General features: G+C 47.6%; 51 protein-coding genes, 3 pseudogenes and 1 riboswitch (1 of these 55 running past the window's edge). Of the genes and pseudogenes, 51 read left to right on the top strand and 3 right to left on the bottom strand.

Going from position 1 to position 57,671, the window contains the following annotated elements; genetic code table 11:
• Positions 1–91: the 5' portion of a PAQR family membrane homeostasis protein TrhA gene (gene trhA / locus OCV62_RS03385; protein ID WP_021914040.1), read on the bottom strand. 560 nt of this gene lie to the left of the window's left edge; the window shows 91 of its 651 coding nt (coding positions 1–91); its start codon is at positions 89–91; its stop codon lies beyond the left edge, outside the window.
• Between the two features lie 531 nt (positions 92–622).
• Positions 623–889 (bottom strand): hypothetical protein, encoded by a 267-nt coding sequence (locus tag OCV62_RS03380; protein WP_021914042.1) that lies wholly within the window; start codon positions 887–889, stop codon positions 623–625.
• Positions 890–1,080: 191 nt separating this feature from the next.
• Here OCV62_RS03380 and OCV62_RS03375 point away from each other — a divergent pair, with 191 nt between their 5' ends.
• From OCV62_RS03375 to OCV62_RS03315, 13 genes are all read left to right on the top strand, one after another.
• Positions 1,081–1,731 carry a GTP pyrophosphokinase gene (locus OCV62_RS03375; protein WP_262585128.1) on the top strand — a complete coding sequence of 217 codons (651 nt, stop codon included), beginning with the start codon at positions 1,081–1,083 and terminating at the stop codon, positions 1,729–1,731.
• 606 nt (positions 1,732–2,337) lie between these two features.
• Positions 2,338–3,018, top strand: a complete 681-nt coding sequence (locus tag OCV62_RS03370) for a hypothetical protein (RefSeq protein WP_021914519.1) — start codon at positions 2,338–2,340, stop codon at positions 3,016–3,018.
• Entirely contained in the window at positions 3,018–3,596 is a 579-nt protein-coding gene (locus OCV62_RS03365) for a flavin reductase family protein (RefSeq protein ID WP_021914518.1), read from the top strand. The genes OCV62_RS03370 and OCV62_RS03365 overlap by 1 nt, the downstream gene beginning before the upstream one ends.
• On the top strand, positions 3,593–5,173 hold the full coding sequence (locus OCV62_RS03360) for a LysM peptidoglycan-binding domain-containing M23 family metallopeptidase (protein ID WP_262585126.1): 1,581 nt from the start codon (positions 3,593–3,595) through the stop codon (positions 5,171–5,173). The genes OCV62_RS03365 and OCV62_RS03360 overlap by 4 nt, the downstream gene beginning before the upstream one ends.
• 251 nt (positions 5,174–5,424) lie before the next feature.
• Entirely contained in the window at positions 5,425–6,717 is a 1,293-nt protein-coding gene (locus OCV62_RS03355) for a UDP-N-acetylglucosamine 1-carboxyvinyltransferase (protein ID WP_117960069.1), read from the top strand.
• A 90-nt stretch (positions 6,718–6,807) separates the two neighbouring features.
• Positions 6,808–6,933, top strand: a riboswitch (SAM riboswitch).
• A gap of 146 nt (positions 6,934–7,079) precedes the next feature.
• A complete protein-coding gene (metK, locus tag OCV62_RS03350; protein ID WP_021914515.1) occupies positions 7,080–8,267 on the top strand; it encodes a methionine adenosyltransferase in 1,188 nt (395 codons plus the stop codon).
• Between the two features lie 199 nt (positions 8,268–8,466).
• Entirely contained in the window at positions 8,467–9,171 is a 705-nt protein-coding gene (locus OCV62_RS03345) for a LytR/AlgR family response regulator transcription factor (protein ID WP_262585125.1), read from the top strand.
• A 2-nt stretch (positions 9,172–9,173) separates the two neighbouring features.
• A complete protein-coding gene (locus OCV62_RS03340) occupies positions 9,174–10,508 on the top strand; it encodes a sensor histidine kinase (RefSeq protein WP_262585124.1) in 1,335 nt (444 codons plus the stop codon).
• A 91-nt stretch (positions 10,509–10,599) separates the two neighbouring features.
• Entirely contained in the window at positions 10,600–13,089 is a 2,490-nt protein-coding gene (locus tag OCV62_RS03335; protein WP_317258834.1) for a glycoside hydrolase family 3 C-terminal domain-containing protein, read from the top strand.
• Entirely contained in the window at positions 13,086–13,661 is a 576-nt protein-coding gene (locus OCV62_RS03330; protein WP_262585122.1) for a GtrA family protein, read from the top strand. Before OCV62_RS03335 ends, OCV62_RS03330 begins: the two co-directional genes overlap by 4 nt.
• Entirely contained in the window at positions 13,658–16,597 is a 2,940-nt protein-coding gene (locus tag OCV62_RS03325; RefSeq protein ID WP_262585121.1) for a glycoside hydrolase family 3 protein, read from the top strand. The genes OCV62_RS03330 and OCV62_RS03325 overlap by 4 nt, the downstream gene beginning before the upstream one ends.
• Positions 16,594–16,992 (top strand): hypothetical protein, encoded by a 399-nt coding sequence (locus OCV62_RS03320; protein WP_262585120.1) that lies wholly within the window; start codon positions 16,594–16,596, stop codon positions 16,990–16,992. Before OCV62_RS03325 ends, OCV62_RS03320 begins: the two co-directional genes overlap by 4 nt.
• Positions 16,989–18,191 (top strand): hypothetical protein, encoded by a 1,203-nt coding sequence (locus OCV62_RS03315; RefSeq protein ID WP_262585119.1) that lies wholly within the window; start codon positions 16,989–16,991, stop codon positions 18,189–18,191. Before OCV62_RS03320 ends, OCV62_RS03315 begins: the two co-directional genes overlap by 4 nt.
• A gap of 532 nt (positions 18,192–18,723) precedes the next feature.
• Here OCV62_RS03315 and OCV62_RS03310 read toward each other — a convergent pair.
• Complete coding sequence (locus tag OCV62_RS03310) at positions 18,724–19,863, bottom strand: transposase (protein ID WP_262585118.1); 1,140 nt, start codon at positions 19,861–19,863, stop codon at positions 18,724–18,726.
• Positions 19,864–19,946: 83 nt separating this feature from the next.
• Between OCV62_RS03310 and tnpA the strand changes: the two are divergent.
• From tnpA to OCV62_RS03120, 38 genes and pseudogenes are all read left to right on the top strand, one after another.
• Positions 19,947–20,352: pseudogene (gene tnpA / locus OCV62_RS18785) on the top strand (IS200/IS605 family transposase).
• A 79-nt stretch (positions 20,353–20,431) separates the two neighbouring features.
• Positions 20,432–22,783 carry a hypothetical protein gene (locus tag OCV62_RS03300; protein WP_262585117.1) on the top strand — a complete coding sequence of 784 codons (2,352 nt, stop codon included), beginning with the start codon at positions 20,432–20,434 and terminating at the stop codon, positions 22,781–22,783.
• 14 nt (positions 22,784–22,797) lie between these two features.
• Complete coding sequence (locus OCV62_RS03295) at positions 22,798–26,247, top strand: DNA polymerase III subunit alpha (protein WP_262585116.1); 3,450 nt, start codon at positions 22,798–22,800, stop codon at positions 26,245–26,247.
• A gap of 113 nt (positions 26,248–26,360) precedes the next feature.
• Positions 26,361–27,335 (top strand): 6-phosphofructokinase, encoded by a 975-nt coding sequence (gene pfkA, locus OCV62_RS03290; RefSeq protein WP_021914512.1) that lies wholly within the window; start codon positions 26,361–26,363, stop codon positions 27,333–27,335.
• A gap of 83 nt (positions 27,336–27,418) precedes the next feature.
• Positions 27,419–28,195 carry a TrmH family RNA methyltransferase gene (locus tag OCV62_RS03285; RefSeq protein ID WP_262585114.1) on the top strand — a complete coding sequence of 259 codons (777 nt, stop codon included), beginning with the start codon at positions 27,419–27,421 and terminating at the stop codon, positions 28,193–28,195.
• A gap of 112 nt (positions 28,196–28,307) precedes the next feature.
• Positions 28,308–29,102, top strand: a complete 795-nt coding sequence (proC, locus tag OCV62_RS03280; protein ID WP_117959990.1) for a pyrroline-5-carboxylate reductase — start codon at positions 28,308–28,310, stop codon at positions 29,100–29,102.
• Between the two features lie 431 nt (positions 29,103–29,533).
• On the top strand, positions 29,534–30,655 hold the full coding sequence (locus tag OCV62_RS03275; protein ID WP_262585111.1) for a cell wall hydrolase: 1,122 nt from the start codon (positions 29,534–29,536) through the stop codon (positions 30,653–30,655).
• Positions 30,656–30,991: 336 nt separating this feature from the next.
• Complete coding sequence (locus tag OCV62_RS03270; RefSeq protein ID WP_262585110.1) at positions 30,992–32,257, top strand: cell wall hydrolase; 1,266 nt, start codon at positions 30,992–30,994, stop codon at positions 32,255–32,257.
• A 56-nt stretch (positions 32,258–32,313) separates the two neighbouring features.
• Positions 32,314–32,805 (top strand): NfeD family protein, encoded by a 492-nt coding sequence (locus OCV62_RS03265; RefSeq protein WP_262585109.1) that lies wholly within the window; start codon positions 32,314–32,316, stop codon positions 32,803–32,805.
• A 22-nt stretch (positions 32,806–32,827) separates the two neighbouring features.
• Positions 32,828–33,754, top strand: a complete 927-nt coding sequence (locus OCV62_RS03260; protein ID WP_021914506.1) for an SPFH domain-containing protein — start codon at positions 32,828–32,830, stop codon at positions 33,752–33,754.
• Between the two features lie 477 nt (positions 33,755–34,231).
• Positions 34,232–35,236: an ornithine carbamoyltransferase gene (argF, locus tag OCV62_RS03255; RefSeq protein ID WP_021914110.1), complete on the top strand. Its 1,005-nt coding sequence runs from the start codon at positions 34,232–34,234 to the stop codon at positions 35,234–35,236.
• An 81-nt stretch (positions 35,237–35,317) separates the two neighbouring features.
• Complete coding sequence (locus OCV62_RS03250) at positions 35,318–36,112, top strand: biotin--[acetyl-CoA-carboxylase] ligase (protein ID WP_262585103.1); 795 nt, start codon at positions 35,318–35,320, stop codon at positions 36,110–36,112.
• Positions 36,099–36,473, top strand: coding sequence for a DUF6145 family protein (locus OCV62_RS03245; protein ID WP_021914112.1), 375 nt, complete (start codon positions 36,099–36,101; stop codon positions 36,471–36,473). The genes OCV62_RS03250 and OCV62_RS03245 overlap by 14 nt, the downstream gene beginning before the upstream one ends.
• Positions 36,474–36,568: 95 nt before the next feature.
• Complete coding sequence (locus tag OCV62_RS03240; protein WP_021914113.1) at positions 36,569–37,345, top strand: type III pantothenate kinase; 777 nt, start codon at positions 36,569–36,571, stop codon at positions 37,343–37,345.
• Positions 37,346–37,420: 75 nt separating this feature from the next.
• Positions 37,421–38,389 (top strand): tRNA dihydrouridine synthase DusB, encoded by a 969-nt coding sequence (dusB, locus tag OCV62_RS03235; RefSeq protein WP_262585098.1) that lies wholly within the window; start codon positions 37,421–37,423, stop codon positions 38,387–38,389.
• 8 nt (positions 38,390–38,397) lie between these two features.
• Positions 38,398–39,168 (top strand): hypothetical protein, encoded by a 771-nt coding sequence (locus OCV62_RS03230; RefSeq protein WP_262585097.1) that lies wholly within the window; start codon positions 38,398–38,400, stop codon positions 39,166–39,168.
• Between the two features lie 73 nt (positions 39,169–39,241).
• Positions 39,242–39,724 carry a transcription elongation factor GreA gene (gene greA / locus OCV62_RS03225; protein WP_021914116.1) on the top strand — a complete coding sequence of 161 codons (483 nt, stop codon included), beginning with the start codon at positions 39,242–39,244 and terminating at the stop codon, positions 39,722–39,724.
• Between the two features lie 41 nt (positions 39,725–39,765).
• A pseudogene (gene lysS, locus OCV62_RS03220) lies at positions 39,766–41,256 on the top strand (lysine--tRNA ligase); the annotation flags it as partial.
• Between the two features lie 234 nt (positions 41,257–41,490).
• Positions 41,491–41,955, top strand: coding sequence for a DUF6075 family protein (locus tag OCV62_RS03215; protein ID WP_262585094.1), 465 nt, complete (start codon positions 41,491–41,493; stop codon positions 41,953–41,955).
• Positions 41,955–42,128: a hypothetical protein gene (locus OCV62_RS03210; RefSeq protein ID WP_006858014.1), complete on the top strand. Its 174-nt coding sequence runs from the start codon at positions 41,955–41,957 to the stop codon at positions 42,126–42,128. The genes OCV62_RS03215 and OCV62_RS03210 overlap by 1 nt, the downstream gene beginning before the upstream one ends.
• Before the next feature lie 25 nt (positions 42,129–42,153).
• Positions 42,154–42,936 carry a ParA family protein gene (locus OCV62_RS03205; protein ID WP_158436725.1) on the top strand — a complete coding sequence of 261 codons (783 nt, stop codon included), beginning with the start codon at positions 42,154–42,156 and terminating at the stop codon, positions 42,934–42,936.
• Complete coding sequence (locus OCV62_RS03200; RefSeq protein WP_262585093.1) at positions 42,929–43,807, top strand: ParB/RepB/Spo0J family partition protein; 879 nt, start codon at positions 42,929–42,931, stop codon at positions 43,805–43,807. Before OCV62_RS03205 ends, OCV62_RS03200 begins: the two co-directional genes overlap by 8 nt.
• A gap of 16 nt (positions 43,808–43,823) precedes the next feature.
• Complete coding sequence (locus OCV62_RS03195; RefSeq protein WP_006858010.1) at positions 43,824–44,912, top strand: DUF6017 domain-containing protein; 1,089 nt, start codon at positions 43,824–43,826, stop codon at positions 44,910–44,912.
• On the top strand, positions 44,893–45,219 hold the full coding sequence (locus tag OCV62_RS03190) for a DUF6050 family protein (RefSeq protein ID WP_006858009.1): 327 nt from the start codon (positions 44,893–44,895) through the stop codon (positions 45,217–45,219). Before OCV62_RS03195 ends, OCV62_RS03190 begins: the two co-directional genes overlap by 20 nt.
• Positions 45,220–45,236: 17 nt before the next feature.
• Positions 45,237–45,983 (top strand): hypothetical protein, encoded by a 747-nt coding sequence (locus OCV62_RS03185; RefSeq protein ID WP_262585092.1) that lies wholly within the window; start codon positions 45,237–45,239, stop codon positions 45,981–45,983.
• Positions 45,984–46,034: 51 nt separating this feature from the next.
• Positions 46,035–46,442, top strand: a complete 408-nt coding sequence (locus OCV62_RS03180) for a methionyl-tRNA formyltransferase (protein ID WP_416822281.1) — start codon at positions 46,035–46,037, stop codon at positions 46,440–46,442.
• A 123-nt stretch (positions 46,443–46,565) separates the two neighbouring features.
• A complete protein-coding gene (locus OCV62_RS03175; RefSeq protein ID WP_044999310.1) occupies positions 46,566–46,754 on the top strand; it encodes a hypothetical protein in 189 nt (62 codons plus the stop codon).
• A gap of 81 nt (positions 46,755–46,835) precedes the next feature.
• Positions 46,836–47,309: a PcfB family protein gene (locus tag OCV62_RS03170; protein WP_055261068.1), complete on the top strand. Its 474-nt coding sequence runs from the start codon at positions 46,836–46,838 to the stop codon at positions 47,307–47,309.
• A 20-nt stretch (positions 47,310–47,329) separates the two neighbouring features.
• Positions 47,330–47,680, top strand: a complete 351-nt coding sequence (locus tag OCV62_RS03165; RefSeq protein WP_262585087.1) for a conjugal transfer protein TraG — start codon at positions 47,330–47,332, stop codon at positions 47,678–47,680.
• A 45-nt stretch (positions 47,681–47,725) separates the two neighbouring features.
• Complete coding sequence (locus OCV62_RS03160) at positions 47,726–49,576, top strand: recombinase family protein (protein WP_055304249.1); 1,851 nt, start codon at positions 47,726–47,728, stop codon at positions 49,574–49,576.
• A gap of 79 nt (positions 49,577–49,655) precedes the next feature.
• Positions 49,656–49,871, top strand: coding sequence for a transposon-encoded TnpW family protein (locus OCV62_RS03155; protein ID WP_055304251.1), 216 nt, complete (start codon positions 49,656–49,658; stop codon positions 49,869–49,871).
• 134 nt (positions 49,872–50,005) lie between these two features.
• Positions 50,006–50,308 (top strand): hypothetical protein, encoded by a 303-nt coding sequence (locus tag OCV62_RS03150; protein ID WP_055304253.1) that lies wholly within the window; start codon positions 50,006–50,008, stop codon positions 50,306–50,308.
• An 83-nt stretch (positions 50,309–50,391) separates the two neighbouring features.
• Positions 50,392–50,952, top strand: coding sequence for an RNA polymerase sigma factor (locus OCV62_RS03145; RefSeq protein WP_055304255.1), 561 nt, complete (start codon positions 50,392–50,394; stop codon positions 50,950–50,952).
• Entirely contained in the window at positions 50,949–51,971 is a 1,023-nt protein-coding gene (locus OCV62_RS03140) for a DUF4179 domain-containing protein (protein ID WP_055304257.1), read from the top strand. The genes OCV62_RS03145 and OCV62_RS03140 overlap by 4 nt, the downstream gene beginning before the upstream one ends.
• 88 nt (positions 51,972–52,059) lie before the next feature.
• Positions 52,060–52,380, top strand: coding sequence for a DUF3847 domain-containing protein (locus OCV62_RS03135; protein WP_465245351.1), 321 nt, complete (start codon positions 52,060–52,062; stop codon positions 52,378–52,380).
• Positions 52,381–52,632: 252 nt separating this feature from the next.
• Positions 52,633–54,141, top strand: coding sequence for a MobQ family relaxase (gene mobQ / locus OCV62_RS03130; RefSeq protein ID WP_226840161.1), 1,509 nt, complete (start codon positions 52,633–52,635; stop codon positions 54,139–54,141).
• A gap of 16 nt (positions 54,142–54,157) precedes the next feature.
• Entirely contained in the window at positions 54,158–56,035 is a 1,878-nt protein-coding gene (locus OCV62_RS03125; protein WP_173700118.1) for an AAA family ATPase, read from the top strand.
• A gap of 156 nt (positions 56,036–56,191) precedes the next feature.
• Positions 56,192–57,671, top strand: a pseudogene (locus OCV62_RS03120) (type IV secretory system conjugative DNA transfer family protein); the annotation flags it as partial.

The raw sequence follows: 57,671 nt of genomic DNA, 5'->3' as shown, positions 1-57,671 counted from the left end.
GGACTAACAGCGGGACTGCTGCGCAGAGAGCGAGCAGCATGGCGATAAAGTGGGTGAGTGCGCTTCCGGGTTCCCGAATGGTTATGTTCATAGTAGTACCTCCTCCTTACATTTGGATACAATGGAATGCGTATTTTGCGGGCATTCTGGGTCAGGGATAGCAGAATGTTCGTTTAACAAGCGATGTGGCATTACAAAATATTATACGTAGTATTTAAAACTACATGTAATATATGCAGATACTACATGAAAAGTGACAAAATGTCAAGAAGAGATGATAGAAAAAAAGTTACCGTTCACACGCACCATTCGCAAAAGCGCATCTTCGATGCTTTCCGCTGCTTTGCAGCTCTTTTTGCTCATAAAATGGCGCTCCCTTTGTACCCTTCTGAGTTCAGATTTTCGTGCAAGCACGGAATCTGAACCCAGAAGGATACGAGTGAACTGTGACATAAAAAAAGAAACGAGCAGACCGCATTAGCAAATGCCGTACGGTTCTCGTTTCCGTTTCTATACTATATGATATTTAAGATGTCGGGCAAAAGTCCCCGACCTTGATGCCTGACTGGTTGATCATCCAAGACACCTGAATAAGTCGCAGGTTTCAAAAATGATGCAGCTTTCAATCTTCTTCAATCACCTGGATTTCCAGGTAATCGAAGTCAATTTCCTCAACAAAAGAATCCTGGCGGAAGCGTGTTTTGGCATGGCGGCGGAAATCATTGATATTGCTGTCGAGCCAGATTGGTTTGCCGAGGTCGAACTGCATGCAGACCTCCTGCAGCGCGTCGAAAACCTTATGGGTTCTGGTTTCTTCGCGGTCGTCGCAGATGACGGTATCGTTTAACATGTGGTTATTTTGAAATGTGCGCGCCCATAAACGGAACATGAAAAATCTCCTTTGATGTGAAAGCTGTTTACGTCAGTATAGCATAAATCCCGGAGGAAGTGCATAAATATATTTGTGTAGTGAAAAACCGGAGGAAGATTGGGCGGAATATCTAAAATTTTAATGAAATCCGTCTGTTTCCGCATCGGGTATGCTATAATAAAATTATCAAGAAAAGAGAGGCCGAAGGTATGGAACTTTTATTGGATGCAGAAAGCCAGATCGAAACGTGGCAGGAAGTGATATTGGTTTATAATGCCGCCCTGAAACAGATTAATACGAAGCTGGAAATTTTAAACGACGAATTTCAGCACGTTCATCAATATAATCCGATCGAACATATTAAATCCAGAATTAAGACTTCGGAGAGTATCGTAAAGAAGCTACGCAGGCATGGATATGAATCCACGATCGAAAATATGGTGAAGTATGTCAATGATATTGCGGGAATCCGTGTAATTTGTTCTTTTACATCGGATATTTACAGAATCGCGGAGATGATTCGACTGCAGAATGATATTCATGTCATCGCAGTCAAGGATTACATTCGCCTGCCGAAAGCGAGCGGCTATAAGAGCTATCATATGCTCGTGACCGTTCCGGTATTTTTGTCCGATCGCACTGTTGATGTAAAGGTGGAGATTCAGATCCGTACGGTAGCGATGGATTTCTGGGCGAGCCTGGAGCACAAGATCAATTACAAATTCGAGGGCAATGCGCCGGAGCATGTTAAGCGAGAGCTGATCGAATGTGCAGGCATGGTATCTGCACTTGATAACCGGATGCAGGAGCTGAACGAAGAGATTAAGGCATTAAGCAAGGAAGACACGGATGGAGTCTGACGGCTGACCGATCCTGTCAGGGTTCGCTTTATTCATGACAATAGAATGCTCGCAGAGCGTGCATTCTATTGTTTTTGAAAAACTTTTATGGTATTGAGGCAGTTCGGACGCGGATGCGATCGGGCTGCTTTTTTATTGGCTAGAAACTGCGTTTCTAGCCAATAAAAAACGCTCCGCGAGGATCGCACTGCGGCGGAGAATCCTGTAAGACATGAAACGGAAAATTTCCCCCTAAAAATGAGGAGTGCCCAGGGCCTCCCGGCACCTGGGCTATTATGAAAAAATTATCTGTGTTTCCTTTGGTAGATCGTTAAGTTTTGTTCCTTAACGACAAAGTCAGTATAGCAATTAAATATGAACAAATTATGAACACAATGTTAATATGTAGTTAATTAGCACAAAAACTCGAAAGGCATAAAAGAAAAACAGTGCAAAATGAATAAAACAAAAGCATTGGAAGAACCTCCGTTTTGATCTTGTTTCAAAATGGTAATAATGATACAATGAAACAGAGTATACACTGTTGTAAAAGATGCGATTTTGGGGGAAAGGATACTTTGCCCCGGGACACAGAATTGGGAACGGAACAGACAGAGAGGGAAATACATGCAGGATTTGGAAGCAAAGCGTTTGAGAGAATCGCTTGTAGAATACGAAAATTACTTAAATGAGATCCGTCAGGTTACACGAAAAAATGTGGAAGCTCTGGATGTGATTCAGAAATATACGGATCAGAGCGCTGCCGGAATGCAGAATCTGGCGGAGCAGAGCATTGAAGGAATCCAGCGTGTGACGACGGAGAGCGCCGGCGGACTGCGTAAAATTATCGAAACCGGCACGAGCAATTTAAGCCGGATGGCAGAAGGAAGCCAGGACAGCATCAACCGCACCGCACAGGAATGTATGGTTAGACTGCAGAACTATACAAAAGAAGGACTGCTGCGCCTCGACGAAGCACAGCAGAAAAATCAGGAAACTGCAGAGCAGGTCAGTCAGATTGAACAGGCGATCCTGGAGCATATGGATGAGATCAAGCAGCTCTTAAAGCAGTCCGATGATTTTACCCATAAGGAAAACGTAAAGGTATACCGCAACGTACAGGCGGTTGTCGTAGATGAAGTAAAGAAGCAGACCGAAGCGATAGCGGCACAGAATGACGAACTTGTCCGCCGCAATGAGCATTTGCAGAAGCAGGGCAGAGGACTCAGACCTCTGATGATTATTACTCTCGTGACCGCGCTGGCGAATATTGTTCTGGCAGCGGCGCAGATTGCAGGGCTGTTTTAATGGGCCGCGTAAACTGGCGGCCGGGCAATATGCTTTACCCGCTTCCGGCGGTCATGGTTTCGGTTGCGGATAAAGACGGAAAGCCGAATATTTTCACCGTTGCATGGACAGGTACGGTCTGTTCCAATCCGCCGATGGTGTCTATTTCGGTGCGTCCGGAAAGATATTCCTATCATTGTATTGAAGAGACAGGAGAATTTGTCATTAACCTGACGACGAAGGAATTGACGAAAGCAGCAGATTTCTGCGGCGTCAGAAGCGGTCGGGACGTGGACAAATTTGCAGAAATGAATCTGACACCGTGGCCGGGACAGAAAGTGTCGGTACCGCAGATCGCGGAAAGCCCGGTCAGCCTGGAATGCCGCGTGACGCAGAAGATAGAACTCGGCAGCCACACGATGTTTGTGGCAGAGGTCGTTTCAGTCAGTGTGGACGAGAAGTGGATGGATGAAACGGGACGGTTTCATCTGGAAAAAGCGGACCCGATCGTGTACTCCCACGGCACATATTACGGACTTGGGGAAGCAATTGGGACGTTCGGCTACAGCGTAGCCAAAAAGAAAAAGAAGAAAAGATGAACAGATTGAAGAAATATAGAGGACTGATCAAAAAGACCTGGTTTGCGACGACGGGAATCACATTGCTGGTACTCCTTTTTGGCGTGCCGTCTTTTCCACGATTTCAGAAAACAGGCGATAATTTTTATAAAGTCAGCATCAACGGAACGGAAATTGGCAACAGCAGCGACCCGGAGGAGGTAGAAAGGCTTGTTGCCGAGGCGCGCCGCGAAATCACAGAAACAGAAGGTACGATGGTATATATCCCGGTTGAAATCACTTCCGAAGGGCAGGAGCTGCTTTTTGGAAATACAGACAGCCGGCACAACTTATATAAAGCGATTTATGATGTTTTAAAAAGCAGCATTTCCACAACGCTGCAGCATGCTTATACGGTAAAAATCAACGAATATACGGTAAACCTGGGCAGCAGCAGTGACGTTCGGGCACTTTTACAGGCTGCACTTGACCGGTACGATACAGAACATGCCTATCGTGCAGATATTGTGATTGACCCGGACAGACAGCTGAACGTCCTGACGACTTCGGTTTCCAAAAAAGACGACAGCACCGGACAGCTGCAGCACGCAGCGGGGGAAGGTGCCGGGGCGGAACGCTTTTTTGACGAGCTGTTTGAAGAGATTGAGCCGGATCAGGGAACGGTGGATTTTTCCCAGATGGAATACGGCACGGTTTCCGTCGATTTCGGTGATACGGTCGAGATCGTGGATGCCTATTTGATGGAAAACGAGATCACGCCGCTGGAAACCGCGATTTCCGAGGTGACGGCGGATCAGCAGAAAGAGCAGATTTATGAAGTAAAGGCGGGAGATACGCTTTCCCAGATCGCAGAGGACAACGGTTTGACGATTGCAAATCTGGTTGCGATCAATCCAACCTTGGACAATGAAAATTCTGTCATCCGTACCGGTGATGAGCTGATCATCACCGTACCGGAGCCGGAACTTTCTGTTGTGCATACGGAACAGATTTATATGGAAGATACCTACGAAGCAGATGTGGTATATATCGACAATGACGAATGGTATACGACAAAGACAGAGCTGCGTCAGCAGCCCTCTGCAGGCTTCCGAAAAGCAGCGGCACTTGTGACTTATCGAAATGATGCTGTGGAATCACAGGAGATTTTGAAGGAAGAGGTTATCGTAGAGGCTGTTCCGAAGATCGTGGAGCGCGGAACCAAGGTTCCACCGACCTATATCAAGCCGATTTCCGGCGGACGGCTTTCCTCTGGCTTTGGCGGCAGAAAAGCACCCAAGAAGGGAGCGTCCACGAATCATAAGGGAATTGACTGGGCAACTCCCATCGGTACGGCGGTCATGGCATCCAGCGGCGGTACGGTTACAAGGGCAGGCTGGGGCAGCGGCTATGGCTACGTCGTTTACATCCAGCATGCGGATGGCAGAGAAACCCGTTACGGACACTTGAGCAAGGTTTTGGTCAGCGTCGGACAGAAGGTCAGCCAGGGGCAGAAAATTGCCCTGAGCGGAAACACGGGCCGAAGCACCGGACCGCACCTGCATTTTGAAATCCGGATTAACGGACAGGCAGTGAACCCGCTGAATTACCTGAATTGAAAGTTTTAGTTTACAAATGAAGTGGAATATGCTATAACCACAAGGACGGTAAAGGATTCTTTTTGCCGTTTTTGACGTGCATAAACGACGAAAAACAGAAGAAGATTATAATAAATAGATGCTGCATGCAGAGGCTGCATGCGCAGCAAAACAGATTCGAAAATAAAATTCAGGGATTTCTTTTTTCAGGCGCTGAAAGAGGAAATTGATGCGATGGACAGGCTGCCTGTGCAGCAGAAATAAGAGGAAATATGGAACAGTATGCAATCAATGGCGGAAATCCGCTGGTCGGCGAGGTTGAAATCGGGGGCGCAAAAAACGCGGCGCTGCCGATTCTGGCTGCTTCCCTGATGACGGATGAGACCGTACTGATCGAAAATATGCCGGATGTACGGGATACGAACATCCTTTTGGACGCGATGGCGGGGATTGGCACTCATGTGGAGCGGGTTGACCGTCACACCGTTAAAATTAACGGTTCTCTGATTCATGACTTAACGGTTAATGGTGATTCTGTCAAGAAAATCAGGGCATCCTATTACTTTTTGGGAGCCCTTCTTGGAAAATATAAAAAGGCTACAGTTGTACTGCCGGGCGGCTGCGATATCGGCTGCCGTGCAATCGACCAGCATATCAAAGGGTTCAAGGCACTGGGTGCGACGGTTGAGATTGCGCATGGCATGATTACGGCGGAAGCGTCCCATCTGTGCGGTGCGCACATTTATCTGGACGTTGTCAGTGTCGGAGCGACAATCAATATCATGATGGCTGCAGCGCTGGCAGAGGGCAGAACAACGATCGAAAATGCTGCAAAAGAACCTCATGTTGTGGATCTGGCGAACTTTTTAAACAGCATGGGAGCCAATATCAAGGGCGCAGGTACGGATGTGATCCGGATCCGTGGTGTAGAGCGACTGCATAAGACGGAATATCCGATCATCCCGGATCAGATCGAAGCCGGCACGTTTATGTTTGCTGCCGCTGCGACGCACGGCGATGTAACGGTCAAAAACGTGATTCCGAAGCATCTGGAATCCATTTCTGCAAAGCTGTCGGAAATCGGCTGTGAAGTGACAGAGTCGGATGATGCTGTCCGGGTAGTGGCTTCCAGACCGCTCAAACATACACAGGTAAAGACTCTGCCGTATCCGGGCTTTCCGACGGATATGCAGCCCCAGATCGCGGTGACGCTGGGTCTGTGCTGTGGCACGAGCATTGTAACAGAGAGTATTTTTGAAAATCGTTTCCGCTATGTGGACGAGCTGATCCGCATGGGCGCAAGCATTAAGGTGGAAGGGAATACTGCGATCATCGACGGCGTTTCCCGATATACCGGAGCGAGCATCAATGCGCCGGATCTGCGTGCCGGAGCAGCGCTTGTTATCGCAGCGCTGGCAGCGGAAGGAATGTCTGTCATTGACGATATCCGTTATATCGAACGCGGATATGAGGATTTTCCAGCAAAACTGCAGAGCCTCGGCGCCCAGATCGAAAAGGTGGAATCCGAACGGGAATTGCAGAAATTCCGCTTAAAGATTGGCTGAGACACTTTTCATAAATTGTCCTGTTGACAAATACAGGGCGCTATAGTATTTTAAATGAGTACCTGATAAGAAAATTCAATATTGTGCCTTCTCTTATTCAGAGTGGTGGAGATACATAGGATCTGTGAAGCCACGGCAACCCCGTTTTTTCGGAAGGTGCCAGCCTGAGCGAGTAGAAGTCCCATTTCCGGGACGGAAGCAATCGAACAATAAGAGGATTTGATTATCAAACTATCGGATCCGCTTTTTAGCGGATCTTTTTTGTACAGGAAGCTTTGTTTCCAATACAAAAATGCTCTGCAGGTAAAGAATCCTGTAGAGCAGGATCCTATTTTTCACAGCAAACATCTAAGGAGGAACAGATGGAAAAACGTTTATTTACTTCTGAGTCTGTAACAGAAGGACATCCCGACAAAATGTGCGATGCCATTTCCGACGCAATTCTGGACGCACTGATGGAAAAAGACCCGATGAGCCGTGTAGCCTGCGAGACAGCAAGCTGTACCGGTTTCGTACTGGTAACCGGTGAAATCACCACTAACGCATATGTAGATATCCCGAAGATCGTTCGTGAGACGGTTAAGGAGATCGGCTACGACAAGTCTGAGTATGGCTTTGACGGCAATACCTGTGCCGTTATGGTTTCGATCGACGAGCAGTCTTCTGATATCGCTATGGGCGTTGACAAGGCTCTGGAAGCAAAAGAAAACCAGATGTCTGAGGAAGAACTGGAAGCAATCGGCGCTGGCGACCAGGGTATGATGTTCGGCTATGCAACCAACGAGACCGAGGAATATATGCCTTACCCGATCTCTCTGGCTCACAAGCTGGCACAGCAGCTGACCAAAGTAAGAAAAGACGGCACACTGACCTATTTAAGACCCGACGGCAAGAGCCAGGTTTCTGTAGAATATGATGAAAACGACAAGCCGGTTCGTCTGGAAGCAGTTGTATTATCCACACAGCATGATCCCGATGTAACACAGGAACAGATTCACGAGGATATCAAAAAATATGTCTTTGATCCGATTCTGCCTGCAGAGCTGATCGATGAGAACACCAAGTTCTTCATCAATCCGACCGGACGTTTCGTAATCGGCGGACCTCACGGTGACGCTGGTCTGACCGGCCGTAAGATCATCGTAGACACCTACGGCGGATATGCACGTCACGGCGGCGGCGCTTTCTCCGGTAAGGACTGCACCAAGGTTGACAGAAGCGCAGCTTACGCAGCACGTTATGTTGCAAAGAACATTGTTGCAGCAGGACTGGCTGACAAGTGCGAAATCCAGCTGTCTTACGCAATCGGCGTAGCACAGCCTACCTCTATCATGGCAGACACCTTCGGCACCGGCAAGGTTTCCGATGAGAAGCTGGTTGAGATCATCCGTGAGAACTTCGACCTGCGTCCGGCAGGCATCATCAAGATGCTGAACCTGCGTCGTCCGATCTACAAGCAGACCGCTGCATACGGTCACTTCGGCCGCAACGATCTGGATCTGCCCTGGGAGAAGCTGGATAAGGCAGAAGATCTGAAGAAGTATCTGTAAGATCCACCCTTTTGTAAAATAAGGTACATTATAAAATCCCATGTTCCTGCCGCGGCAGCGTTATGTTGCTTCGGTGGTGGATGTGGGATTTTTTCGCCCACGGAGACACAGAAGAATTCCACTTTGCAGGATTTTTGTTTATTGCTATAATAAATGAAACAAATAGGTGATGCCAAAGATCAGGTGGAGGTTTTGATAAATGATTACCATTGCCATTGTGGAAGACGAGGAAGCTTATGCAAAGCAGCTGACAGAATATATTGAACAGTATCAACAGGAATCCGGCAAACGCTTTCGGGTAATACGGTTTACGGATGGAGATGAAATCGTAGAAAAATATACCGGAGAGTACGACATCATTCTGATGGATATTCAGATGCAGTTTATGGACGGGATGACAGCGGCGGAAGAAATCCGCAAGTTCGATACGAAGGTCGTCATCATGTTTATCACCAATATGACCAATTATGCGATCCGGGGATATGAGGTGGACGCGATGGATTATGTGCTGAAGCCGGTAACGTATTTTTCCTTTGCAAGGAAGCTGGAACGGGCGATTAGCAGAATTCCGCAGAAAACAGGAAAACCGGTAAAGGTTAATACCCCGGACGGCGTTGTGCGGATCGATGCAGGGGATGTTTATTATATTGAAAGCGAAGGACATAACCTGATTTATCATACGTCGAACGGAACCCTGAAAGAGCGGGCAAAGATGCAGGACGCGGCGGGAATATTTGAACCGCTCGGATTCTTTCGCAACAATAAGGGGTATCTTGTCAACCTGGAATATGTAGAAGGTGTAAAGGATGGATGCTGCACGATTCAGGGAGAGGCGTTGTTGATCAGCCGAGCAAGGAAGAACGATTTTATGACAGCATTGGCACAGTACATGGGGGAACATTGAAGATGGCAGAATTGCTGACAGGCACTTATGAGGATATTCCACGCTATTATACGGCGATTGCGGAATGGATATCCTGTATGTTGTTTTGTTATTTTTACAGAAGAAAAATGAAAAAGAGCTGCTTTGCAGGAATTGCGGCGGGAATGCTGGTTTTACAGACGGGATGGCTGATGCTTACCGGAAACGTCTCGACGCTGTTTTGGATTCCCTGTATGATCATTGCAATTGGAATGATGTTTCTGTTTTTATGGATGGTCATAGAGGCTACCTGGAAAATGGTAGCGTACTGCTGCATGAAAGCGTTTCTGACGGCAGAATTTATGGCTTCCCTGGAATGGCAGCTGGAATATTTTGCTTACAGGGGAAGGACTGAAAAAGGAGTTTTAAGCATTCTGACGCTGGCGATTGTGTATGGAGCAGTTACAATGATACTCTGGATCATAGAATCCCGGATGAAACGGGATGAGATTGAGCTGGAAATCAGCGTGAAGGAGCTGTACAGTACGCTGTTGATTGTATTGAGTGCGTTCATGCTGAGCAATTTAAGCTTCGTCTATCGCAATACGCCGTTCAGCGGATCCATTGCAACGGATATTTTTACGATCCGGACGCTGGTGGATTTTGGAGGGCTTGCAATCCTGTATGCCTATCAGAGCCTACGGCATGAAGTCGGCGCAGAAAAGGAGCTGTCCAAGATTCAGAGTATACTGACCGCCCAGTATGACAGCTACCGGAATTATCAGGAAGTGACAGACCTGATTAATATGAAATATCACGATTTAAAACATCAGATTGCGGGATTGCGGGCAGAACAGGACCCGGAAAAGCGGTCGAAATGGATTGATCAGATGGAAGACGAGCTGGCAGCCTATCAGCCGGAACGCCAGACGGGTAATCAGGTACTGGACGGTGTGCTGGACGGAAAGATGCCGCTGATCCGTAATGCCGGGATTGCATTTACCTGCGTCGCGGACGGAGAATTGTTGAAGTTTATTCATGTGACAGACATCTGTACGATTTTTGGAAATGCGCTGGACAATGCGATTGAGTATGTTTCCATGATCTCCGATCCGGAGAAAAAAATTATCCATATGGAAATTTCTTCGCGAAAGCAGTTTGTGTATGCAGAGGTCAGAAATTATTGCGATACGGAGATAAAAATTAAAAATGGATTTCCGATGACGACAAAACGGGATGCGGGAAATCATGGATTTGGGATTAAGAGCATTAGCTATGCGGCTAAAAAATATGGAGGAACGATGCAGTTCGGTGTAAAAGATCATTTCTTTTTCATAAGGATTTTGATTCCGAAAGAAGAAATAGAAAGCAGTTTGTGACAGATTTGGAACCATTCGTGCCAGAGGGATATTCCCTCTGGTTTTTTGGTTATAATGAGAATCACAAAAGGCGTCTAAAGAAAAAAAGGAGGTGGGTGAAAAAGTGCGGCATCAGGAGCTGATAGAGAAAATGACTTTGGAAGAGAAAGCCGCATTTCTGACAGGAAAGAATGAGTGGTGTTCCAGAGACTATAAACATCTCGGAATTGAAAGTATTACCTTTGCAGATGGGCCGAGTGGAGTCCGCAGACAATATGGAAACGGAGACCATCTCGGTTTGAATCCATCGACGCCAGCCACCTGTTTTCCATCCTCGTCCACGCTGGCAAACAGTTGGGACGAAGCGTTGGAAGAAAAGGTTGGAAGCGCGCTGGGGCAGGAGGCGGCATTGGAAGATGTCGCCGTATTGCTGGCACCGGGGCTGAATTTAAAGAGAAATCCGCTTTGCGGCAGAAATTTTGAATATTTTTCAGAAGATCCGTATTTGTCCGGGAAAATGGCGGCAGCTATGATAAGAGGAATCCAGAGGGAAGGAGTCAGCGCTTGCGCAAAGCATTTTGCAGTAAACAGCCAGGAAACAAGGCGGATGGCAGTAAATGCTATGCTGGATGAGCGGACGCTCCGGGAAATGTATCTGACGGGCTTTGAAATCGCCGTAAAAGAAGGAAAGCCGGGAGCGGTTATGTCCTCTTACAATGAAGTGAACGGGGAGTATGCGAATGAAAACAGGTTTCTGATGAAACAGATTCTGCGGCAGGAATGGGGATTTCAGGGATTTGTCGTCACCGACTGGGGCGGCGGCAATGATTTTACAAAAGGAATCCGAAACGGCTCCAATCTTCAGATGCCGGGCTGCGGATTTGACTGCGCAAGACAACTTTTGGCAGCAATAAAGGATGGAAAGATTACAGAAAAAGAGGTGGATGAACGCGTTGATGAGTTGCTGCAGGCGGCGCTGAGCTTACCCAAACAGTCCCGAGAAAAGAAAAAAGAGCTGGAAAAGCAGAAAGAAGAACTGCATCGAAGCCATCACAGGCTCGCGCAAAAGGCGGCAGAAGAAAGCATGGTTTTGCTGAAAAATGAAGCAGAGATACTTCCATTGACTGCTGGAACAAGGGTTGCGGTGATCGGGGATTTCGCTTTTGAGCCGAGATATCAGGGAGTCGGGTCATCCAGTGTCAATGCGATCAGTGTAGAAAATGTAGTAGAAAAAATATCCGATACAGACCTTATGGTAGTCGGGATGGAAAGAGGTTACAGACGGGATGGAAAAGTGGATTACAATCTGGAAGCGCAGGCTTTGGAACTCGCATCCAAAGCGGAGGTGATCCTGTATTTTCTGGGACTTGGAGAAACGGAGGAATCCGAAGGACTTGACCGGAAAAATTTTGAAATACCGCAGAACCAGATTTCTCTTTTACAGAAGCTTACAGAAAAAAATCCGGCAATCGTCGCTGTACTCAGCACGGGAAGCGTTGTCGACATCGGATGGAAAATAGACTGTCGGGCAATTTTGCATACTGGATTGTCCGGCGAAGCTGGAGCTGGAGCTGTTTTGAATGTACTGACCGGGAAAGTTAACCCAGGAGGAAAGCTGACGGAATCCTGGATTTGTCATTATGACGATACGCCGTCCGCTTTTGTTTATCCTGCGAAGGAAAGAACTTTGCCATATGGGGAAGGAATCTATGTGGGATATCGCTATTTTGAAAAAGAACAGATTCCGGTATCCTTTCCCTTTGGATTTGGACTTTCCTATACGACCTTTACGTACAGCGGTCTGGAAGTGGAAGAAAACGGAATTCGCCTGCGGTTAAAAAATGTGGGAGAGATTGCCGGAAGCGAAATCGTACAGATGTATGTGGCGCTTCCGGACAGAAAAATCGAACGTCCGGAGAAAGAGCTCAAGGGATTTGCAAAAGTTTATCTGGAAGCAGGAGAAGAAAAGGAAGTCTGCATTTTATTCGATGACAAAACGTTTCGGGTGTTTGATGAAGAAGCCGGAATGTGGGTAGAGGAAGCGGGAACGTATCGGATTTTCGTCGGCAGCAGCAGTCAGGATATCCATCTGGCAGGAGAGATTTTCCAAACTGGATTACAAAAAGACGGGCAGCACATTCTGGAAGTCCCGGGGAGTAAAACACAGATCTGGAAGACAAGGATGCAGGCATGCAAAATGTCTGGGATGGGAGAAAATACCGGAAATCCGGTTTGGAATGGATATAAGGTTCTGCAAGCAAATGATCCGCTGTCGGATATGCGATATGCGAAAAATCCAGTCGCAAGGTATATTGCAAAAATGCTGAAAAATAAAATAGAAAAGGCGGAAGAAAACGGGCAGACGCCAGACTTAAATACACTATTTCAATATAATATGCCGTTCCGTGCGATTGCCAAAATGACAGGAGGAATGGTGTCCGCCAAAATGGTGGACGGACTTCTTCTGGCGGTAAACGGAAAGACAGGAAAGGGCCTTGTAACAGTAATCTTCGGTTTCTTTGAGAATTGGAAGGCCAATAAAGCTTATGCAGCGATTCTTGCACAGCAGGAAAAAACAGGCGGGGAAGAGGGTGAACTATGAAGGAGCTGAAAGAGTGGAAAGAAAAACACCCGGATATCTACGAATTTGTCATCTTCAATATCCTGTCAAACTGTGCGACAATTACGAATTTTGCAGTGATGTGGGTCTGTACAGAGGTTGGGTTTCGACGCTTTCGGGAAATCCCATTTCAGGTGTTTGTGTTTGACTACACAACAAAGGAAAGCAGGATGCTTTGTGGATTTTTAAGCTTTTTAGTGGCAACGGCAGCGGCGCAAACGGTAAATTTTTTTGTACAGAAAAACCTGGTTTTTCATTCGGATGCGGCATTTGGAAAAGCAGTATGGAAATATGCAATTCTGGCAGTCGTTCTGGTGATTGTTTCGACAGCGCTTCCGGCTTACAGCCAGAGGTGGTTTGCGGGGCTTGGCATTTCGGAAACGATTATTCCGACGCTCGCTAATATACTGAATATCCTTGTGCAGGTTGTGATCAGCTATCCGGCGATGAAATTCTGGGTAATGCCGGAGAAAAAGAAAGAGAGGACAGCAAAGGAGAAAGGAATGCAGAAGAAAAAGAACGATACGGAAAAAGAAGAGGGAGGAAACTTATGAAACGCAATACAGCAATTTTACGTGGACTGGCGGCTGTGACAGCACTGGGAACGATGCTTTGTACAACTGCGACCACACTGACATTTACTTATTCCGGAATTATCAATTCCTATCTGAATATCAATACAACGAAAATTATTCAGCCGGATAACGCGAACGGTGTTGTAGAAGCTGCCTATGATAATGAATATGGAACAGACAGCAGCAATAACCAGATGGCGATGCTTCTGGAGCTGGATGTGGCTTCGGAAAATATCACGCAGGCGGAAGAAGGAACGGTGCTTCTGACCAATCACAACAACGTGTTGCCGCTTTCCAAAGATGCAGGAGTAACTTTGTTCGGTAACGGTGCATTCCATTCCGTAGGGACTTCTTCCAAAAGCCCGTTTGATGCAATTGTGCCTGCAACGCTCACGTCTGCGCTTCAGGAAGCGCTGGGAACCGATCAGGTCAACGCAGTGCTGGGCGAGCAGGTATATGCGGAGCTTGGAACGACGAGCGGGACAACCATTGTAGAGGGAGATATCGCATCCGTAAAAGCGAACGAAAGCAGCTGGCAGAACAGCTGTAACGATGCGGCAATTGTTGTTTTATCCAGAGCCGGCGGAGAGAGCACGGACGCTGCAATGAAAACAGAGGAAGGCAGAAATTATCTGGCGCTTAGCAGTCAGGAAGAAGATCTGATGTCTTACTTAAAGCAGCAGAAGGAAGCGGGTGTATTTGGCAGCATAATCGTATTGGTCAATTCTGAGCAGGCGATGGAGCTTGGCTGGCTCGATGAGTATGACGTAGACGCGTGTCTGGTAGTCGGCAGACCGGGCGCAGTAGGTTATACCGGTATTGTAAATGTGCTGACAGGCGCAGCAAATCCTTCGGGACGTTTGGTAGATACCTATGCTTCCAATTCTCTGTCCGCACCGGCAACTGTTTTTGCAGGAGAAAATACACAGACCTGGGCAAATCTGGACTGGGTAGAAAACAATGACGTCGATTTTGGCACAGACGGTTCGGAAAACAACTGGATTGTGTATGCGGAAGGTATTTATGTCGGGTACAAATATTATGAAACCCGTTATGAGGATACGGTATTAAAAGCAGGAAATGCAGATTCTACGAAAGGCTCCAGTACTGGCAATGCATGGAACTATGCGGATGAGGTGAGCTTTACTTTCGGTGACGGACTTTCCTATACAACCTTTGAGCAGAAGCTGGATCAGGTAAAATATAATGCGGAAACCGATTCCTATGAGGCAGAAGTGACCGTGACCAATACCGGAGATGTTGCGGGAAGAGATGTTGTGGAGTTCTATGCGCAGACACCATATGGTGATTATGAAAAGGAAAACCATGTGGAAAAAGCGGCGGTTCAGTTTGTCGGAATGGGGAAAACAAAGCTGTTGGAGCCTGGAGCAAGCGAAAAAGTAACCGTGTCTGTGGACAGATATTTCCTTGCCAGCTATGACACTTACGGCGCAGAAGGCTATATTATGAGCGCAGGAGATTATTATCTGGCAGTCGGCAACAGCGCCCATGATGCACTGAACAATATTCTGGCAGCAAAAGGATATACTGCGGCAGATGGAATGGATGCTGACGGTAATGCAGATCTGACCTATACCTGGAACCAGGAACAGCTCGATACGGACAGCTACCGATATTCCGAAGAAAATGGAACAGAAGTGACGAATCAGTTTGACTTTGCAGATCTGAACTACTATGGAATTGACTTTACATATCTTTCCAGAAATGACTGGGACGGCACTTATCCGGCGATGATCTCTGTGGAAATGTCGGAAGAAATGTTAAAGGATATGGTGGCGAACTGGTATAATTCTGCAGATTATGATACCGGGGAAACCTATACGACCGGCGCAGACAATGGCATCGCCTTTGCAGATCTGTACTATACGGACTATGACGATGAAGAAACCTGGAACGCTTTTCTGGACCAGCTGACGATTGAAGAGATGCTGACCCTGCTTTCCGATAATGATGGTTACGAAGCAATCAACAGCGTTGGAATGCCCGGAATGAAACGGACGGATGACAATATCGGTATTGGTTCTCTGACCTGCACCGGAACCGATGCGCTGATCTGGGTTTCTGAGGTTACGACATCCAGAACATGGAATACAGAGAGATTTACACAGAGAGGTCATCTGTTGGGCATTGAAGCTGTTTTCTGCGATGCGAACGAAATCTGGTACGGCGGCGGAAACATTCACAGAACTGCATTTGGCGGAAGAAATAACCAGTATTATGCAGAGGACGGAAACTACGGATACCTTGTCGGCGCTTATGAAGCGGAGGCAATGCAGAACGTAGGCGTTATCTACTGCATCAAGCACTTTGCGTTGAATGATCAGGAAATCGGAAGAAATGGTATTTCCACTTTTACCAATGAGCAGGCACTGCGTGAGATTTACTTGAGATCGTTTGAAGGTGCATTCCGAGAAGGCGGCGCAATGTCTGTTATGACAGCCTTTAATCGAATCGGATGCGTTCCCAATAATGCAGATTCAGCGTTGTTGAATGATGTGCTGAGAGGAGAATGGAACTTTAAAGGACATGTTACATCGGATGGTTATTCTTCTCTGGCATATAAGAATCATTTCGCAGAGTTCCTTGTAACCGGTCAGGATTACTATTGCATGGATGCAGGAATGTATGGTTCTTCCATCGGAAAGCTGATCAATGAAGGAGACACGGCGCTAATCGGAGCGCTCAGACGTGCGGCGAAAAATGATCTGTATGTAGACAGCAGAAGTATTGCGGTAAACGGGCTGACAAACGGAAGCGTTGTTGTAACGATCGTACCGGGATGGCAGAAAGCACTGTTAATTGCTAATGCGGTATGCGCGGCAGGATTTGTCGGATGCCTGGTTGCAGGGATTGTAACCATGTTTACCGGTAAAAAGAGGGAGGAAAAAGTATGAAAGGGAAAAGTATGAGTGAAAAGCTCAGTTTGATCGGTGCAGGTATTGGCACAGTGACTCTGGTGATCTTCTGCATATACGGGCTGGTATATGATTATATGGATATTGCAGTTGCGTTCAGTCTTGTGTTGAGTGTTGCGTGTGGAGCAGGATATGTCCTGCTTCATGCGAAGGCTGTGGAAGTACTGAATCTGCTGCAGGTGATGTGCGTATCCTGGGGGATGGGGCTTTTTTTCTTAAACAGCTATCCCGTATGGGCAGACCGTTTAAATGGCATTGATATGTACGGATCGAGAGGCACGCTGCTGCCGGTTATTACCATTCTCGTACTGTGCTTTGCAACGGCGATTATCGGGATTGTTTCCTGCTTTATGAGAAAGGAGAAAGAGGCATGAGCGCAAAGAAAAAAATCGGAGTTGTCATGATGGCTTCCCTCCTCTGTGTCTGCACAGGCTGTGCAAGCTCTGTGGCAGATAACACGAATACTTACTTTTCTCAAGTGAATTCCACATTAAATACTTGGTTTGTGTCCAATCGTACAAAAAACGATGGAGAAGAAAGCTCCGGCAAAGCAAAACTGGATGCACCGGCAGATTTTACACTGGATGAAAACGGGAATTATTCGTTTACAGGAGTGGAAAACGCAGATTATTATCTGGTTTATTTCTGTGCACCGGATGCTGTAAACGATGAAGATGCGTTCCTGTATTCCAGCGATGCGCTGAAAGCAGACGGGAATGGCGGAGAAATCTATGAAGGAAATGTGGACGATTTATTACAGTACGGATACGGGGAATATCTTGTAAAAGTATTCGCGTTTCCCGATATGAATGACAATGAGCACTCGGTATCCGCGGCAGCATCGACGAGTTTCTCCTGTTCCGGAAATCAGGACGCGCCGGTCATCGATTACCTGTGGAATACGTTTGATGATACGGTTGAGGTACAGCTTTCCAATATCGATACCTATACCTATCAGAGCTATCCGGACCGTGTGGAAGTAACTTTTATCAATTCCGAAGACGCAAATGATGTGACAGTTATTACGATGGAGGATCTGTCCCCTGACAATAATACGCTGGTTTCGGGCGATTTGAAGAAAGGAACAACCTATGACATTACTGCGGTCAGCAAGAGCGACAGCGAGTATGTTTTAAACAGCGTATCGGATATGACCGATGTAGCGGAGGGCATAACATTTGATGATACAAACGTGATGTCGGAGAATTATTACTACACGGATGGAATTGCCAGAGCATCTTTCAGCTATCTGGAGGTTTGCGAGAATTTTGATCTGGAAAACGCAGGCGCGATGAACGAACCCGGCGTATCCGTAAAATTCACCTTCACAGCGACACCGACGGTTGCCAATGCGGGCTGTGCGTACAGCTATATTGTAGCAGGCGACTGCAGACCGTTCTCTTTTGAGGATGGAACGCTGGATCTGTATACAGACGGAACGTTTCTGATGTGCCAGAATTCGGAAATGCCTCCGGAAGGACCTTCGACCATTCAGGGAATCTGGAAAGATAACGGTGACGGGACAGCGACGTTGAGCTTTAACCACGCAACGTTGACGACATCGGTTGATTGATAGGACATTGACAGACGGATGATGGATGCTGGCAGATGCCAGCCGTCGATTCGGTTTCCTGAGATGCTTTTGTCGGGGACAGGCACTTAAACAAAATAACAATAAAATCCCATGTTCCTGCCGCGGCAGCGTTATGTTGCTTCGGCGGTGGATGTGGGATTTTTTGTGTTACAGAGCGGGACAAAGCGTTCTGGTATGGGCTGGCGAAACATTTATCGGAAGATGCCAGTCTGATAAGGATGGAATTTTCCAAACGGGCATGGTATACTCAACTCAACAAAATAAAGTGAGAAACAGAATCGGAACCGGTGGTGTAAAAATCAGCAGGAATCATAACAGAGCAGGAATTTTGGAATCCTGCATAAAATAAGGGGATCGATACGAGTCAACTACCCACGACCTAAAGGTCATGGGCTTGTAACTGCCCAGTCGTACTAACAGCTTACGCCTCCGACCTTTAACCCCAATAGATATCGCTATCTAAAGTGGCGTTACATCGCAGGGTGGTTGACAGCACCCTTTGCAACAAAGTTTACTCTGTTGCAACTGTATCAGGTACTTGGCTATCAGAAAGATAGTTTATTCCCATACGATACAGATTCATTGCTCCTATACGGTCATCATTAGATTTGTAACCGCAGTTTTTACAAGTAAACAAATGTATTTTCTTGTTACGGTTAGACTTTTCCGTATGCCCACAAGCAGGACAACATTGACTCGTATAACGAGGGTCTACCTTAATTACAGAAGATTGATTCTGCTTTGCCTTGTAAATTAGTTTCTGTTCTAAATCATAGAACGACCACGACACAGAAATATAACGGTCTTTTGTTTTAACACGTTCTGTAACATTACGAATGCCTGACAAATCTTCCAGTACAAAGAGAGTGTGCTTCGGGTTATTTTCAACGAGTGCCTTCGATACCTGATGGTTAATATCCTGCATCCAACGGTTTTCTCGCTGACCGATAGCTTTTAGTCTTCGCCTTGAAGATGGCGTATGTCGCATTTGGAGTTTTTTACGAAGCTTGGAATAGTTAGCACGTTTCTGTTTAATAGCTTTACCACTAACAAATCCAGACTTGTGATGACTGTCATAGGTTGCAACAACGAAGTTAATTCCTCTGTCAATGCCTACGACATTACAAATGTCAGAAATATTACTTTCTTCGACATCATAAGTTACTGGTATGTGAAGATAATATTTACCATGTTTGTTTGTGAGCTTAGCAGTACCAAACCTATAGATTGTGTGGTCAAAATATTTAGACATACCTTCAGCGAAATATGGAAGTTTCACACGACCACTCAGCGTATTCACAGAAAAACAGTTTTGCGTTAAAGAATAATCTCTGTTCCAAACTAAATCATACTGAGGTTTCTTGAAGGTTGGTCGTATCCATTTATTATGATTTTCGAGAATAGTTCTATATCTTGCAATGACCGTTTTCAAAACGGACTGAGCCATTTGCGATTTCAGACCAAATTTTTCTCTTAGAGTAGAATACAAAACTTTATTCAGTGAAAACTGCTTTAAATCATGAGTTTGGAATACATAGTCTGAAACATAATTACAGGCATCACGATAAACAGACATAGTTTCATCAAGCAAAACTTTATCTGCATCAGTAGCGACTATTTGAACTTTTGCTGTTATAGTCATCTGTTCCATAGATGTACTCCCTTCATTGATATTTCACTAGATATAGTATATAATAATGGTTAGTGAGTGTCAATAATTATCAGAGGCAGGCTATGGACAATAGATATAATCGTCATAACAGACGAAAATACAGTCTAAAAGTACATATAGTTCTTGTTAACTAAATATCGTAAGAAACTACTAAAAGGTTCTATTGCCGACGATGTTAAGTAAAAGATTTTTGATATAGCTAATACTCGTGGCTACGAAATAATCGCTATGGAAGCAGACAAAGACCACATGCATTTCTTAATAAGTTATGATACGACTGATAGGGTTTGCGACATTGTTAAGATTGTAAAACAAGAAACAACATATTACCTATGGCAAAAGTATGGTTCGTTTCTGTCTAAACAGTATTGGAAGAAAAGGATATTTTGGTCAGACGGATACTTTGCTTGCAGTATTGGAGAAGTATCGTCAGCGACTATACAAAAGTATATTGAAAGTCAGGGTTAATGGCGAAAGATTCACAAGGCTCCTCCCACCACCTGAAGGTAGTGGGTTTCCGCCTATGGCAAACGAAAGGATTTAATTTATGAAAAGAAAACAGGTGACAGCAGCATGTCTGATGGCAGCAACGATGCTGTTTTCAGGCTGCACGCCGAATATCAGTGAATATGCAGCGCGAGCGCAGCAAGCCGGAAAGAGCTTTTGGGAAGGGGAAACAACAGACGCTATGGCGCAGGATAGCGATGCTGCGGCAACAGCAGATGGCGAGACGTCTGAAGCAGGCGAAATACAGAATGTCAGTACAGGAACCGGTACCGCTGCAGCGAACGATGATGAGGTGCAGGATAGCACCGCTGCGACCGATGGTGGGACACAGGACGGCATAACAGCGACCGGCGGCGAAGCGCAGCACGGCGATACCGCGGCAACAGCAGACAGCGAGATGCCTGCGGCCGGCGAAACGCAGACCGACACCGCTACAGAATCTGCGGCAGCAACAGCTCCTCAAATTCCGGCCCTGATGACGGAAGTGACCGACTCCGTTTATGAAGCATACGCGCAGAAATCGGATGCGTTTACCGGTAAGCTGGCGGGACACGACCGCTTAAGCCGCGCAGAAAACACAGCGCTGACAACAGTTCTTTCGCAGAAGGAGTACGGTGACAAGACGCTTTGCCTGCAGAACATGGCGAAGTATGACAGCAATGCAAATGAAAGCTTTCTGCTGATGTTTGAGAGCACGCCGTTGACAGCGCGCGGGCGGATTTCCGGCGATCTCTGGTATTATGACGGCGAGTCGGCAAGGCTTCTGGAAAAAGGAATCGTCGTGACCGGACTGCAGCAGGTGACGGGAATTGGGAATCCGTTTGTTATTCTGGAAACGGAAGTCTCCGGCAAAAAACAGGCGGCTGTCTGGACAGTAAAAGATCAAAAGTGCGAAAAGCTTCTGGAGGATGCCGAGACGATCGAAGCGACAAAGGACGGCGTTTGTACGTTTTATCCTGCGGAGAAGACTGTGTACGATCCGCTGGTTTCGGAATGGGACAGTGCAGAAGAGACGGTTCCTGTTTATTATGAAAGAACAGCGGACGGATTTGCAGAGCGTTCGTATCGGGAGCTGACAGCGTCGGAATATTTGGCGTATGTGTCTGCAGAGGATTCGGATGAAGAGGCACAGGCGTGGAAGGAAGCGCTGGAAGAGCAGTTCTACACGCAGACGGATGAAAATACAGAATATACCTATTGGTTTTATGCAATTGGAGAGGATAAAATCGCCTATCGCTGCAGAGAAGCCGGGCAGTCGGTCGGACAGAAAGAAGGAATTGATCATGCGGTTGCGAAGTACAGCTGGTGTATCAGCAGCCTGGATCAGGGAAAGCTGACCAAAGCATCGGAGACGATCAGCGGGGATGGATTTTTCTTCCCGTCGAGATTGGAGCAGGAAGAAGCACTGGAGAGCCTGGAGGATATTCCAAACGAATTTACGAAAAACCGGTTGAATAAAGTGCAGAAAACAGCCCGCGCGGCGGTCGGTCAGGCGGTTGCACAGATTCTGGAGGTACAGGAGTACCCGGACGATGCGCTGTGTTTTGCAGAGACGGCGGATTACGATGGGGACGGCAAAAAAGAAACGTTTGCGGCGATCGGCAGATACGACGGGACATTCGGCGCGCCGGTATGCGACCTGTGGTTTGTCGGCGCGGACGGCGCAGTTTTGGAAGAAGAGAATTTTGCCTTTAAGGAGCTGGAAAAGCTGGGAAGCGCCTTTGTGCTGTATCGTGGCTACGAAGTGTCCGGCGTCAGCGACATGCTGTTTGGCGTGCAGGAGCAAGGAGCAGTGCGCCTGTTAAAACAGATGGGGCACTTTGAGCTGGATGATGACGGCGATCTGATGGCATGGACTGCCGGGACAGAAGCCGCGCCGGGATATTATGACATCAGCCTGCGCACACTGACAGAGTATCGATTAGAAGAAATCCGTGAAAAAGAGCTGTTACAGTATAAAAACGGCAAAGCAGTGTTAAAGAGTATCCTGCGGCAGGTTGGATCAGATTCCGGGAAAATACAGATTTTATCCGGGGAAAACGATAGGATTCATGTCAACCTTTCGGACGCGGAAGGAAGCTGGTACGAGACATGGAAAGTGGAAAACGACAGACTTGTACTGACAGACAGCGGAGAAGGCAGCGTAAAAGAGGTTCATGAAAGCGGTGATGTGTCCGGACAAAACGCAGTCAGTCAAAACAGCGCTGTATCTGAACGGGAAGCAGACAGCATCAGTGAAAACAATGCGGCAGCATCCGACCGGACAGGCAGCATCGGCACGAAGTCTGTGACAAAGAGCGGGCAAAAGTCAGAAAACGGGACAGAAAGCCCTGCCTTCGACTTCTCTGCGCCCGATGGGACAGCAAAGGAAACTCAGACAGAACAAGAATAGGAAATTACAAAAATATGGCATTTGCACATTTGCACGTCCATACAGAGTACAGCCTGCTGGACGGTTCCAATAAAATCAAAGAATATGTAAAACGAGTCAAGGAGCTGGGCATGACGGCTGCGGCGATTACCGACCATGGCGCAATGTACGGTGTGATCGATTTTTACCGTGCGGCGCGGGCAGAGGGTATCAATCCGATTTTGGGCTGTGAGGTCTATGTTGCGCCCAATTCCCGTTTTGACCGGGAGATTACCGGCGGGGATGACCGGTATTACCATCTGGTGCTTCTGGCGGAAAATAATACTGGTTACGCGAATCTGAGCAAAATCGTCAGCCGCGGTTTTACGGAGGGGTACTATTACAAGCCGCGTGTCGATATGGAGGTTCTGGAGGAATTTCACGAGGGAATTATCGCGCTGTCTGCGTGCCTTGCAGGTGAAGTGCCGCGCTATATCCAGAAAGGACTGCCGGAGGAAGCAAAAAAATGCGCATTAAAGTATCAGTCGATTTTTGGGAAGGATAATTATTTTCTGGAACTGCAGGATCATGGGATTCCGGAGCAGCAGACCGTAAACATGGCGCTTTTACAGATGTCGCGAGAACTGGACATTCCGTTAGTATGCACGAACGACGTGCACTACACCTATGCGGAGGACGCAAAGCCCCACGATATCCTTCTGTGTATCCAGACCGGCAAAAAGCTTTCCGACGAAAACCGGATGCGTTACGAGGGCGGTCAGTATTTCGTCAAAAGCGAAGAAGAGATGAAGGGACTGTTTCCCTATGCGTGGGAGGCAGTGGAAAATACACAGCGAATTGCAGACCGCTGTCATGTGGAAATCGAGTTTGGTAAGACGAAGCTGCCGCATTTTGATGTGCCGGAGGGCTATGATTCCTGGGGATATCTGAACAAGCTGTGCACTGACGGCATGAAAGAGCGCTATCCGGAGGACGACGGCACGTTGCAGAAGCGTCTGGAATACGAGCTGGGTATTATCAAGCGCATGGGATATGTGGACTATTTCCTGATCGTGTGGGATTTTATCAACTATGCCAGAGAAAACGGTATTCCGGTAGGACCTGGACGTGGAAGTGCAGCTGGAAGCATCGTTTCCTACTGCCTGCATATCACGAATATTGATCCGATCCGTTATAGCCTGCTGTTTGAGCGTTTCCTGAACCCGGAACGAGTTTCCATGCCGGATATCGATATCGACTTCTGTTATGAACGCAGACAGGAGGTCATCGATTATGTCGGACGCAAATATGGAAAAGAAAAGGTTGTGCAGATTGTCACATTCGGTACGCTGGCGGCAAAGGGTGTCATCCGCGACGTCGGGCGTGTCATGGATCTGCCGTATTCCTTTGTGGATTCGATTGCAAAAATGATCCCGAACGAGCTGAACATGACGATTGATAAGGCACTGTCAATGAATGCAGAGCTGCGTAAGCTCTACGAGAGCGATGAACAGGTGCACGTGTTGATTGATATGAGTAAACGGCTGGAGGGATTGCCGCGCCACACCTCGATGCACGCAGCAGGGGTTGTGATCTGTCCGGAGGCGGCAGATCATTTTGTACCGCTTTCACGAGGGTCGGATGGTTCGATCACAACGCAGTTTACGATGACGACGCTGGAGGAGCTCGGACTGTTAAAAATGGACTTTCTGGGGCTTCGAACCCTGACAGTAATCGACCACGCGGTCAAGATGATTGAGCATGACACCGGTGTGAAGCTCGATATGGAGCATCTGGATTATAACGATAAAAAAGTGCTGGATTCGCTCTGCACCGGCAGGACGGACGGCGTGTTCCAGCTGGAAAGCGGCGGGATGAAAAGCTTCATGAAGGAGCTAAAGCCCCAGAACCTGGAGGATATCATCGCGGGTATTTCCCTGTACCGTCCCGGGCCGATGGACTTTATTCCAAAATATATTAAAGGAAAAAACAATCATGACGAAATCACCTATTCCTGTCCGGAGCTGGAACCGATCCTGTCTCCGACCTACGGCTGTATCGTGTATCAGGAGCAGGTTATGCAGATTGTGCGCGACCTTGGCGGCTACACGATGGGACGAAGCGACCTGGTTCGTCGTGCGATGAGCAAGAAAAAGCAGTCTGTCATGGAAAAAGAACGGGCGAATTTCGTTTACGGCAATCCCGAAGAGGGCGTGCCCGGCTGTGTGGCCCGGGGCATTCCGGAAAAGGTCGGTCTGGAAATTTACGCGGAAATGATGGATTTTGCAAAATACGCGTTCAACAAGTCCCACGCTGCATGCTACGCGGTTGTCGCTTACCAGACGGCTTACCTGAAATATTATTATCCGGTGGAATTTATGGCGTCCCTAATGACTTCTGTAATCGATAACCCCGGAAAAGTGGCGGAATACATTCTGGTCTGCCGCCAGATGGGAATCGCGATTCTGCCGCCGGATATCAACGAGGGAGAGCCGGGATTTTCGGTATCGGGAAAATCAATCCGGTACGGACTGACTGCGATCAAGGGTGTAGGACATCCGGTTGCGGACGCGGTGATCGCAGAGCGGAAGCAGCGGGGCGTGTTCAAAAACCTGCAGGATTTTCTATCCAGAATGTCCGATACGGAAGTCAATAAGCGCAACGTGGAAAACTTTATCAAAGCGGGTGCATTCGACAGCCTTGAGGGAACACGCAAGCAGTTTATGAGCGTATTTGTGCAGCTGATGGATCAGAATCAGCAGAATCGGAAAAATAATATGGCGGGACAGCTTTCCTTATTCGATCTGGTGGACGAGTCGGAAAAGAAAAACTATGAAATCCGCTTCCCGGATGTCGGGGAATATTCGAAGGAAATTCTTCTGACCTTTGAAAAAGAAGTGCTCGGTGTATATGTCAGCGGGCATCCGCTGCAGGAATACGAGCAGCTCTGGCGCAGGAATATTTCTAATACGACAGCAGATTTTATGCTGGATGAGGAGACAAACAGCGTCCATATTCAGGACGGAGCAAAGGCGGTTATCGGCGGAATTATCGAGGAAAAGAAGATCAAATATACCAAAAACGATAAGGTGATGGCGTTTTTACAGGTGGAGGATCTGGTTGGAACGATTGAAGTTATCGTTTTCCCGAAAACCTATGAGCAGTACGGCAGCAAGCTGATGGAGGATGAAAAGGTTCTCCTGCGGGGGCGCGTTTCCGCAGAGGAGGACAAAGACGCGAAGCTGATCTGTGAATCCGTGCAGACGTTTGACGAAATCCCCAAAAAGCTCTGGATTAAGTTTCCGACGATGGAAGCCTATCAGCAGCAGGAAAAAAAGCTGCTTTCGGCAATCGCAGCTTCTGACGGCAAGGATACCGTGGTGATTTATGTGGAAAATCCGCGCGCGATGAAGCAGCTTGGGGCGAATCAGACCGTTCATGGGGACGAGGCGCTTTTAAAGCAGCTGGAAGAGTTGTTTGGAGAAGAAAACGTAAAGCTGATGTAAGTTTCACAAAACCATTGAAAAGAAAGCCCGTTTCGATTAAAATAAAAAATGGTTTTACGGATTTTGAAATCTTAAGATTGAAGTCCAGCCCGCAGCGGCAGACAGGAGGAACAATGGCAGCTAAGATAAAGACAATTGGAGTTCTTACAAGCGGCGGAGATGCGCCGGGTATGAATGCGGCAATCCGTGCGGTTGTTCGGAAAGCGATTTGCAACGGCGTCAAAGTAAAAGGCATAAAAAAAGGCTATCAGGGCCTGTTAAATGAAGAAATCATAGATATGGATGCCCGCAGCGTTTCGGATACCATCCAGAAGGGCGGTACGATTCTGGGAACCGCACGTTGTCTGGAATTTAAGACCGAAGCCGGACAGAAAAAGGGCGCGGAGATCTGCCGCAGACACGGCATCGACGGTCTGGTTGTTATTGGCGGCGACGGCTCTTACAGAGGTGCGCAGGCGATGTCCAGACTTGGGATCAATACGATCGGTCTGCCGGGCACGATCGATCTGGATATTGCATGTACCGAATATACGATCGGTTTCGACACGGCAGTCAATACCGCGATGCAGGCAATCGATAAGGTAAGGGATACTTCATCTTCACATGAACGCTGCAGTATTATCGAGGTAATGGGCAGAAATGCCGGTTATATCGCACTGTGGTGCGGCGTCGGCACCGGCGCGGAGGATATCCTTCTTCCCGAAAAGTACGACTATGACGAGCAGCAGCTGATTAACAATATTATCAACAACCGGAAAAAGGGCAAAACGCACCATCTGATCATCAATGCAGAAGGTATCGGTCATTCTACTTCCATGGCGAAGAGAATTGAAGCAGCAACGGGTGTGGAAACCAGAGCAACCATCCTGGGGTACATGCAGCGAGGCGGCAGCCCGACCTGTCTGGATCGTTATTATGCTTCTATCATGGGCGCTTATGCGGCAGACATCCTCTGCGCAGGCAGCTCGAACCGTGTTGTGGCTTACAAACACGGCGAATTTGTAGACTATGATATCGAGGAAGCGCTTGCGATGCAGAAAGAGATTCCCGAATATCATTATCAGGTCAGCAAAGCGCTGGCCACCTGACGATACAGGACGCAAAGGGGCGGCTGCACACGAAACGTGTGTGGCCGTTGTGCGTTTTCATAAAGATCAACGGAGGAACCTGCATGATTACTGCAGCATCCAACAGCCGGATCAAAAGGCTGGTACAATTGAATCAAAAGTCGAAGCTGCGCAGAACGGAGGACGTTTTTCTGGCAGAGGGTGTGAAGATGTTTCTGGAAGCACCGAGAGAGCAGCTGCAGGAGGTCTATGTTTCGGAATCCTTTCTGGAAAAGTGCAGCTGCAGGGAGCATCTGGAAGAGGTTGGCTACGAAGTCGTTTCCGACAGCGTTTTTTCTAAAATATCGGATACCTGCACGCCACAGGGTGTTTTATGCGTGCTGAAACAGTTTCACTATAATATAGAAGAAATGCTGCGGGACAAAGCACCGCTGTTTCTGCTTCTGGAAAATATACAGGACCCCGGCAACCTCGGTACGATGCTGCGAACCGGTGAGGGCGCAGGCGTTTCCGGGATTATCATGAGCCGGGATACAGTCGATTTGTACAACCCGAAGGTTATCCGTTCAACGATGGGCAGCATCTACCGCGTTCCGTTTTATTATGCGGACGATTTTGCGGCGGCGGTTCATCAGGTACAGCGGGCGGGTGTCAGCGTATACGCGGCGCATCTGCGCGGGAAAAATTCCTATGCCTGTCAGAATTACACAAAGGGGACGGCATTTCTGATCGGTAACGAGGGCAACGGCCTGCGGGAAGAGACTGCAGAGCTTGCGGACTGTTATATCCGGATTCCGATGGAGGGCAAAGTGGAGTCGTTAAATGCAGCGGTGGCGTCTTCGATTCTGATGTATGAAGCGCATCGGCAGAGGGCGATTTGAAAGAAAGTCGAAGCTTGAAAAATAACATTTTTCAAGCTCGGGATTTGTGTCTGCGCGCACTTGACACAAACTCGACATGCGCAAAAAGCGTGCGCAGAAATGAGAGGCACAGATGAAAATCGGTTTTATCGGACTTGGAAATATGGCGCAGGCGATGATTGGAGGAGTTTTGAGAAATCACCTGGCTGTGCCGGAGGAAATTTACGGTTCTGCAAAAACGGCGGAGACGGAAAGCAAAGTGCATGAAATGTTTGGCATCACGGTGACAGGCGATAACCTGGAAACCGCGCGGCAGGCAGAGCTTTTGATTCTTGCCGTAAAGCCGCAGTTTCTGGAGAAAGTGATCGGACAGATTAGCGACATTGACCTGACCGGTAAGACGATTCTGAGCATTGCGGCAGGCAAAAGCCTTGCGTGGCTGGAAGAGCAGTTCTGCGCGCCGCTTCCGTTTGTGCGTGCGATGCCCAATACGCCGGCACTGGTCGGGGAAGGCTGTACCGGAGTCTGCTATGGCAGCAGGGTAACTCCTGAGATGAAAGAAAAAACGGCGGCTGTCCTGGACAGTTTCGGCAAGACGGTTGAGCTTCCGGAACGCCTGATGGATGTGCTGACCGGCGTCAGCGGCTGTGCGCCTGCCTGGATTTTTATGCTGATCGAAGCGATGGCGGACGGTGCAGTTGCGGAAGGCATGCCGCGCAGCCAGGCATATGAATGCGCTGCACAGGCTGTGCTCGGCAGCGCGAAGCTGATGCTTGAGACCGGAAAGCATCCGGGAGAGTTAAAGGATATGGTCTGCTCCCCGGCAGGCTCCACGATTCAGGCGGTACGCGTTTTAGAGGAAAAAGGCTTCCGCGGCGCAGTGACCGATGCGGTCATCACTGCGGTGGAAAAGTCCAGAAGCCTGTAAAATAGTTTGTTACAAAAATGTTAAAAACAGGAATAAAGGAAGATCTGATGGAAAAAATAATCCCGTCAGGTCTTCTTTTTTTGATAAAAAATCGAAAAAACCGCAGAAAATGGCTGTCCTTTTTATGAAAAGAGAATTTACTATGTTAAAGCGGTATTTGTTGAAAACTTTGAAAAATAGTAAGAAAAAGGCGATGATTTCGGAGGTTTGTTGTAAAAATATCACAATAGAAGAAAAACCTTTGTGGGGAACTAACGGAAATTTGTGGTTCCGGGCGAACGACTTGACATTTGATTGTAATATTGCTATCATATCATGCGTAACAATTGTTAATAAGTTTGTAACAATTGAAACAGCTCTGTAACAAGGAGCGTCCCACAAAAGCTCCTGAATTTCACCGGCAGAATGGCTGGGGAAGCAGAGTAAGATTTATGGAGGTAAGAATGAACGGAAAAGGCAGAAAGTTGTTTCGTAGTGCAGTCGGCATTTTAACATCTGTTATGATGATGGGTGCATATACGACAACCGCTATGGCAAGTGGTATCGGTGTCATTGATGCGAAAGACATGCTGGACATTCATGCAGAAGCAAATACAGCGTCTGCGGTGGTTGGTCAGGTCATGGAGGACGGTCATGTGGCGATCCTTGCAAAGTACAACGACTGGGTGCAGATCCAGGCGGGAGAAATTGCAGGATGGGTACCGGCTGAAAATCTGGTCGAGACAGAGATTTCCAACGAAGAGGCTGTTGCAGCCAATGAGCAGGTGATCGCTGAACGGACAGGAGCAACAGCATCCGAAGATGAATTCTTTGCAGAGGAAGAAGTACAGCAGGATGAAACAGCAGCTTTACAGGCAGAGGCGAGTGAAGCAGCACAGAATGAGATAGAAGAAGTACAGGCAGCCGAGGAAGCAGCACGGCTCGAAGCGGAGGTGCAGGCAAAGGCAGCAGCCGAGGAAGCAGCGCGGCTCGAAGCGGAGGCGCAGGCAAAGGCAGCAGCCGAGGAAGCAGCGCAGCTTGAAGCAGAGGCGCAGGCAAAGGCAGCCGAGGAAGCAGCACGGCTCGAAGCGGAGGCGCAGGCAAAGGCAGCCGAGGAAGCAGCGCGGCTCGAAGCGGAGGCGCAGGCAAAGGCAGCAGCCGAGGAAGCAGCGCAGCTTGAAGCGGAGGCTCAGCAGGCAGCTTTGGCTGCCCAGGCGGCGCAGACCGCAGCGATATCCGCAGAGGAATTAAAACTGCTTGCAAATATTATTTACTGTGAAGCAGGCAGTGAATCCTACGTTGGTAAGGTTGCGGTAGGCAATGTCATCATGAACCGCGTCAAGAGTGCATCGCAGCCCAATACGATCACCGAGGTTGTTTACGCAAAAGGACAGTTTTCCCCTGTTAGAAACGGTTCGCTGCAGAGGGCACTGAGCAGTGACAAGGCAGATGCAGCCTGCTATCAGGCAGCAATCGAAGCATTAGCCGGTGCACAGCCGGTCGGCGGCAAGCTGTTTTTCAGAAGAAATAACGGTCGTTCCGGACAGGTAATCGGACATCACGTTTTTTACTAAAACAGTATCATAGCCGGGGCATTTGTCCCAACAGCATTGTAAGGGAATCGTCAGAAGATGATAAGAATCCATTGTTTCTGACAGAAAAAGAGCGAAAAAAGGCATGTGGAAAAGGATTGTTTTTCACACGCCTTTTTTGTATTCATGACAATAGAATCCTCGCAGGGCGCACACTTGACAGTAATTGACGGATTTGATATGATGACGCTAATCATGTAATATAATTGTAACATTTGATGAGCCGATTTTGGAAGCGCTGAAGGCGCGGAAAATCAATGGAGGTTCAGCTATCGTTACTGTCTGCGGATATGAGGGGATAGAAAGGATCATCGATTTATGGGCTGGAGCAGAAAATGTGAGAAAAGGGGGAAGCACTGGCTGCGGGCTGCAGCGCTGGGAGTCGTCTTTTTGTGGACGGCCGGAAGCAGTCTGCAGGCAGAGGCAGAATCGAGCAAAAGCGCGCATTGGCACAAGGGCGTTGGCGTGGAGGCGTGGCTGACAGGAGCGGATAAGGAACAGGTCAGTCAGAACGCAGCATCCCAAAATGATGCGGCAGATACAGCGACCGGCGCAGCCGGCGGGCAGGAAACGGATGTAGCGTCCGACAGTGCGGACAGCAAAACCAAAGCTTCGTCCGGCGATGGAACGAAAATGGACGACCTGACCGGAACGATCGTGATGACGAGCGTCCAGAATGTATTGAACGTCAGGACGGAACCGGACAGCGAGGCAGAGCTTGCAGGGTATTTGTATGCAGACTGTGGTGGTACAGTGCTGGAACAAAAGGACGGCTGGACAAAGCTTGAGTCCGGCGAACTGACCGGCTGGGCGAACAACGATTATCTGCTGTTTGGGGAAGAAGCGCGGAAAGAGGCAAAAGACGCGGGACGGATTGTGGCAACGACCAAAACAGGAGCTTTGAGAATCCGGAAAGAACCTTCAGGAGATGCTGCGATTTATGATCTGCTGGAAGAAGGTGCAAAGTATGAGGTCGTGGATGAAGAGCAGATCCGTTTCAGCGAGGATCAGGAAATCACGGCGGACTGGGTTGCGGTCAATTACGGCGGAAAGACCGGATATGTGTCTTCGGAATATGTCCAGGTTGATTTTGAAATCGATTACGGAGAGACGGTTGAGCAGGTAAAAGCGCGCGAGGAAGCGGAAACGGCGATACTGCAGGCGGAAAAAGAAGCTGCCGCACAGAAACAGAAACAGGAAAAGGCAGCGCAGGCGGAAAAGGAAGCGAACAAGGCTGCTGCACTGGCAGCGGACGACAGCGTGCTTTTGGCGGCGCTCATTCAGTGTGAAGCGGGAGAAGAGCCCTACGAAGGACAGGTGGCTGTCGGCGCAGTCGTGATGAACCGGGTCAGAAGCGGCGCTTATCCGAATACGGTCAAGGGAGTTATCTATGCTTCGGGACAGTTTACACCGGCGGGAAGCGGACAGGTTGGACGCGTTGTCGCAAGTGGAAAGATCAAGGCAAGCTGCCTGCAGGCGGCACAGGAAGCGATGGCGGGAAGCACCCCGGTTGGAATAGCGACGCATTTTAGGCGGGCAGGAAGCAGGGAAGGTATTGTGATCGGACATCATGTATTTTGGTAGACGGGGCATGATTTTTGTAGTATGATAGTCATAAGTCACAGGAAAGGAGGAGTTACATGACGGAAGTATTTGCCTGGCTGGCTCTGTTGATTTTACTTGTGCTGATTGAGCTTGCGACGATGGGGCTGACGACAATCTGGTTTGCAGCCGGAGCTCTTGTTGCGACGATTGCAGCTGCCTGTGGTGCGCCGGTTCTGGTGCAGGTCATCCTGTTTTTGGTAGTGTCCGTGCTGATGCTTGTTTTTACAAGACCGGTTGCCATGCGCTATTTCAATGTTGGAAGGGCGAAGACCAATGTGGACAGCGTGCTTGGGGAACGCGGTATCGTGACCGGCAGGATTGATAACCTGCACAGCTGCGGACAGGTTACGCTCAAAGGCATGGAGTGGTCAGCGAGATCTCAGGAAACTGAGGGGACGATTGAAGAGGGTACCGTCGTCATTGTAAAAAAGATCGACGGCGTGAAGCTGATCGTTGTCCCGGACGAGATCGAAACAGAAGAACAACCTGTAACAAACAGCAGAGAGACTGTTGACAACATGCGGTAAGACCGCGGAAATGAGGGTAATTATGATAGGTGGATTGGTAATACTTATTATTTTAATTCTGGCAATTGCAATTGTAGCGTCCTGCATCAAGATCGTACCGCAGGCGCAGGCTTATGTCGTAGAACGTCTCGGCGCATATCAGGATACCTGGAGCGTTGGCCTTCACTTTAAAGTGCCGATTGTCGATAAGGTTGCAAAGCGTGTACTGTTAAAGGAACAGGTAGCGGATTTCCCGCCTCAGCCCGTTATCACAAAGGATAACGTTACGATGCGGATCGATACCGTTGTCTTTTTCCAGATCACAGATCCCAAGCTGTTTACCTACGGAGTTGAAAATCCGATCATGGCGATTGAAAACCTGACCGCGACAACCCTGCGTAACATCATCGGAGACCTGGAACTGGATCAGACCCTGACCTCCCGTGAAACGATCAATGCCAAGATGCGTGCATCCCTGGATATCGCAACTGATCCCTGGGGCATCAAGGTAAACCGTGTCGAATTAAAGAACATTATTCCTCCCGCAGCAATTCAGGATGCGATGGAGAAGCAGATGAAGGCAGAGCGTGAACGCCGTGAAGCGATCCTGCGTGCCGAAGGTGAAAAGAAATCTACCATCCTGGTAGCAGAAGGTAAAAAGGAATCCGCAATTCTGGAAGCAGAGGCAGAAAAACAGTCTGCAATCCTGCGCGCAGAAGCAGAGAAAGAAAAGATGATCCGTGAGGCAGAAGGTGAAGCGGAAGCAATCCTGAAAGTTCAGCAGGCGACTGCAAACGGTCTGCGTTTCATCAAGGATGCAGGAGCGGATGATTCTGTACTTCGTTTAAAGAGTCTGGAGGCTCTGGAAAAGGTTGCGGACGGCAAGTCTACAAAGATTATCATCCCGTCCGAAATTCAGAACATGGCGGGACTGCTGACCAGTGCGAAGGAGCTTTTAAGCGACAAATAAGCTCACACGTACCATCTTCGATGCTATCCGCTGCCTGACAGCGTATTTCATCTTTACAAAAAAGGACCGTACATTCTATAATGGATGTACGGTTTTTTATTTTATGATGCCAGGGTCAAAAGGTCTAAGCCCACATGAGCTTGCTCATAGGTGGGTGAAAGACCTTGTGACCCGCCCCGATAGGAGCATAAAAGTGGGATGATAATCCCACGATATGCGACTATCGGGCAGGATTGTGGGAGTGCGCAGCACGGAACAATCCGTAGGCATCAAGGTCGGGGGCTTTTGACCCCGACATCATTTCATAGGAAAATGCGTCCTATGAAATAAAAACGCGCTACGAGGATGCGCACTCGGCGCAGGGGTAGATGGTTGCCGAAGCAACCGCGCCTCGGCGCGAGAATGTGCCAAGGCACATTCTTTTTTATCAGGAAACAAATCCTGCAGCGCAGGATTCTATGAAGAGGAGGATACATCATGGATCTGACAGGACGTCATTTTTTGAAATTACTGGATTATACGCCGGAGGAAATCAATTATTTAATCGACCTTGCAGCGGAGCTGAAACGCCTCAAAAAAGCAGGCATTCCGGTCGATACCTTACGGGGCAAAAATGTGGCACTGATTTTTGAAAAGACCAGCACGAGAACCCGCAGCTCCTTTGAGGTCGCTGCACACGATCTTGGCATGGGATGTACCTACCTTGATCCGTCCAGCTCCCAGATCGGCAAAAAAGAGAGCATCCGTGACACCGCACGCGTTCTGGGACGGATGTTTGAAGGAATCGAATACCGCGGTTACGGACAGGAAATCGTAGAAGAGCTTGCAAAATATGCAGGCGTTCCGGTATGGAACGGTCTGACCAATGAGTTCCATCCGACCCAGATGCTGGCGGACCTTTTGACGATTCGCGAGCATCTTGGAAAGCTGAAAGGCGTGAATCTGGTTTATATGGGAGACGCTCGCTACAACATGGGCAATTCCTACATGGTCGTATGCGCGAAGATGGGCATGCACTTTACCGCCTGCGCTCCGTCCCGTTATTTCCCGGACAAGGCTCTGGTTGAGCAGTGTCAGGAAATTGCAAAGCAGACCGGCGGCAGCATTACGCTGACCGAGGACGTAGAGAATGGAACAAAGAATGCGGACGTCATCTGCACCGACGTATGGGTTTCGATGGGCGAGCCGGATGCGGTATGGATGGAGCGTATCGAAGACCTGATGCCTTATCAGGTAAACCGCAAAGTGATGCAGAATGCCGGGAATGCGATTTTCATGCACTGCCTGCCTGCATACCATGACCGCAACACCCAGATCGGCAGAGAAATCGGAGAGCGCTTCGGTATCTATGAGATGGAAGTAACGGATGAAGTCTTTGAATCCGACGCATCGGTTGTATTCGACGAGGCAGAAAACCGCATGCACACCATTAAGGCAGTGATGGCAGCGACGCTGGGCTGGAAAAATCCGACAGAGGCATAACGGAAGGACAGCAGCGTTTGCTTCGGTGTCTGGCAATAGGACGGGCACAAAGTATTCTGCTGCTGAAAAGGAGAAAAGTTCATGTTGGATCAAAAGAAGCTGGACAGCCTCCTTGCAGGCTGTCGGTTTTGGGAAAAGGTTCAGTGCTTTGAAACGGTGGATTCAACGAATCTGATTGTCAAAGGCTGGGCACGGCAGGGCGCAGAAGAAGGAAGGTGCGCAGTTGCGGAGGCACAGACGGCAGGACGCGGCAGAAGGGGAAGAAGCTGGATTTCTCCGCCCGGAGAAAATCTGTATTTCAGCATTTTGCTGCGCCCACAGGCGGAAGCGTCTCATGTGGCGATGATTACACTGCTGATGGCGATCGCCGTAACGCAGGGCGTACGGGAGCTTCATCTGGATGCGAAGATCAAATGGCCGAACGACGTGGTGGTAAACGGAAAGAAAATCTGCGGAATTTTGACGGAAATGTATCAGTCTGTAGCCGGCAGCTTTTTCCTTGTGATCGGGACGGGAATCAACGTCAATCAGAAGGAATTTCCGGAAGAGGTAAAAAAGACAGCTGGTTCTCTGGCGCTGGAGTTGGGAGCCGATGTGGACCGGGAAGTACTTCTTGCGTCCGTGCTGAGACATTTTTTGGATTGCTACGACAGCTTTCTGGAAACAATGGATTTGAGCGGACAAAAAGAGCTTTACGAGAGCTTTCTTGTCAATAAAGGACGCGTTGTGGAGGTGCTGGATCCCAAAGGTGAATGGCAGGGAACGGCAATCGGCATTGAGAAGACCGGCGAGCTGCTTGTCCGGAGAAAGGACGGTTCCGTTGAAGCGGTCTATGCCGGAGAAGTATCAGTGAGAGGAATATATGGATATGTCTGAAACAGGAAAATTGGGAGAAAAAATCGTGCTCTGCGGGGCGAACGCCTACGAGCAGAAATATTATTTTAATCCCAGATTCAGCAAAATCCCGCAGTCCGTTCAGGATGAACTGCACATTATCTGCGTGCTGTTTACCCGGGAAGTGGGAGGAATTTTTACGATCGTATTTGAAGAGGACGGAACGCTCGCGTTTGAAACCAATGCGGCAGACGATGATTTATTATATGATGAAATTTCGAGCGGACTTCTGATTGCGGAAATCAAAAGAAACCGTCAGGAGCTTTTGGAATCCCTGACTTTGTATTATCGGGTGTTTATTCTCGGTGAGGATGTGTCCGCACTTCTGGAGGAAGAAGATTGAAAAATAAATTTTCAATCGTGAGATTTGTGTCGGCGCGCATTTAACACAAACTCGGCATGCGCAGCAAGCGTGCGCAGAAATGAGAGGTTGAAAGAATGATTTTAGTAATTGATGTAGGAAATACAAATATTACATTTGGTGTATACGAGTCCAAAAAACTGGTTACGACGTTTCGGATGACATCCCGGACGATGCGTACTTCGGACGAATACGGCACGGAGATTCTGGCGATGCTGCAGAACAATCAGATCGACCGCCGGAAGGTCGGGGGCGCAATCATTGCGAGCGTTGTGCCGAAGGTCATGCATGCGCTGATCGGCGCGGTTGTGCGCTATCTGCATACCGAACCGTTGATCGTCGGCAGCGGAATCAAAACCGGCATCAAGATCACCTCCGAGAATCCAAAGGAAATCGGACCGGACAGAATTGTGGACGTAGTCGCCGCTTATGAAAAGTACGGCGGTCCTGTGCTGGTTCTGGATTTTGGAACGGCGACGACCTACGACCTCGTTACAGAGGACGGAAGATTCGGTGTCGGCATCACCGCACCCGGCATTCGAATTTCTGCAAAGGCGCTGTGGGAGGATACGGCACGCCTGCCGGAGGTTGAAATCAAAAAGCCAGATTCCATTCTGGCGCGGGAAACGATTTCCAGTATGCAGGCAGGTCTGGTTTACGGACAGATCGGTCAGACCGAATATATCATCAATCAGGTCAAAAAAGAAACCGGTATCACGGATCTGAAGGTTGTTGCGACCGGCGGACTGGGACGGATTATTGCCGATGAAACAGATACGATCGACATTTACGACAGCGCCCTGACGCTGGATGGACTGCGGATTCTGTACGAGAAAAACTGCAGCGGAAAATAAGTTCCGGGCAGCAGAAGGGTGTGTTCTGCTGTCGGAAAACGCAGGAAGTAAAAATGCTTCCGAAAAAGGAGGATTATGAAACAGCTTACGATCGGAAACGTGAGCCTTGCAAATCCTGTGATTTTAGCGCCAATGGCAGGTGTCAGCGACCTGCCATTTCGTTTGCTCTGCCATGAGCAGGGGGCAGGAATGGTCTGTTCGGAAATGATCAGCGCAAAGGCGATTCTTTATCATAACAAAAATACCGAAGAACTGATGCAGATTCATCCGGACGAGGGACCGGTTTCCCTGCAGCTGTTCGGCTCTGATCCGGATATCGTCAGCGAGATGGCAAAACGAATTGAAGAACGTCCGTTTGCGGTGATGGATCTGAACATGGGCTGTCCGGTGCCGAAGGTGGTCAACAACGGCGAGGGCAGTGCCCTGATGAAAAATCCCCTGTTGGCGGGAAAAATTATAGAAAAAACGGCAAAAGCGATTCAAAAGCCCCTGACGGTAAAAATTCGCAAGGGCTTCGATGATGCGCACGTCAATGCGGTTGAAATGGCAAAAATCGCGCAGGAATCCGGCGCTGCGGCTGTTGCGGTGCACGGCAGGACGCGGGAGCAGTATTATTCCGGAACGGCGGATTGGGACATCATCACACAGGTAAAGCAGGCGGTAAAAATTCCTGTTATCGGGAACGGGGATGTTGTGGACGCGGCAAGTGCGCTGCGGCTGTTTGAGCAGACCGGCTGCGACGGCATTATGGTCGGACGTGGCGCACAGGGCAACCCGTGGATTTTCCGGGAAATTCTGGCAGCACTGGAAGACCGCGAAATTCCGGCACGCCCGAACCGCCGGGAGTTGTACGAGATGATCCTCCGCCATGCACAGCTGTCCTGTACCTACAAAGGTGAATATATCACTGTGCGCGAAATGCGCAAGCATCTGGCGTGGTACACGACCGGACTGCCGCATGCGGCTGCACTGCGCAGACAGATCAACAGCATGGAGACGATGGAAGAGCTGATGGAGGGAATGAAACTGCTGCTGGAGGCATAAACTGGTGTATGAGAGAAATCGCTTACTTTATGCTGGAGACGCGTGCCAGGGAAGCGCTGTTCTCCCGTTTGGGCAGCCGCGCACTTCGCTGGGAAACGCCGAGATTGGAACGTTTTTTGTGGCGCGGCTATCGGGTCAGCCTGTATCTGTTTCCATGCCGCCTCGAGGGCACGAAGCGACTGCGCTGGTGGATGGAGCGGATTGGCAGCGCCTTGGAAGAGCAGGGGACTGCGCTTTGGCTTACGCCGGAGCTGGAAGCCGCCTGGGAGGATTGGCAGCCGCCGTTGCCGGATGCAGCGCTGGCGGCAGAAATTTTGCGCGGTCAGCCGTTTCGAGAAAATCTGGTGCTGCTTGCGGATGCAGAGGAAACGGCGGGACAATGGAGCCGTGGACGCGAAAACGGTATCCGTCCCGTGTCTCGTCTCTGGCAGGAGGACTTTTTACGACTGGTGTCAGCGGATTTAAACGGCTTGTATCTGGTGGGGCAGAAGGAAGCAGCGTGGGAGCATTTTTCAGACTGGCTGTATGAGGAGAGCGGTCTGCCAGTCTGTTTTGTAAATAGAATACCAGAAACGGATGGACGGAAAACCGTTCTTGTGGAGCTTCGGGTAAATGCCCGGATTTTGAAGGAACATCCGGAATTTGGAAGCCTGTATGTGGATTTGACGTCTGATGTCGAAAAAAGGCGGCAAATCAGGGAAAAAAGAGCCGATATCTCCTATATCTCCGCCCGAAATTACCTTGACACTGCTCTGAAAGCACGGTATAATGCGATTTGATTAAAAGAAACGAAAGGGCGCGGGAAAATATCCCTGCGCCCGAGATTTTTCATGAGGTAAAAGGAAAAGCAAAATGGAAGAAAAAAAGAATATCCTTACCTATCAGGGACTTCGGAAATATGAAGATGAGCTGCATGACCTGAAGGTTGTCAAACGTCAGGAAGTAGCACAGAAGATTAAAGAAGCAAGAGAACAGGGTGACCTTTCCGAGAACGCGGAATATGATGCAGCAAAGGACGAACAGCGCGATATCGAAGCAAGGATTGAAGAGCTGGAAAAGATCCTGAAGAATGCAGAGGTTGTTGTAGAAGATGAGGTTGACTTAGACCGCATCAACATCGGCTGTCAGGTTAAGATCCTGGATCTGGAATACGATGAAGAGCTGGATTACAAAATCGTCGGCTCTACAGAAGCAAACAGCTTAAAGGGTAAAATTTCCAACGAATCTCCGGTTGGCAAAGCGCTGATTGGTGCAAAGATCGGAGATATTGTAGAGGTAGAAACCCAGGCAGGTGTGATTAAGTACAAAGTGCTGGAGATTGAACGTTCCAACTAAGGACAGGTCCGATCTGACCAGCTGGAAAAGGAGTAAGTAAGGTGGCAGACGCACAGAATAATCAGAAAAATCAGCAGCAGGATCTGAACCAGATCCTGAAGGTAAGAAGAGAGAAGCTTGCTGCACTGCAGGAAGCCGGAAAGGATCCGTTCCGTCATGTAAAATATGACGTGACTGCACACAGCAGGGACATTGTGGAAGGCTTTGAAGAGCTGGAGGGCAAGACCGTCAGCATCGCAGGCAGAATCATGTTCAAGCGTGTGATGGGCAAGGCATCCTTCTGCAATGTTCAGGATTTAAAGGGAAGCATTCAGGTGTATGTAGCCCGCGACAACATCGGGGAAGAGCCCTATGCAGATTTTAAAAAATATGACGTAGGCGATATCATCGGTGTAAAGGGTGAAGTATTCAAAACCAAAACCGGTGAAATTTCTGTACATGCTTCCGAAGTGGAGTTGCTGACCAAGAGCCTGCAGGTACTTCCTGAGAAGTTCCACGGTCTGACCAATACTGACCAGCGTTATCGTCAGCGTTATGTCGACCTGATCATGAATCAGGACGTTAAGGATACTTTTGTAAAACGTTCCAGAATCATCAGCGCCATCCGTCGTTATCTGGACGGACAGGGCTTTATGGAAGTGGAGACTCCCATGCTGGTTGCAAATGCCGGCGGCGCTGCTGCAAGACCCTTCGAGACGCATTACAATGCGTTGGATGAGGATGTAAAGCTGCGTATTTCCCTGGAGCTGTATTTAAAGAGACTGATCGTAGGCGGTCTGGAGCGCGTTTACGAAATCGGCCGTGTATTCCGTAATGAAGGTGTTGACACCAGACATAATCCGGAATTTACCCTGATGGAGCTGTATCAGGCATTTACCGATTATCACGGCATGATGGATCTGGCAGAGAACCTGTACCGTTTCGTTGCGCAGGAGGTTCTGGGCACAACACAGATTCCTTACGGCGAGTATGTTCTGGATCTGGGCAAGCCCTTTGAACGCATCACCATGCTGGATGCTGTTAAGAAATATGCAGGTGTGGATTTCAATGAAATCCATTCCGATGAAGAGGCAAAAGCGGTTGCAAGAGAACATCACATTGAATTCGAAGAGCGCCATAAGAAGGGCGATATCCTGAGCCTGTTCTTCGAAGAATATGCAGAAGCTCATCTGATTCAGCCTACTTTTGTTATGGATCATCCGGTAGAAATTTCTCCTCTGACCAAGAGAAAGCCTGAAAATCCGGATTATGTGGAACGATTCGAGCTGTTTATGAACGGCTGGGAAATGGCAAACGCTTATTCTGAATTAAACGACCCTATCGACCAGAGAGCACGTTTCAAGGCACAGGAAGAACTGCTTTCCCAGGGCGATGAAGAAGCAAATACAACGGACGAAGACTTTATGAACGCACTGGAGATCGGTATGCCTCCTACGGGCGGTATCGGTTTTGGTATCGACAGAATGGTAATGCTGCTGACCAATTCCCCTGCGATCAGAGACGTATTACTGTTCCCGACAATGAAGTCATTGGATAAAAAAGACCAATAAAATCAAGGGTTTGCGGACTTCCAACTTGTATGGTACGACAGGAGTACGACAAAATAACCTATCTTAAAGGGTTAAAACAAACGATTTTAAATTAAAATCGAGTCAGTTCAAGTTCATATTTTGTACTATAAGGACATTTTTCTAAAAGAAATTTTAGAGGAATGTCCTTTTTTGTTATGGTCAACGGAACAAAATAAGAAAATGGAGGAAGTCAGTATGAACAGTACAGCGTTAGGAGCAGAAAAAGAAAATATTAACTTTATCAGTGAAGCACATGAGAAATTCTACTATGAAAAAATTCAGAAAGTTAGAGAAGCAGATGTATATCACAAGGCATTTTGCTATTGCATTGGAATGAACGAAGATACACGAAGAAATGTGGATAGAATTTATAATTTCAAGACTGGATGTGTAAAACCGGAGTGCCTGCATGAAGGCTGGCAGACCAGTGGAAGTGCAAAGGTTGTCAGAATGGCATTTAATCTGTATTGCAATGGTACACCGAGCGTGGATGATGAACAGGACACAGAGGAGCAGGTGGATGAGTGCCGGAGATATTCAGTAGAGGATTTGTTCTGCTGTTGCTATGCACCATATTTCTGGCAGGCAATACAGATTCGCTATCCGGAGTATGCCACATACAATAAAAATTTGTATGCAATGTTTGGAGGAAATGATTGATGTTAAAGATTCGGTTGATGGGAACAAAAAATGATATTACATGGTTCAAAAAAATCATGCAGAGACACCCAAAGGTAGAGGTTCTGGAAATGTCAGACCTCTATCCCAACAAGGGAACAGATAAATATTACAGATCGTATGTAGAAGTAAAAAAGAGCAATGTAAAAGAATAATAGTAGAATTTGGAGGAATTTCATCATGTGTAAAGTTATAGTAATCGGAAACCAGAAAGGTGGAGTTGGAAAGACCACCACAACAAGTAATCTAGGTATTGGACTTGCAAAAAAGGGGAAAAAGGTGCTTCTGATAGATGCGGATGCACAGGGAAGCCTGACAGCAAGTTTAGGCTTTCAGGAGCCGGATAAACTGGATGTATCTCTTGCAACCATTATGGCGAATATCATCAATGAAGAAGATATGGAGCCGGATTATGGCATCCTAAAGCACGACGAGGGTGTAGACCTTATGCCCGGCAATATAGAGTTGTCAGGATTGGAAGTATCACTGGTAAATGTCATGAGCAGGGAGCTTGTGCTTCGGACTTATATAGAACAGCAGAAAGAAAGGTATGATTACATTCTGATTGATTGTATGCCTTCCCTTGGCATGATTACCATAAATGCCTTTGCAAGTGCCGACAGCATCCTTATTCCGGTGCAGGCAGCATATCTGCCGGTAAAAGGTCTGGAACAGCTTATAAAGACCATAGGAAAGGTAAAAAGGCAGATCAATCCAAAATTGGAGATTGAAGGTATTCTGCTTACTATGGTTGATAACAGAACGAATTATGCAAAAGACATCAGTGCATTGGTTGTGGAGAATTATGGTAGCAAGGTAAGAATATTTGAAAACAGTATTCCGATGTCGGTAAGAGCTGCGGAGATTTCTGCTGAAGGTGTCAGCATTTATGAGCATGATCCAAATGGAAAAGTAGCGAGTGCCTATCAGTCATTGACAGAGGAGGTGCTTGCAGATGAATAAAACAGGAAGTGCCGCAAAGGTAAAACTGAACAGCTTCGATGATTTATTCGGAGATGGACAGCCACAGGCAGGAATAGAGCAGGTACAGGAAATTGCATTATCAGAACTGCATGAGTTCAAAGGTCACCCATTTAAGGTACTGGACGATGAAAAGATGCAGGAGACGGTGGAGAGTGTCAGAGAGCATGGCGTGCTGATGCCGGGTATTGCAAGACCAAGAGCTGAGGGCGGCTATGAAATTATTGCAGGACACCGAAGGAGACATGCGTGTGAGCTTGTAGGACTTGATACAATGCCGATGTTTATTCGTAATTATACGGACGATGAAGCCACGATTATCATGGTGGACAGCAATATTCAAAGAGAAGATATTCTTCCAAGCGAAAAAGCGAAGGCATATCGCATGAAATACGAAGTCATGAAGCATCAGGGAAGCAGAGCAGGTGGACTTACGCTGGACGAACTGGGAGGAGCTACAGGAGAGAGTGCAAAAACTGTTCAAAGATATATATGGATTTCACGATTATCGGAACTGTTGCTTGATATGGTGGATTCGGGGAAAATAGGCATTATGCAGGCGGTGGACATCTCGTTTTTATCAGAGGATGCACAGCAATGGGTATTGGTTGCCATACAGGACACCAATGCTGTCATAACCAAACAGCAGAGTGCCATGCTGAAGGAAAGTGACAAAAAAGGAGAGTTGACCTTTCCAATGGTGCGTATGCTTCTGGAGAAAGAAAAGCCGGTAGAGCGTAAGGTTGTTATAAAAACAGAACGCATTAACAGTTATTTCCCGGATACATACAGCACAGATGATATAGAAAAAATAATATTTCAGCTATTAGATAACTGGAAAAATACGCAGTAGGAAGGAGGAGACGAGAATGGGAGAAATTTTGCAGCTAGACTATTATTACGGAATAGAAGCGGAACAGTTCTCATTCTATCGTGTTCCACGCCTGCTGATAAAGGACGAGAGATTTAAGAAGCTGTCCAGTGATGCAAAATTATTGTATGGACTTATGCTTGATCGTATGTCGCTGTCTATGAAAAATGAATGGTTTGACGATGAAAATCGTGCATACATCATTTATACCATAGACAGCATTATGGAGGATTTGGGATGCGCTAAGGAAAAAGCTGTTAAGGTATTGGCAGAGCTTGATTCTGTAAAAGGAATTGGTCTGGTAGAAAAGGTGCGCAGAGGACTTGGAAAACCGGATATAATTTATGTGAAAAATTTTGCTTCAATTTCAGAGCAGATGGACGAAAAAGAGCCTGCTAATGCTGATGAAATCACAGAAGTCGGAAAATCGAACTTCAAGAAGTCAGAAAATCGAACTTCTGGAAGTCAGAAAATCAAACTTCAAGAAGTCAGAAAATCGAACTTTCGGAAGTCAGAAAATCAAACCTCTGGAAGTTCGGAAATCGAACCTCAAGAAGTCGGAGAATCGAACCCTAATTATACTAACTATAATCAGACTTATATGAATCAGACTAATTATAACCATACTGAGGAGAGTTATAACAATCCTATCAATCAATCTGCAACAGAAAAGCCACAAGATGATGTGATTGATTCGATGGATGATGCACAGGCATACATAGAACTGATTAAAGAAAATATCAATTATGATCATCACATGAAGTATGATGGTTATGGTGAAAAAGAACTTTATGACGAATTATTTGGGATAATCTGCGAAGTAGTGTGCGTAAAGAGAAAATCAATCCGAGTTGCAGGTGAGGATTATCCGTATGAGCTTGTAAAATCCAGATTCTTGAAACTGAACAGCAGTCATCTGGAATATGTGATTGGTTGCATGAAAGAGACAACGACAAAGATTACAAATATCAAAGCGTATATGATAACAGCACTTTATAATGCACCAACTACGATAAATCATTTCTATCAGCAGGAAGTGCAGCATGATATGTATGGAGGTGGATGGCATGAAAAGGGTATTATTTAAGGTGATTTTGCCGCTGGCATTTGTTGCAGTATGGCTGAATATGTGTTACTGGATATGTCTGGGAGAGAACGGAGTAAACTGGTTTCAATTCTGGATTATGAGTGGATTTCCATTCGGCATACAAAAGATGCTCGTACTGCTGATACCTCGCAATTTTGGAATTGCAGGGAGCATTGGAGTGTTGGCACTTGACGCAGTCATAGGCGGCATGATCGGAGTGATTGTCCTTGCAATAAAAATTATTGCAATCATTAGGGAAGTAATCAATATCATAATGGAACTTGCAGGAAAGAGAATTTCTTGCTGAACAGGAGCAGGTATGAAATGAAAGTTTTTATACCTGCTTGTTTTATAACTTCTGGTCACAGCGTCCAGAAGTGGAAAGGAAATGATATGGAATCAATGAGAGATACCAAGCGTATCATGGAGCGTGAAATCAAAAAAGGAAGCACACCATTAACTTTTGAACAAATGGAGATTGATACAGAGAACTACCAAGAGATTACTTCTGAGGAGAAGCTAACAGAGGTATTGCAGTACCTTCACAGGGTAGGGAATTATAAATCTTTGGCAGGAAAAACAGTGATCAACAATGTTTATACTTTTATGCGTGGAAGAACACCGGATTTTACCAGAGCAAGAAGTATATTTGACCGGGAAAAGATATATCATCAGATGCTTCGGCAGGAAAAGAAGATGAAACCAGTTTATGACGGAGATTGTTATATCGAAACAGCAAAGTGCTATTTTTCATTGCCGGAGGAATGGGAAAAGCATAAAATGATGTATCGGAATAATGATGCGTTTGGTTTTATCCTGTCAAATAAGTATATCTTAGGATTGTATAAATATTGCAGGGAAGCAAGGCGGGATATTGCAATGGAAGCTCATGAAATACCGAAGAATACAAATACAGTTGTTCAGCGGCTTATAAACATGGATGATCTGGAAGTGCTATCACATTGTTTGTTGCTTGACGATGTATGGGTAGAAAATAATCTGATCGGTGCAAAGATGTACACGATTTTTAAGTTAGGAATTTCTTCTCAAAGCACAGCTTTTCTGCTATAATGGGCATTAGCTTATTATGTCTGGAGGAAAATGAATATGTGCGATGAAAATATGAATTTAGAAGAACAGGTTACTGAGCAGCCTGTTGAGCCAAAGGTGGAAACAGAACCATTATTTGAGGAAATGGTAGATTTTGATACATTCAGCAAGTCAGATTTCCGTGTTGTAAAAGTAAAAGAATGTAGTGCGGTAAAGAAAAGCAAGAAGCTGTTACATTTTGTTTTAGATGATGGAACAGGAACTGACAGAGTTATTCTTTCCGGTATTCATGCATATTATGAACCGGAGGAGCTGGTTGGAAAGACATTACTTGCAATTACAAATTTACCACCGAGAAGTATGATGGGAATTGATTCCTGTGGTATGCTTTTATCCGCTGTCCATACAGTAAACGGAGAGGAAAAACTCAACTTGGTTATGTTGGATGATGCAATTCCGGCAGGTGCAAAGCTCTACTAATCAAAAAAGGATATAGAAGAATTTACAGCGTTAAGGCAGATATGAGATCGAAAGGTTTCGTATCTGCTTTTTTTATTGCAACAACTTCTGGTCACAGCGTCCAGAAGTGGAAAGGAAAAGAAAATGAACAGAAAAGATGTGAAGAAATTATTGCTTGCTGTTATTGCTGTGGTAATTGTGGCAAAAATAGCAAGAGACATTATGAAAGCGAGAAAGCAGAAAGAAAATATCCCTGCTGATATATTCGAGGATTTTTATGAGGAAGAAATGAACTGGTGGGATAAAGACCTTGAGGAAGGGGAGGAGCAGTAAGTATGGCAATGAAAACACAGCTTCACAGGCTGTTGGTTCCACCCTAAATCAAGTTGGTGCAGATAAGGAAGGAGGTACACCGTGCAGGAGGAAACAACACAGAAAACCATTGCTCTTGCAATCAAGACTTCCAAACTGACCGCAAGCGTGTTACAGAAGGCGATGAAGATGTATCTGGAACACCAGAAGCATAAGGAGCCTTCCCATGGGAAAATCCCGGTAAAAAAGCTGGTCGGTCAGGGAGAGGGTGCAAAGTCCATTGAGGTTACGGATAGCAATATTAAATCCTTTGAGCGTGTTGCAAGGAAATACAATGTCGATTTCGCAGTAAAAAAGGATAAGACCATGGAACCACCCAAGTATCTTGTATTTTTCAAGGGCAAGGATGCCGATGTGATTGCACAGGCATTCAAGGAATTTGTCAAAGTTAATGAGAAAAAACAGCAGCGTCCGTCACTCAGACAGAAACTGAAAGGACTTCAGAAGATTGTTGCACAGAATAAAAATAAGGAGCGCAGCAGAGAGAAAAATAAGGACAAGGGACAGAGCTTATAAGCAAGGTCATTGACGGGATTGTGAAAGATTTGCAGTCAATTCCGAAAACTCTCAAAGAAAAAACAAAAGGGGTAAATAAAAAGCAGCTTGCCCTGAAATGTGCTCCCTATGTGATCTTCGGGTATGTTCTGAATAAGGTTTCATGGCTGTATGGACAGCAGGCAGATGATAACACCTTACAGAAGGTGTTGGACACAATCAATGGGATTGGAGGTGCGTTCCATAATCCGCTACCAAGTTTTCTGCCGAGGGATTTACTGGTAGGAGTGGGTTGCGGAATTGGATTTCGTATGGTAGTTTATTATAAAGCGAAAAATGCAAAGAAATTCCGGCAGGGAGTGGAGTACGGTTCAGCAAGGTGGAGTGCATAATCTTAACTGTAAACAACGACTTTATGGACGCAGGAGGATATGCACATGAGCAATTACAATAAAATCACAGCCCTTTACTCCCGCCTTTCCGTAGGCGACGAGGACAGGGACGGCGGCGAGAGCAACAGCATACAGAACCAAAAAATCTTTTTGGAGAACTACGCCAAAGGGCAGCACCTAACCAATATCCGGCACTACATTGACGACGACGAAAGCGGCAGGTTTTTTGACCGTTCTGCTTACTCCCGCATGATTGAAGATGTGGAAAGCGGAAAAATCGGTGTGTGTATTATGAAAGACCTTACCCGCTGGGGGCGCGACTATCTCCAAGTCGGAAACGCTATGGAGATTTTCAGGCGGAACAATGTGCGCTTTATCGCAGTCAACAACGGCATAGACAGCGAAAACCCCGACACATTAGAGTTTGCCCCCTTTATCAATATCATGTCGGAGTGGTACGCAAAGGACATCAGCAAGAAAGTGAAAACGGGCATTAAGACCAAAGGCATGAGTGGAAAGCCGATTGCCACCGAAGCCCCTTACGGCTATATCAAAGCCCCGGACAACAAGGATTTTTGGATAATCGACGAGGAAGCCGCCGAGGTTGTACGCCTTATTTTCCGTCTGTTTTTGGACGGGAAAAACCGAAACCAAATCGCCGTATATCTGACACAGGAGCAAATCCCAACCCCCACTTTCTACATGAAAGACCGCGGGCGGGGAACTTGTAAAAATAAGACGCTCAACGAGGATAACCGTTACAAGTGGAACAAAGCCACGCTGACCCATATCCTCACGCGGCAGGAGTATTGCGGCGATGTAGTCAACTTCAAGACTACAAAGCATTTTCGGGATAAGCGAAACCACTATGTAGACAGAAGCCAGTGGCACATCACAGAAAATGTGCATGAGCCGATTATTGACCGCACCGACTTTGAAAATGTGCAGCGGATTTTGGAAAACGCACCTGTCAAACGCCCCAACGGGGACGGAGAAATCCACCCTCTGTCCGGCTTGCTTTTCTGTAAAGACTGCGGCGCAAAAATGCACATTCGCATAGATTACCGAAACGGCGGCAAGCGCCATGTTGCCTATTGCAGCGAGTACCACAAGGGAAAAGCCAAAAATCCCAAGTGCAGCTCTCCGCACATCATGGACGCGGATCTGCTCATGCAGACCGTAGCAGATGTGCTGAAAAAAATCGCGGAATACTCTATCAGCAACCGGGCAGAGTTTGAAGCCTTAGTGAAAAAGAGCCTTGCCATGCAGCAGACCGACAAGACAAAGAAACAGCAAAAGCGTATCCCGCAAATCACGACGCGCCTTGAACAGATTGACAAGGTGCTGAATAAACTTTATGAGGACAACGCGCTGGGGACTATCCCGCAAGACCGCTATGAGCAGATGTCGCAGAAGTATTCCGAAGAATACTACTCACTGAAAGCCGAGCTTGAACAGCTTAGGGAACAGCTATCCGCTTTTGAGAACGCGGGAGGACGGGCGCAGAAGTTTGTAAAGCTGATAGACCGTTACGCTGACTTTACCGACCTTACCCCGACTATCCTCAACGAGTTTATCAGCCGGATTGAAGTGCATGAGCGTGACAAGAAAAGGGCGAAACAGGCTATTCAGCATATCGGGATATATTTTAACCATATCGGCAGATTTGAAAATGAACTGACACAGCTTGCAGAGCCGACAGAGCAGGAAATCCGGCAAATGCGTGAGGAAATCGAAGAAGCAAGAAAGGAAAAGAGCCGCGCCTACCACCGCAACTATTCAAGAGAATACCGGGCGAGAAATCTTGAAAAGAGGCGGGAGTACGACCGTATCAAAGCGCGGGAATATCGGGCGAAGAAAAAGGCGCAGGCTGCCGCCGCACTGTCCGCACCATAAAACAGAATAGCAACATCATAGAGGGATTTTCCGAACTACGGGAAGTCCCTTTTTTACGCCCGGAGAAAGGAGTAACCTATTGACAGAAAAGAAAGGAACACCCACCCCACCGACCAAACCGGACGGAGTTATCACGACACAGAGAAACGGGCAGACCATTGTTGCGGAGCTGTTTTTTAACCACAACGCCACAGAAACATTCTCCGACAAGCTGCTGAAAACGATACTTGCCGACAGTCTGCGTTTTTCTGCGTCTGACGGTCAAGAGCCGGAAAAAACAGAAATCTTGCGATAACAGCCGCCCCGACGATACATTCCCCGTTTGGGCGGTTTTTATCGTCAAAAACGCAGTTTTCCCCAAGTCAAGAGCCGAGGAAAACACCCGAAAAACACCCCTATTGCGTAACAGGGACGCAGAAAGGAGCTTGCATGAGAACAGGGCTTACCAAACAGGAAAAGACCACCGATATATGGTTTGACGAGAAAGACCCCCTTATCCATATCCGCACCCACAACACCAACCTCAAAAAGCGGCTTGCCGCTTATGCCGAGCAGTACCCCGACGAGTGCTACCAGACCGACACAGACCACGAAACAGGCTGCATGGAGTTTGATATTGCAAAGGGGCGTTTCTCTTTCCGTCTGACCGCCCCATACAATGAGCAACGCCGGAGAGCCGCCAGCGAAGCGGCGAAAGCTAACGCAAGCAATCTCACGCGAAGTGTGGTATAATTTTTTGAAAAAGTTTGAGATTTGATGTAGTATTCGTCGTTAAAACCGTAGTATATAGGTGAAGCCGGAGAGGAGGCGGTGCAATGATAGAGGATGAAAAAATCATAGAAATGTTTTTTGAACGTTCAGAACAAGGCATACGGGAGTTGGATATAAAATACGGAACAGTCTGCCACAATCTTTCCTATCATATCGTAGGAAGTAGGCAGAACGCAGAGGAATGTGTAAACGACGCTTATTTAGGTGTATGGAACACTATTCCCCCTGCACGACCTAACCCACTTTTATCCTATGTTCTGAAAATCGTTCGGAACATTTCAATCAAAATTTATTGGAGAAAGGAAGCAGCCAAACGAAGCAGCCATTACACGATTGCTTTGGAGGAAATTGAAACCTATGTAGCAGATACTCACACAGTAGAAGCAGAAATTGAAGCTAAAGAATTAGCCCGTATCATTGAAAGTTTTTTAGATACGCTGACTACTGAAAACCGCGTTATTTTCATGCGCCGCTATTGGTTTTCTGACAGCTACAAAGACATAGCCGAGGTTGTGGGGCTTTCAGAGAAAAATGTCTCTGTCCGGCTGACCCGTATCCGCGAAAAGATGAAACAATATTTAATTGAAAGAGAGGTCTTTATATGAACGCAAAGAAGTTTTCCGACGCTATGAGCGAGCTTGACAACAAATACATTGACGAAGCCCTTAACTATAAGAAAAAGGTCAAGAAGCCCATTTGGATTAAATGGGGAGCTATGGTAGCCAGTTTGCTCCTTGTTTTTACCATGTCTGTTCCAGCATTAGCGGCAGCAGATTTTGGACCAGCTTATAATCTACTCTACAAGGTATCTCCGGCAATTGCCCAAAAGTTAAAGCCTGTTAGTATGTCCTGCGAGGATAATGGGATTAAGTTTGAAGTAATTTCGGCTTATGTTGAGGGTAGCGAAGCAAAGATTTTTATTTCCGTACAAGATATTGACGGAGATAGAATTGATGAAACGACAGATTTGTTTGATAGCTTTAGTATCAATACACCTTTTGATTGTAGCAGTTCGTGTGAAAATATAAGCTATGACACCGAAACAAAAACCGCCACTTTCCTAATTTCTATATCACAATGGAATGAAAAAGACATTATTGGTGAGAAAATTACTTTTTGTGTCCGAGAAATGCTGAGCAATAAGCAGGAATATGATGCGATATTGACAGATTTGGATTTGACCCAAATTAGTGCTACACCAAAAACAATTACCCCGACTCAAATTTGGGGTGGTGGGGGAACAAACTACAATGAAATGGAAAACAATTTTCAGGCATTGAAAACAACAGGTATTCTGTGTTCCCCTATTGCTGAGGTAGATATTACAGCCATGGGATATGTGGATGGGAAATTGCATATACAAGTCAAGTACGAGGATAGTTTAGAAACGGATAATCATGGCTATATCTATTTCAAAAATGACAAAGGAGAGGAAATCCACTGTATCGCAAATATTGCATTTTCTACTGATAGTGAACATCAAGAACGGTATGTGGAATATGTTTATGATTTGTCAGATGTTGATTTAACCCAATATAAAGTATATGGATATTTTGTTACGAGCGATACACATATCGAAGGAAATTGGAGTGTTACTTTCCCTTTAGAAAGCATAAGTCAATAAGTTTTCGTAGTTACCGATATAAATACAAACCAAATAATTCAATGAGAGCAGCCTTTTTCACACAAAAACGGCTGCTCTTTTCTATGCTATGAGCAGAAAGGAGCGATCAACCATGACAAAGCCAAGAGAGAAAACCCGCGAGGAACTGCAAGCCGAAATCGAGGACGGAAAAAAGAAAATCCGGCAGTTTGAGAACCGGGAAAAGGTGCTGCGGCAAAAGCTGTCGCAAGAGGAACGCCGGACACGCAGCCACCGCCTTATTGTCCGAGGCGCAGTCTTTGAAAGCATTGTGCCGGAAGCAAAGAACATGAGCGACGAGGAAGCCGCAGCACTTCTTAGGTTTGCACTGACGAGTGAGCTGGTACGGGAATATCTGAAAAAACGAGCCGAGAACGGGAACGCTGAATAAATCCCTTAGACACTAAGGGCGCACTTATACACCCTAACGGGCGTGTGCGCTCTGCCGAGGGCTTTATCTTAAGCACAGGGATTTTACCCCGCGCTACGATTGGCGGCTTTGCCGCAGACAGGGGACGCTACACTTCCCCTGCGACAGCTTGCGCTGTCTACCCTTTTGTGTACTTGCGGAAACCGAACACCTTGCTACGCAAGCTATTCATTTTCCACAAGTTTTATATCCGCTATACTGGAGGTGATACCCATAGCCATTTACCATTGTAACATCAGCATAGTCAGTCGGGGCAAAGGCAAATCAGCAGTTGCCGCAGCCGCCTACCGAAGCGGCGAAAAGCTGACAAACGAGTGGGACGGAATGACCCACGACTACACCCGCAAAGGCGGCGTTGTCCATACCGAAATCATGCTGCCGCCCCATGCCCCGCCCTCTTTCTCTGACCGTTCTACCCTATGGAACAGCGTGGAACTTTATGAGAAAGCCGGGAACGCCCAGCTTGCGCGTGAGATTGACGCAGCACTCCCCATAGAATTATCACGAGAGGAACAGATACGGCTTGTCCGGGAATACTGTTCCTCTCAATTTGTTTCTAAAGGAATGTGCGTGGATTTTGCTATCCATGACACCGACAGCGGCAACCCCCATTGTCATATCATGCTGACCATGCGACCACTTGACGAGCGCGGCGCGTGGGCGGCGAAGTCTAAAAAGGAATATGACCTTGATGAAAACGGGGAGCGCATACGCTTGCCGAATGGCAGATACAAGACCCACAAGGTTGACCTCACAGGCTGGAACGACAAAGGCAACGCCCTCTTGTGGCGCAAAGCGTGGGCTGATATTTCAAACAGCTATCTTGAACGCGCCGGAAGCACAGAGCGTATCGACCACCGCAGCAACGCCGAGAGAGGAATTGACGAGATACCTACTGTCCACATGGGCGTAGCCGCCTGTCAAATGGAGAAGAAAGGCATAGCCACCGAGAAAGGCGAACTGAACCGGGCTATCCGCAAATCAAACAGACTGATAAAGGAAATCCGGGCGCAGATCGGCAACCTCAAAGAATGGATTGCCGGACTGCTTGCGGCGTGGGAAACTTCCCCAAGAAAACAACAACCGCCAAAATCTCCGAACCTTGCAAATCTTCTGATGAAGTATTTGGGCGTTCAGAGGGAAAAGAGCCGGAAGTATTCGCAGAGCTGGCAGCACCAACACGCAGCCGACGAACTGAAAACCATATCACAGGCGGCGAATTATCTTGCGGAGCATGGTATCTCTACCCTTGACGAGTTGGACGCTTCTCTTTCCTCTGTCAGTGATGAAGCCTTTTCAATCCGGGAGGGAATGAAAGCCGCCGAGCAGCGCATGAAAGAGCTGCAAAAGCTGATAGAGAACGGCGAGAATTATTTGCAGTACAAGCCCATTCATGCAGAACTGAAAAAGCTGAAAAACGGCTGGACGAACAAACGGGATAAGTATGAGGAAACCCACCGCGCCGAGCTAACCTTATGGAATGCAGCAAGCCGCTATCTCCATGCAAATCTGACAGATACAAAGACGCTGCCTATCTCCAAATGGAAACAGGAATACGCCGACCTCAAAGAGCAGAGAGATACCGACTACACCAAATTGAAAGCTACCCGCGCCGAGGTTGCCGAGCTTCAGAAGATACGCAAGTGCGTTGATATTGCGCTGAGAGCCGAGCAGCCGGAGCAGACACAGAACCGTACCAAGCGGCATGATATAGACCGCTGAAAGGAGTTGAAATTTTATGTATTACACCCAAGAACAAATAGACCGAGCCAACCAAGCCGACCTTGTTTCTTTTCTTCAAGGACGGGGCGAGCAGCTTACCCGCGCCGGACAGGAATACCGTTGGAAACGGCACGACAGCTTGACTATCCGGGGAAACAAATGGTACAGGCACAGCCAAAGCAAAGGCGGCGCACCCATTGATTTTGTCATGGAGTTTTTCGGTAAGAGCTTTACCGAAGCCGTAGAACTGCTGACAGGAGAAAAAGGCGCAGCACCACCGCCGGACAGACCAAGCCCTGCGTCCTTTTCTGACTTCCGACTGCCGCCCCGCAGCTCCGACAACCGCATAGCGAGGAACTACCTCACAGCCGCCCGCCACATTGATGAAGATGTGTCGGGCTTTTTCTTTTCCACCGGGGATATTTACGAGGAAGCCGCCCACCATAACGCCATATTTGTGGGACGGGACGAGGACGGAGTACCACGCTACGCTCATCAGCGCGGCACAGCCGGGAACTTCCGGCTTGATGTGAAAGGCAGCGATAAAGCCTTTAACTTCTGCTACCGGGGCGAGGGCGAAAGGTTGTTTGTCTTTGAAGCCCCTATTGACCTCTTATCTTTTCTCTGCCTGTTCAAAAAGGACTGGCAGAAGCAAAGCTATCTTGCGCTGGGTGGCGTGGGAGATAAAGCCCTTATGCGCTTTCTCTCTGACCGCCCGAACATCAAGACCGTATATCTCTGCCTTGACAGCGACAAAGCCGGAAACGACGCTTGCAGCCGCCTTGTGGAGCTTATGCCGGAGGGCTTGACCGTCCACCGCCTTATCCCTCTTTTCAAAGACTGGAACGAGGTGCAGACGCGCCGGGGCGAAATCACAGACGGGAAATATCTGCGGGAAGCTGTCTATGGATTGAAAGAACCGCCACAGGAAGAAACCGTTGAGATTATCCGCATGAGCGAGGTTGACACACAGACCGTTGAATGGCTATGGGAGCCGTATATCCCCTTTGGGAAAGTAACCATAGTACAGGGCAACCCCGGCGAGGGCAAGACCACCTTTGCGCTGCGCCTTGCCGCTGCCTGTACCACTGGCGGGACGCTTCCGGGCATGAAGCCTATACAGCCGTTTCAAGTGATTTATCAGACCGCCGAGGACGGTTTGGGCGATACCGTCAAGCCCCGCTTGATAGAAGCCGCCGCAGACCTTGACCGGGTGCTTGTGATTGATGAAGCAAAACGGGAGCTTACCCTGTCCGACGAGCGCATAGAGAAAGCAATCATACAGAACGGGGCGCGTCTGATTATCCTTGACCCCATACAGGCGTATATGGGCGACAAAGCCGACATGAACAAAGCAAACGAGGTGCGCCCCATTTTTCGCCGCCTTGCCGAAGTTGCAGAGCGTACCGGGTGCGCCGTTATCCTTATCGGACACCTCAACAAAGCTGCCGGAGGACAGAGCGCATACAGGGGCTTAGGTTCTATCGACTTTAGAGCCGCAGCAAGGAGCGTCCTTTTAATCGGGCGCGTGAAGCGTGAGCCGAATGTTCGTGTTATCATTCACGACAAATCTTCCCTTGCGCCGGAGGGAAAGCCCGTTGCCTTTTGCCTTGACCCGGAAACAGGCTTTGAGTGGATAGGCGAATATGATATAACTGCCGACGAGCTGCTGTCCGGCGCGGGCGGCAACAACGCCACCAAAACCGAACAGGCTGAAAAGCTGATACTTGACCTACTGGCAGACGGAAAAGAACTTGCCAGCGAGGACATAGAGAAAGCCGCAGCCGACGCGGGGATTTCTGCCCGTACTGTCCGGGCGGCAAAGAAAAACCTTGACGGACGCATTACCTCAAAGCGTATCGGCGCAGCATGGTATCACGCCCTAAAAAAGTGAACTGGCAAAATCCAAGTGGCAAAACCCAGATACCTTGCCACTTTGCCACTTCGCCACTTCAACCATAATCCCACCGCCCCATGTATGACCGCGTGGGGCTTTATCGTGGAAAAAAGAGCCTATGTTGCGTCAATAACTCTAAAAAGCACTTGACAAAACGCTTCATGGGGAACCGCCAAGGATATTGAACCGTATGTTGATCCTGTATTCGAGAACAACGTATTATTAACTGCAACGGAGAGACTTATGATGTCGGGCAGACCAAAACAGCCGAAGTATGCGAGAAATAAAAACATACTTGTAATCGGTGGTTCCGGTTCCGGCAAGACCAGATTTTTTGTTAAGCCGAACCTCATGCAGATGCACAGTTCCTACGTTGTGACTGATCCCAAAGGCACAGTCCTCGTGGAATGTGGCAAAATGCTGTCTAAGAATAATTACCGGATCAAGGTGCTGAACACGATTAACTTTGCAAAATCAATGCATTACAATCCTTTCGCTTATATCCGTAGCGAAAAGGACATTCTGAAACTCGTAAACACAATCATTGTAAATACCAAAGGGGAAGGACAGCAAGCCTCTGAGGATTTCTGGGTGAAAGCGGAAAAGCTCTATTATACAGCCCTGATCGCATATATCTGGTACGAAGCACCGGAGGAGGAACAGAATTTTTCCATGCTGATTGATCTGGTGGATGCCAGTGAAGCAAGGGAAGATGATGAGAATTTTAAAAATGCGGTTGACCTGCTGTTTGAGGAGCTGGAAAAGGAGAACCCGAACCACTTTGCGGTCAGACAGTATAAAAAATACAAGCTGGCGGCGGGTGTTGTATGCTCTAAAAGACTTCTTAATCAAGCGGTTGGGAAGTCTCTTAGAACACACAACCTAAAACCGAAGAAAGGAGCGCAAGCTATGAGAAAAAACGAGAAAATCACAGCTCTGTACGAACGATTGAGCCGTGATGACTTTGGCAAAGATGATGACCAACAGCGTGAGAGCAATTCCATATCCAATCAAAAGGCAATGTTGGAGGAATTCGCCGCACGGCAGGGCTTTACAAACATTGTCCATTTTACAGACGATGGCATTAGCGGCACCTGCTTTGACCGCCCCGGATTTTTGGCAATGATGAAAGAGGTTGAAGCCGGGAATGTGGAGTACCTGTGTATCAAGGACATGAGCCGCATGGGTCGTGACTATCTGAAAGTCGGTCAGATTATGGAAATTCTGCGTCAGCGTGGCGTTCGCCTTATCGCCATCAATGACGGCGTGGACAGTGCCAGAGGGGACGATGATTTTACCCCTTTCCGCAACATCATGAACGAGTATTATGCCAGAGACACCAGCCGTAAAATCCGTTCCACTTTCCAGTCCAAAGGCAAGTCCGGCAAGCACCTCACAGGCACGGTCATTTACGGCTATCTCTGGAACGAAGCCAGAGACCAATGGCTGGTTGACCCCGAAGCCGCAGAGGTGGTCAAGCGCATCTTTTCCATGACGATTGACGGCTACGGTCCGTATCAGATCGCCAGCAAGCTGAAAGAAGAAAAAATTCTCATTCCGTCCGCTTACCTTGCCCAGCACGGCGAGGGCGTGAACAAGAATAAGACTTTCAAAGATGTGTACGGCTGGGGTT

This window comes from Gallintestinimicrobium propionicum, assembly GCF_025567525.1.
GTDB classification, from domain to species: domain Bacteria; phylum Bacillota; class Clostridia; order Lachnospirales; family Lachnospiraceae; genus Gallintestinimicrobium; species Gallintestinimicrobium propionicum.
The sequence above is the reverse complement of the archived record's forward strand: the minus strand, read 5'-3'. Positions and strand labels throughout refer to the sequence as shown.

Excerpts from the sequence above, each read along its gene's own strand:
- OCV62_RS03355 (WP_117960069.1), top strand. The coding sequence starts at position 5,425 with ATGGAACAGTATGCAATCAATGGCGGAAATCCGCTGGTCGGCGAGGTT.
- OCV62_RS03250 (WP_262585103.1), top strand. The coding sequence starts at position 35,318 with ATGTTGGATCAAAAGAAGCTGGACAGCCTCCTTGCAGGCTGTCGGTTT.
- OCV62_RS03270 (WP_262585110.1), top strand. The coding sequence starts at position 30,992 with ATGGGCTGGAGCAGAAAATGTGAGAAAAGGGGGAAGCACTGGCTGCGG.
- OCV62_RS03185 (WP_262585092.1), top strand. The coding sequence starts at position 45,237 with ATGAAAGTTTTTATACCTGCTTGTTTTATAACTTCTGGTCACAGCGTC.
- OCV62_RS03210 (WP_006858014.1), top strand. The coding sequence starts at position 41,955 with ATGTTAAAGATTCGGTTGATGGGAACAAAAAATGATATTACATGGTTC.
- OCV62_RS03285 (WP_262585114.1), top strand. The coding sequence starts at position 27,419 with ATGATTACTGCAGCATCCAACAGCCGGATCAAAAGGCTGGTACAATTG.
- proC (WP_117959990.1), top strand. The coding sequence starts at position 28,308 with ATGAAAATCGGTTTTATCGGACTTGGAAATATGGCGCAGGCGATGATT.
- OCV62_RS03190 (WP_006858009.1), top strand. The coding sequence starts at position 44,893 with ATGAAAAGGGTATTATTTAAGGTGATTTTGCCGCTGGCATTTGTTGCA.
- OCV62_RS03125 (WP_173700118.1), top strand. The coding sequence starts at position 54,158 with ATGTATTACACCCAAGAACAAATAGACCGAGCCAACCAAGCCGACCTT.
- OCV62_RS03195 (WP_006858010.1), top strand. The coding sequence starts at position 43,824 with ATGGGAGAAATTTTGCAGCTAGACTATTATTACGGAATAGAAGCGGAA.
- metK (WP_021914515.1), top strand. The coding sequence starts at position 7,080 with ATGGAAAAACGTTTATTTACTTCTGAGTCTGTAACAGAAGGACATCCC.
- OCV62_RS03180 (WP_416822281.1), top strand. The coding sequence starts at position 46,035 with ATGAATTTAGAAGAACAGGTTACTGAGCAGCCTGTTGAGCCAAAGGTG.
- OCV62_RS03205 (WP_158436725.1), top strand. The coding sequence starts at position 42,154 with ATGTGTAAAGTTATAGTAATCGGAAACCAGAAAGGTGGAGTTGGAAAG.
- OCV62_RS03140 (WP_055304257.1), top strand. The coding sequence starts at position 50,949 with ATGAACGCAAAGAAGTTTTCCGACGCTATGAGCGAGCTTGACAACAAA.
- dusB (WP_262585098.1), top strand. The coding sequence starts at position 37,421 with ATGAAACAGCTTACGATCGGAAACGTGAGCCTTGCAAATCCTGTGATT.
- OCV62_RS03380 (WP_021914042.1), bottom strand. The coding sequence starts at position 889 with ATGTTCCGTTTATGGGCGCGCACATTTCAAAATAACCACATGTTAAAC.
- OCV62_RS03135 (WP_465245351.1), top strand. The coding sequence starts at position 52,060 with ATGAGCAGAAAGGAGCGATCAACCATGACAAAGCCAAGAGAGAAAACC.
- OCV62_RS03330 (WP_262585122.1), top strand. The coding sequence starts at position 13,086 with ATGAAGGAGCTGAAAGAGTGGAAAGAAAAACACCCGGATATCTACGAA.
- OCV62_RS03175 (WP_044999310.1), top strand. The coding sequence starts at position 46,566 with ATGAACAGAAAAGATGTGAAGAAATTATTGCTTGCTGTTATTGCTGTG.
- OCV62_RS03375 (WP_262585128.1), top strand. The coding sequence starts at position 1,081 with ATGGAACTTTTATTGGATGCAGAAAGCCAGATCGAAACGTGGCAGGAA.
- OCV62_RS03200 (WP_262585093.1), top strand. The coding sequence starts at position 42,929 with ATGAATAAAACAGGAAGTGCCGCAAAGGTAAAACTGAACAGCTTCGAT.
- OCV62_RS03345 (WP_262585125.1), top strand. The coding sequence starts at position 8,467 with ATGATTACCATTGCCATTGTGGAAGACGAGGAAGCTTATGCAAAGCAG.
- OCV62_RS03370 (WP_021914519.1), top strand. The coding sequence starts at position 2,338 with ATGCAGGATTTGGAAGCAAAGCGTTTGAGAGAATCGCTTGTAGAATAC.
- OCV62_RS03310 (WP_262585118.1), bottom strand. The coding sequence starts at position 19,863 with ATGGAACAGATGACTATAACAGCAAAAGTTCAAATAGTCGCTACTGAT.
- OCV62_RS03215 (WP_262585094.1), top strand. The coding sequence starts at position 41,491 with ATGAACAGTACAGCGTTAGGAGCAGAAAAAGAAAATATTAACTTTATC.
- OCV62_RS03265 (WP_262585109.1), top strand. The coding sequence starts at position 32,314 with ATGACGGAAGTATTTGCCTGGCTGGCTCTGTTGATTTTACTTGTGCTG.
- OCV62_RS03150 (WP_055304253.1), top strand. The coding sequence starts at position 50,006 with ATGAGAACAGGGCTTACCAAACAGGAAAAGACCACCGATATATGGTTT.
- OCV62_RS03325 (WP_262585121.1), top strand. The coding sequence starts at position 13,658 with ATGAAACGCAATACAGCAATTTTACGTGGACTGGCGGCTGTGACAGCA.
- argF (WP_021914110.1), top strand. The coding sequence starts at position 34,232 with ATGGATCTGACAGGACGTCATTTTTTGAAATTACTGGATTATACGCCG.
- OCV62_RS03160 (WP_055304249.1), top strand. The coding sequence starts at position 47,726 with ATGAGCAATTACAATAAAATCACAGCCCTTTACTCCCGCCTTTCCGTA.
- OCV62_RS03320 (WP_262585120.1), top strand. The coding sequence starts at position 16,594 with ATGAAAGGGAAAAGTATGAGTGAAAAGCTCAGTTTGATCGGTGCAGGT.
- OCV62_RS03360 (WP_262585126.1), top strand. The coding sequence starts at position 3,593 with ATGAACAGATTGAAGAAATATAGAGGACTGATCAAAAAGACCTGGTTT.
- greA (WP_021914116.1), top strand. The coding sequence starts at position 39,242 with ATGGAAGAAAAAAAGAATATCCTTACCTATCAGGGACTTCGGAAATAT.
- pfkA (WP_021914512.1), top strand. The coding sequence starts at position 26,361 with ATGGCAGCTAAGATAAAGACAATTGGAGTTCTTACAAGCGGCGGAGAT.
- OCV62_RS03315 (WP_262585119.1), top strand. The coding sequence starts at position 16,989 with ATGAGCGCAAAGAAAAAAATCGGAGTTGTCATGATGGCTTCCCTCCTC.
- OCV62_RS03240 (WP_021914113.1), top strand. The coding sequence starts at position 36,569 with ATGATTTTAGTAATTGATGTAGGAAATACAAATATTACATTTGGTGTA.
- OCV62_RS03295 (WP_262585116.1), top strand. The coding sequence starts at position 22,798 with ATGGCATTTGCACATTTGCACGTCCATACAGAGTACAGCCTGCTGGAC.
- OCV62_RS03340 (WP_262585124.1), top strand. The coding sequence starts at position 9,174 with ATGGCAGAATTGCTGACAGGCACTTATGAGGATATTCCACGCTATTAT.
- OCV62_RS03145 (WP_055304255.1), top strand. The coding sequence starts at position 50,392 with ATGATAGAGGATGAAAAAATCATAGAAATGTTTTTTGAACGTTCAGAA.
- OCV62_RS03365 (WP_021914518.1), top strand. The coding sequence starts at position 3,018 with ATGGGCCGCGTAAACTGGCGGCCGGGCAATATGCTTTACCCGCTTCCG.
- OCV62_RS03275 (WP_262585111.1), top strand. The coding sequence starts at position 29,534 with ATGGAGGTAAGAATGAACGGAAAAGGCAGAAAGTTGTTTCGTAGTGCA.
- OCV62_RS03245 (WP_021914112.1), top strand. The coding sequence starts at position 36,099 with ATGGATATGTCTGAAACAGGAAAATTGGGAGAAAAAATCGTGCTCTGC.
- OCV62_RS03300 (WP_262585117.1), top strand. The coding sequence starts at position 20,432 with ATGAAAAGAAAACAGGTGACAGCAGCATGTCTGATGGCAGCAACGATG.
- OCV62_RS03230 (WP_262585097.1), top strand. The coding sequence starts at position 38,398 with ATGAGAGAAATCGCTTACTTTATGCTGGAGACGCGTGCCAGGGAAGCG.
- OCV62_RS03260 (WP_021914506.1), top strand. The coding sequence starts at position 32,828 with ATGATAGGTGGATTGGTAATACTTATTATTTTAATTCTGGCAATTGCA.